A 57,671-nucleotide genomic window follows, 5' to 3' on the forward strand; every position below is an offset into this window, starting at 1 on the left:
GTCTTCGAGCGACATCTTGTCGAGCTTCGCGTCGGGATCGAAATAGAACTCGTCGGCGAGCGCGGCGGCGAGCGCATCGCGCACGGGCTTGTCGGTGAGCGCCGCGACGCCGCCGCCCTTGCCGAACATGAAGATGTCGACATCGAGGCGGGCGAGCGCCTGTCCCAGTTCCAGCGCGATCGGTCCCGCGCCGAACACCGCGATGCGTTTCGGCAGCGTACGCAGCTCGAAGAGATCGTCGCTCGTGATGAGCCTGTCTCCGAACACCTTCAACTCGTCGGGCACGCTCGGCGCCGCGCCCGTCGCGATGACGATGCTTTTTGCTTCGACGCGTACGCGGTCGCCGACGACGAGCCGTGTCGGCGCTTCGAAGCGGGCCCCGCCGCGCAGCAGGATGCCGTCGGGCAGCGCGTCGACTTCCTCGAGCACGCTCTTGACGAAGTCATCGCGCTCGCGCCGCACGTAGTCGAGCACGTGCGCGTAGTCCGGTTCGAGCGCGTGCGTGCCTTCGATGCCGCGGGCGGCCAGCGAATGGGCATCGTGCAAACCATTGGCCGCCGCGAGCAGCAGCTTCGACGGCATGCAGCCGACGCGCGCGCAGGTCGTGCCCAGCTCGCCGCTTTCGATCAGCACCGCGTTCACGCCCGCGAGCCGCGCCGCGCGCAACGCGGCCATGCCCGCCGTGCCCGCGCCGATCACGGCGACGTCCACCTTGATGTCCTTCATTCCGCTCCCGTTTTTGCGTCGATGCGATATCAGCCGTTATCCGCGAATCCCGGATAAAGCGTCATGCCGCCGTCGACGAAAAGCGTCGTGCCGACGACATAATCGCTGTCGTCGGACGCGAGCCAGACCGCCGCGCGGCCGATATCCTCCACGTCGCCGACGCGTCCGTACGGAATCAGCGTCAGGAGCTTGTCGAGTTTCTCGGGTGTATCCCACGCGTCCTGGTTGATCGGCGTGCGTATTGCGCCCGGCGCGATGCCGTTCACGCGGATGCGTTGCGGCGCGACTTCCTGCGCGATCGTTTTCATCATCATCTGGATGCCGCCTTTGGACGCAGCGTAGTTCACATGTCCCGCCCACGGAATGACCTCGTGAACGGAACTCATGCAGATGATCTTGCCGAGCGCCTTCGATACGTCGCGCATGCCGCGCCGCTCGAACGTGCGCACGGCGCGCTGCGCGGTGAGGAACTGGCCGGTGAGATTCGTCTGAATCACCGTGTTCCAGTCGGCGAGCGTGAGCACGGAGAACTTCGCGTCCTTCTGCAGCCCGGAATTCGCCACGACGATATCGACGGTGCCGAAGCGCTTCACGACGGCCTCGAACATCGCGTCGATCTGGGATTCGTCGGACACGTCCGCGCCGACGGCGAACGCTTCGCCGCCTTTTGCCGTGATTGCGGCGGCGAGTTCTTCAGCGGGTTCCGCGTGGGAGTGATAGTTGATGGCGACGTGCGCGCCCGCATCGGCGAGCGCCGTGGCGACGCCCGCGCCGATGCCCGAGCTCGCGCCGGTCACGAGCGCAATCTGGCCTGCGAGGGGTTTGTGCATGTGCATTTTCAGTGATGGACGGTCCTTCGTGAGGAGCAAGACGTGCGCCCAAGGACTGCGACGCTTCAGCCGTTCACCAATCCCTGATACACCTCCGCATAGGCGAGGGCCGCCGCCTCCCAGCTGAAGTTCTGGCCCATCGCGCGCTTGACGACGGCCTTCCAGTCCGTGCGGCGCGCCTTCAATGCGAACGCGCGCCGGATCGCGCCGACGATGCCCGCGCGATCGAAGGTATCGAACACGAAGCCGGTCGCGAGGTCGTCGGCGAGATTTTCGAGCGAACTGTCGACGACCGTATCGGCGAGCCCGCCCACGCGGTGCACGAGCGGCAGTGAGCCGTACGCGAGCGCGTAGAGCTGCGTGAGGCCGCACGGCTCGAAGCGCGACGGCACCATCACCACGTCGCTGCCGGCGATGATCGAATGCGACAGCGTCTCGTCGAAACCGAGCTCGATCGCGACCGCGCCGGGATGCGCCGCCGCCGCGTTCTTCATGCCGGTTTCGAGCGCCGGATCGCCGGTGCCGAGCACGGCGAGCTGACCGCCGCGCTGCACGATGTCCGGCACGGCCGAAAGCAGCAGATCCAGCCCTTTCTGCTCGGTCAGCCGGCTGACGACGCCGAAGAGCAGGGCGTCGTCGTCGCGCGCGAGTCCCATGCGCTCCTGCAGCGCTGCCTTGCACTTCGATTTGGCCGAAGGCTTCGACGCGGTGTACTTCGACGCGATGGACTCATCGACCGACGGGCTCCAGATCGAATAATCGACGCCGTTCAGGATGCCGGCGATGTCGTGCGTGCGGGTCTGCAGCAAGCCGTGCAGCCCGGCGCCGTGCGCCTGCGTCTGAATTTCGCGCGCATAGGTCGGGCTGACCGTCGTGATGCGGTCGGCGTAATAAAGACCCGCCTTCAGGAACGAGACGTGGCCGTAGAACTCCACGCCGTCCACCGCATAAAAGTCGCCGGGCAATTGCAGCGCCCCGAACCCGGACGCCGGGAAGGTGCCCTGATACGCGAGGTTGTGCACGGTCATCACGCTCGCGACCCTGGCCGCGCCGCCGCGCTCGAATGCGCGCAGATACGCGGGGGCGAGCCCCGCGTGCCAGTCGTGCGCGTGGACGATATGCGGCTTCCACGCCGGATCGGCGCCCGTCGCGATGCGCGCCGCCGTCCAGCCGAGCAGCGCGAAGCGGCGGTCGTTGTCGGCATAGGAGCGATGCGCGGCATCGAGATACGGATTGCCCGGGCGGTCGTAGAACTGATCCGCGCGCACGACGTAGACCACCACGCCATGCGGCTGAAGCACGCCGCGCTCGAGCCGCACGTTGCCCGCGCCGAACGCGGCGCCCAGATCGGCGACGGGCTGAAGATCGTCGAGGCCTGCGAGCACGGCGGGAAAGCCCGGCAGCACGACCCGCGCATGCGTGCCCAGTTGCGACTGCGCGGGCGGCAGCGCGCCGACGACGTCGGCGAGGCCGCCGGTTTTCAACAGCGGAAACATTTCTGCTGCGGCATGCAGCACGCATACGGTCATCGGCGCTCCTGTCGGATGGATTCGTGTTGTCGTGTTGATCCGGCGCGCCGGCGTCTAACCTTGCGCGAGCCGCGCCAGCGCATCGCGCGTGATGAGCGTGACGCCCGATTCCGTCCGGAAAAAGCGCGCGGCGTCGTCGTCCGGGTCCTCGCCGACCACGAGACCCTCCGGCACCGTGCAGCCGCGATCGATCACGACGCGCTGCAACCTGCAACTCGGCCCGACGGTCACCTGAGGCAACAACACTGCCTCATTGATGTTACAGAACGAGTGCACCCGCACCGCCGACGAAAACACCGACTTCGACACTTGCGAGCCGGAGATCACACAGCCGCCGCACACGAGGAGATTGGTGATCGCGCCTTGCTGGCCGTTGAGGTCGCGCACGAACTTGCCGGGCGGCAGCTGTTCCTGATTCGTCCAGATCGGCCACTTGCGGTCATACAAATCGAGTTCCGGAATCGTCGACGCGAGGTCGAGGTTCGCGGACCAGTACGCGTCGACGGTGCCGACATCGCGCCAGTAGGCGGGCGCTTCCGGATCGCTGCTCGACGTCACGCACGACATGCCGAACGGATGCGCGATCGCCTTGCCCGTCGTCACGACCCGCGGAATGATGTCCTTGCCGAAGTCGTGATCCGTATTCGATGTCTCGATGTTCTCCTGCAGCATGTCGTAGAGATATTTCGCGCTGAACACGTAGATGCCCATGCTCGCAAGCGCGATATCCGGCTTGCCGGGCATCGCGGGCGGATCGGCGGGTTTTTCGAGGAAAGCCGTGACGCGGCGGTTCTCGTCGACGTGCATCACGCCGAACGCGACGGCGTCCATGCGCGGCACCTCGATGCAGCCGACCGTGCAGTCGGCGCCGCTCTCCACATGGTCGAGCACCATGCGCGTGTAGTCCATCTTGTAGATGTGGTCGCCCGCCAGCACGATCACGAATTCCGGCCCGATCGAACGGACGATGTCGAGATTCTGATAGACGGCGTCTGCGGTGCCGCGATACCAGCTCGAATCGACGCGTTGCTGCGCCGGCCAGATATCGATGAACTCGTTGAACTCGCCGCGCAGGAAACCCCAGCCGCGCTGGAGATGCCGGATGAGCGAATGGGCCTTGTATTGCGTGACCACGGCGATGCGGCGGATGCCGGAGTTGAGACAGTTGGACAGCGCGAAGTCGATGATGCGGTATTTGCCGCCGAAGTGGACGGCGGGTTTCACGCGTTTGTCGGTGAGCGGTCCGAGGCGGGTGCCACGCCCGCCGGCGAGAACGATTGCGAGGGTCGACTTCTGCAAATCGGTGCGATTCTTAGACAGCGTCTCCATGCCAGCCTCCTGATTTGACCTGCGACTATTGATGTTGCCGTGTGTTCGTCCTCGTATGCTTTCGCTGTTTGTATCGTGAAGCATTATCCGGCGCGCATTCGAGTCCGTGTGCTGAAGTCGCCGTTTTTTTCTCGAATATGAATCGCAGATGCGGCCGGTGGATCGAGCAAGCGGCGTGCCGAGTGGAGCGTTGCGTCCACGCGACCTGATGGGCATCCGAGTCGACCGGATGGCTTGATAAAACGTGTCGGGACAATTTATATCGAGACCGCCATGCCGCAGTGCGTCGAGGCACGGCACAATATGAAGGTTGCGATGCCCGCGCACGCCCGAGCCGGCGTCCCCGGGTGTTCCATCTCTAGCTACCGTTGCGCTGCGCTGCACGAGCGCCGGCGCGACAAACGTTTGACCTGACCGGACACGATCAATCGGGAAATCAGAAGATGAACAACGTCCTGAGCATTCAGTCGCACGTGGTGTTCGGCCACGCGGGCAACAGCGCGGCGGTTTTTCCAATGCGGCGTCTGGGCGTCAATGTCTGGCCGCTCAACACCGTGCAGTTCTCCAATCACACGCAGTACGGCCGCTGGACCGGTAGCGCATTCGACGCCGACGAGTTGCAGAACTTGATCGAGGGCATCGGCGCGATCGGCGTGCTCGCGCGCTGCAACGCGGTGCTGTCCGGCTATCTCGGTGCGCCGGAGCAGGCTCGCGCGGTCGTCGAAATCGTGAAGATGGTGAAGGCGGTGAATCCGCGCGCGCTCTATTTCTGCGATCCCGTCATGGGGCAGACGGGCGGCTGCACGGTGGCTCCCGGCATCGAGGATTTCCTCGTCACGACGATGCCCGAAATCGCCGACGCGATCATGCCCAATCACATCGAGCTGGAAAAGCTCGTCGGGCGCAGCATCGAGACGGTGGAAGAAGCCGTCGATGCGTGCCGCGAAGTGATCGGCCGCGGCCCGCGCATCGTGCTGGTGAAGCATCTGCTCGATCGCAACAGCCGCGCCGACACCTTCAACATGCTTGCCGTCGCGCCGGGCGAAGCGTGGTTCGCGCAGCGCCCGCTCTATCCGTTCGCGCGGCAGCCGGTGGGCGTCGGCGATCTCACGAGTGCGGTGTTCGTCGCGCGCACGCTTCTGGGCGATTCGCTGCGCACCGCGCTGGAGCACACGCTCGCGGCGGTGAATGCCGTCGTCAAGTCGACTTACGATGCGGGGCGTTACGAGCTGGAAATCGTCGCTTCGCAGGACGAGATCGCGAAGCCGACCGACCGTTTCCCCGCCATCCGCGTGGTGGGCACGGAGACCATCAGGGGCCGCTAGCTTGCCTCGCCGTTGGCCTCCATCAGGCCGAAACGCCAGGACAGGCGCCGCGTCGCAGCGAGAAGGGCGCGTGCCAGCGGGCCGTCAGCGGCGCTATCGAAGCCGCCCGACGAGCCGATCAACGCAATGACGAGACACACACTGCCGGTGTGATCGAACACCGGAGCAGCCAGCGTGTGGATGCCGGGCACCGGCGCGCCGAGCGCCGTGTCGAGGCCGCGCGCCCTGATGTCGTCGAGCCGTGCGCGATATGCGGTATCCAGAATCGCATCCGGCGCCGCACCCGCGAGGCGGATCTGGTCCTGCTCCATCAGGGACACGAGCATGTCCGCCGGCAGATGCGCGGCGCAGACGCGGCCGATCGCCGTGTTGACGAGCGACATCGCCGTGCCGACGCGCAAGCTCACATGCTGCGGACGCGCCGATTCCTCCAGCCGGATCACGGTCGGGCCGAGCGGTCCGAGCGCGGCGGCGGCGACCGTCATCGACGTGTTCGCGGCGAGCCTGACGATCTCGCTTTCCGCATCGCGAATCGGCGAAAGGCGTTGCAGCGCGATGAGCCCGAGCTCGCGGCTCAATTGGCCCGCGTGGAAGAGCCCCGCGTCGTCGCGTGCGAGCAGGCCAACCTTGACGAGACTCACCAGATGCGCGAACGCCTTCGCGGGCGGCATGCCGGCCGCCGCGGCCAGATCGCGCAGCGAGAGCGGCCGGCCCGCCGCGACCAGTGCGCGCAACAGATCGCCGGTGGCGTCGAGCGCGTTGATGCCGCGCTGCGGCCTGGTGTCTTCTTCGAGCATGGTCATGAAAGCAATCCGGTGATATCGCGTGCCGCGTCCTTCAGCGCTTGCGCGAGCGGGCCGTCCCAGCCGACGTCGCACAGGCCGGTCGGGCCGATCGCCGTCAGCGCGAGTTGCAACCGGTGCGCGCCGTCGAACACCGGCACACTCATGCTGCTGACGCCCGGACTCGGCGCATCGACGCTACGTTCGATGCCGCGTGCCCGAATCTCGCGGATGCGCTCGTTCATCTGCGGCGCATCGGTTTGCGCCTGATGCGCGAGCATCGCGTCGACGCGGGCGTCATCGTCGAACGCGCGGAATACGCGTCCCGTCGACGTCGCCGAAAGCGACATGACCGTGCCGACATGCAAGTTGACGTGCAGCGGATAGCCGCCGCGCTCGTAACGGACGATGGTCGGCCCTTGCGGCCCCGCGACGCTGACCGCGACGCTCATGCCGGTCGCGAGCGCGAGCGCCGGAACGCGTGACGCGGCCGCACGATACGCCGGCTGATGTTCTAGATTCAATAGACCGAGTCGCAGCGAAAGCGGGCCAGGCTCGTAATTGCCGGTCAGCGCGTCGCGCTTGACGAGGCCGAGCCGCGTGAGGCTCACGAGATACGTATGCGCCTGCGCGCTCGACAGTCCGGCGGCATCGGCCATTGCGCTCAATGCGAGCGGCTCGCGCCGGGCGGCGAGCGCTTCGAGCAGACGCGCGCCGACTTCGACGCTCTGGATGCCGCGCTGCTTTTTCTCTTCGCCGGATTCGGCGTCAGGCGTGGCATGGGTGGAACGAGCCAAGAGGACTCCGCGATCGATAGAAGTGAACGAATGGCAGATGTTAGCCGAGCAGGAATCCTCGGATGAAGCGATTCGGTATTTACCCGGAATTTGCAAATAGCAAGCATACTTGCTGTTGACAAAAATAATCGTCACGCCGATCATCCACCCATCCCCACGAGAATGGAATCGAGACACGACCATGGCAAAAGCATTCGCATCGCAAGCCGATCTGGAAGAGAAGAAGATCACCTTCACACAGCTTTCCGAGAACGCGTACGCCTACACGGCCGAGGGCGATCCGAACTCGGGCGTGATTATCGGTGACGACGGCGTCCTGATCGTCGATACGACCGCCACGCCCGCGATGGCGCAGGACCTCATCGCGAAGATCCGCGGCGTCACCGACAAGCCGATCAAATACGTCGTGCTGTCGCATTACCACGCGGTGCGCGTGCTCGGCGCGTCGGCGTATTTCGCGGAAGGCGCGCAACAGGTCATCGCGAGCCGCGGCACGTATGAAATGATCGTCGAGCGCGGCGAGCAGGACATGAAATCGGAAATTGAGCGCTTCCCGCGTCTGTTTGCCGGTGTCGAGACGGTGCCCGGCCTCACGTGGCCGACGCTCGTCTTCGACACCGAAATCACCTTGTTCCTCGGCAAGCTCGAAGTGAAGATCGCGCATCTCGGCTCGGGCCACACGAAGGGCGACACGGTCGTCTGGCTGCCGTCGCAGAAGGTGCTGTTTTCGGGCGACCTCGTCGAGTACGACGCCGCCTGCTATTGCGGCGACGCGCAACTCGAGGAATGGCCCGCGACGCTCGAAGCGCTGCGCGCGCTGAAGGCGGAGAAACTCGTGCCGGGCCGCGGTCCCGCGCTCTTGTCGCCGGCAGAGGTCGACAAGGGCCTCGACTACACGAAGGATTTCGTGACGACGCTGCTGCAGGCGGGCCGGGAAGCCGTTGTCGAAAAGCTCGATCTGAAGGGCTCGATGGCGCATACCCGCAAGGCGATGGACCCGAAGTTCGGCCACGTCTTCATCTACGAGCACTGCCTGCCGTTCGACGTGTCGCGCGCCTATGACGAGGCGAGCGGCATCAAGCATCCGCGCATCTGGACGGCCCAGCGCGACAAGGACATGTGGGCCGCTCTCCAGGACTGACGTTCATCTCTCGCGGCGCGCACTGACACGCGCCGCGCTTTCTTCTCTTCAGGCAAAAAGGCGCGCCAAAGACGCCGGCCTTCCCACGCCCATCTGGAGCGAGACATGTCGAAGTCGATCAGCACGGCGGCGCACAGCCCGAGCCCCGCCGCGGAAACGCACGCCCTGTCGGACGATGCGCTCTTTCGCAAAATTGCGTGGCGCATCATTCCGTTCCTGTTCCTGTGCTACGTCGTGTCGTTTCTGGACCGCATCAATATCGGCTTCGCGCAGTTGCAGATGAAGCAAGATCTCGGATTCTCAGATGCGATGTACGGCCTCGGGGCCGCCGTGTTCTATGTCGGCTATGTGCTCTTCGAGGTGCCGAGCAATCTGCTGCTCGCGAGGTTCGGCGCGCGCCGCACGTTCACGCGGATCATGCTGCTGTGGGGCGCGGCGTCGGTCGGCATGATGTTCGTTTCGACGCCCGGGCATTTCTATCTGCTGCGCTTTCTCCTCGGCGTGTTCGAGGCGGGCTTCTTTCCGGGCATCGTGCTCTATCTGACGTACTGGTTTCCGGCGAAACGGCGCGCCGGCGTGATGTCGGTGTTCTTCGCGGGCGTCGCGGTGGCGGGCGTGTTCGGCGGACTGGTATCCGGCTGGATCATGCGCGACATGGCAGGCGTCATGGGCCTGCACGGCTGGCAATGGATGTTTGCGATCGAAGGCGCGCCGGCGGTGCTGCTCGGCCTCATCGCGTTGCGGCTGCTGGTGGACACTCCGCGCGATGCGCGCTGGCTCACGTCCGCCGAACGGGAGCGCCTGGCCGCGCTGTGCCCGGAAACGAACGCCCGCACCGATGCGCACGACCGCCGCGGTCTGCTCGACGCGCTGCGCAACCCGCGCCTCTATCTCTTTGCGTTCATCTACTTTTCGCTGACCTGCGCATCGCTGACGCTGAGTTTCTGGATGCCGCTGATGATCCGCGATTTCGGCATCACCGATGTCATGTCCGTGAGCCTCTACACCGTCGTGCCGAACGCGATCGGCGCAGTGGGGCTGATTTTGATTGCGCGCCATTCGGATCGCGTTGCGGAACGACGCAAGCACTTTGCGTGCTGCACGATCGGCGGCGGCATCGCACTCGCGGCGCTCACGCTGCATTTCCCGAGCTTTTTGCTGATGCTCGCGATTCTCTCGCTAGCCGCGACATTGATCTTCGCGGCGTTGCCGATCTTCTGGGCCGTGCCCGCGAGCCATCTGCCGGGCAGGAGCGCGGCGGCAGGCATCGCGGTCATCAGCAGTATCGGCATCACGAGCGGCATCGTGAGTCCGTGGGTGATCGGCCAGATCCGCACCGCGACAGGCAGCATGGATCTCGCCGTGCAGCTCCTTTCGCTATTGCTCTTCGCAAGCGGCGCCGCCCTGATGGTGGGGCTGCGCCGCGATCCTTCCGCGAAAGAAAGCGATCACTGAGGCACGGCGGCGGCCATCGCCTTGAAGTTTTCGGGCGTGGCGAAAGCGAGATATTCGGCCTGCATTTCGGGCGTGAGAAATTCGAGCATCGTCGAGTTTTCGATCCAGAACTCGATCACGTGGAAAAAGTTGTCGCCGCGCGTGCAGCGCACCGCGCGCCAGCCTTCACGCTCGCCGATCGCGATGACGTCCTCGGCGCTCAGCTTCGTCGCGATCGCCATGTGGAACGCGCTGTACTGCGGGCGCTTCAACGTATCGGCGCCGTAGCTGACGTTTTCCTCATGGCCGCCGCCCGGCGTGATCACCTTGTCGCTCGGATAGATCTCGATGATGCTGCCGCGATCGTCGCCCGCGACCGCCATCCAGGCATCGGGAAAAGGCGAGAAGGGCGCGGCGAAGCCGTCCCACAGTTCGGCAAGCACATGCGCGACGTGCTTCGGATCGTTGGCGGGAATGGATGCATGGAAGATCATCGCGATGGACTCCGATGGAGGTGACGAGGACTGCGCGGCGATACTTTCATGTCGCGCGCCGGGATGTCAATTCGCAGTGCTACGGTGAGCCGGGATTCTTCCAGAGTCTATTGATATGAGTGTTTTCAAACGCGTCAGGACTCAGCGCTTATCCGACAAACGCTGATAGAAAAGCAGGTCGAGTTCCGGCGCCTTGCCGGTCAACGCGGTCAAGAGCGCGTGCGCCTGTCCGCGATGGTGCGTCTGATGATTGAACCAGTGCGCGAGCGCGGGCATGAGCGGCTGCGTCATCAGCTCGGGCGTCGATACGCGTTTATAGCTGATAGTGCCGGCCAGCGTTTGCGGCGTGAGACCGGTCACGTATTCGACGATGCGCGCGTCTTCTTCGCGGCGCGCCGCTTCGAGCGCCGGGAAGGTATCGAAGAGAATCGCATCCAGCCGTTCCGGCGCCGCGCCTTCGCCCGTGAAGCGATGCATCCACACGCGGTCCGTCACGAGCAGGTGATTGAGCGTGCCATGCACGGACTTGAAAAACGCGCCACGGTCTGCGCGATAGTCGGCGTCCGACAGGGCGCGCGCCGCTTCGTAGACGCGGGCATTGGCCCACGCGTTGTAGCGCGCGAACATGTCGAAATGTGCTTTGAGCGGGTCTTGCATGGCGAGGACCTCCGTCGTCGCAGTGACGTTCGTGTTTTCGCACGATATTAAGTCACTACCACAGACAGCGGTTCACTACGCCGACGCAAACGCTGCGATATCCGCCGTCAGCCGCGCCGCATCGCTCAGAAAAATGCCATGCGGCGCGCCTTCGTAGACGACGAGCCGCGCGTTCGGAATCAGGCGCGCCGTGCGTTGCGAAGTCAGTTCGAGCGGATTCGACACATCGCGGTCGCCCTGCACGATGAGCGTCGGCACGTCGATGTCGCGCAGCTCGTTGCGGAAATCGCCGCGACTCACCGTTTCGTTGCACGCGAAAAGCGCGTGATGCGACGTGCGCAACGCCATCTCGCGGATCCAGTCGATCATCGCCTGCGACGCGCCCGGCCCGGCGAACGGCCGCGCGTTGTCGGCGAGCCACCGCGGATAGTCGCTCGCCAGGTCCTGCCGAAAGGCGTCGACGCAGGCGCAATCGATGCCATCCGGGTTGTCCGGCGTCTTCATCAGCATCGGCAAGGTCGATGCGATCAACGCAAGCCGCGCGACGCGCGCGCTGCCGTGACGCGTCAGATAGCGCACCGCTTCCGCGCCGCCCATCGAATACCCGACGAGCGTGACGCGCGAAAGATCGAGCGCGTCGATGACGGCGGCGAGATCGTCCGCGAGCGTGTCGTAGTCGTAGCCGCCACCCGGATCGCTCGAACGACCGTGGCCGCGCCTGTCGTAGGCGATGCAGCGAAAGCCCTGGCGCACGAGCGGCAGCATCTGATACGCCCACATGTCGCCCGGCAGCGAATAGCTGGGGACGAACACGATGGTCCCGCCGTTGCCGGGCGCGCCTTCGGGCCGCCAGTCGCGATAGAAGAGCTCGACACCGCTCTCGGTCGCGATGTAGCCGGGGCGGGCGGTTTCGCCGTGGACTCGATGTTTTGCGGGCATCTTCATCTCCTTGTCGATGATCAGTGTGATTGCATCGTCGCAGGAGGCAATGAGCCGGGCAATTACGTCCAAGGTAATAGGCCGCGTGCAAAAAAACGCCGCCTCGAGAGGCGGCGAGAGCGCGTCCGCTTGTGGGCTCGATGATCGAGAGCGGACGCTTGAGGAGACAGGGCGACTGGACTCAGTATGGCAAAGCCGGGCGTCGGGCACAATCGCCGGCGCGAATTACTGCGTTTCACGATGGATAACGCCGAATCGTTCGATATGCGAATGAATCCATCGAACCATTGCATTTTTCGGATTTTGCTTGTGTATATGCGAGATCTCAAGCGGTGCGGTTCATATAAACTCGGCAGGCATCTTTCAAACATTTATTGCTGCACCCGTTCATGTACTTCGATTCATCCGCATGGCTGCATGATTCGCACGCAGATGCCGTCCCACCCGATGCGAAGCGCGCGTTATCCATCGCGCTCGATATTCGTCGCTCGGGCGATTGATCCGCACTGGAGCGCTTCTGTGTCGGAGCCTTGCAGCGGTTTGCGCAAGACTTCGAACTTCGCTGGCAACTGAGCCATTGCCTCTGGATACGTCATGACGCCGTGTCGGCGGAAGCCGTCATGCGCGAGGCGGCGCTGCATCATCCCGGCGATGGCCGCGTGACCGGCGCAAAATTGCGATGTATCTCAATGAACAGGCGCGTTACGAAGAGGCCGAAGCATGTATCGCCTGGCGCTTTCGCAGACGCCGCAAGCGAACTGGCTCGCTGTCGATCTCGCCGACCTCGAACGCAGGCACGGCGACTGGCGCGCTGGATGGGTGCGCTTCGAACGCCGCCTGTCCGAACACGGCGAGAACGGTGTCGTCGCGCGCATGGAGCGCATTGCGCCGCGCTGGCGCGGACAGCCGCTCGACGGCAAGCGTGTCGTGGTCTATAGCGAACTCGGCCTCGGCGATGACATCCAGTTCGTGCGCTATTTTCCGCGGTTCGCGGAAGGCGTGCGGAGAAACGGCGGTGAAGCGCTATTGGCGGTGCGCTCGGCGCTGCATCCGCTCATCCGGCGGTTCGCGCCGGATTGCGTCGCCCTCGAAGCGCACGATTTCGAGCGGATCGATTACACCGTGGGCTTGATGAGCATGCCGCTCGGCATCGGCTTGTTGCCGGATCAGGTCGATGGCCGCGCCTATCTCGACGCGGCACCGGAACGCATCGACATGTGGCGTCGGATGCTCGCGTCAGACGGCACGAATGCGCTGCGTGTCGGCCTCGTGTCGGCAGGCAGTCCGACGCATCGGCGCGATGTCCAGCGCAGCATTCCCGTGGATGCCCTCGCGCCACTGTGGCGCTTGCCGGATGTCGCGTTCTATCCGGTTGCTCCGGGCCGCGAAGGCGATATCGCGGCGATGCGCTCGGCCGGCGCGCACATCCTTGCGCTTCCCGACTATCAAGAGCATTTTCACGATTCGGCCGCGTTCGTCAGCGCACTGGGCGATGATCGACCGGGTATCGCATTGGTGTTGGGGCAATCAGGAGACGCAGCCATGGTACGGCCCGGTGCGGCTCATTCGCCAGCGCGTGCCGGGCGACTGGGCACCCGTGGTCGAGCGCGTCGCGGCGGCGCTGTCGGCGCGGCTCATCGGACGAGCCGCGCCGGAAGATCAGCAGGCGTCCGCGCTCGTCAGCCTCGGATAGCCGGGCTGGCTGGAATCGATCGTCGTCACGCACGCGCCGTTGCCGATATCGAGCGTGCTGTCGACATCGCGCTTCGATCCGTCCTTCATCTGCACGCTGTAGCGGTAGACCTTCGCGGTCTGTTCGGGAGTCTTCTGGAACAGGCTCGTCAGATCGAAGCTCAGTCCCGCGCCGCCGCCCACGCCATTCCAGCCATTCCCGCCGATGCCGCCGGCGCCCACGCCGAGCGTTGGCCCGGAAGACGCCCCCGCGTCCGTCGACACGGTCGTCAGATATTGCTTGCCGACGATGCGTCCCGTCGCGAGCGTGCTGTCCGCCGGCAGCGGCGCCGATGCGCCCGGTCCGGTCGCGCACGCCGCGAGCGTGGCGAATGCGACGGCCGCGAAGCACGTACGCGCCACGCGTTGAATTCCTTTTCGATCCAGTTTCATTCCAGCCTCTTGCGTGCGCCTGCACGCGTTTGATGGGCCCTCGAAGCGAGCGCGCGAGTCTCACGGGGAAACGCACACTCACGCCGGCGTGGTCGAAACGTCGCGCAAAAAAACGCCGCCCGGCAGAGGGCGGCGCTCATCGGCGGTTCGCTTCGGGGCCAGCAGGCCGGTGCGCGTCGCGAGGGACGCGAATGCGCGGCCGGAATGTTGAACGAATGCCCGCCGCGATTGAACCAGACTCCTCTGATTCATCGCGCGGCGAATTGCCTTGCGTGTTCAGTCCTTCAACAGATACGCGACGATCGCGTCGCATACGCGGCCGAACATTTGCGTGCCGGTGACGGTCGTGCAGCCGCGCGCGCGGGCGGCTTCGATGAAAGGCGTGAGCGGCGGCTTCGTCACCACGTCGCCGACGAAGGCCGTCGGAGGCAGGCGCGAGACGTCGATCGGCAGCGGATCGCCGGGACGCATGCCCGCCGGCGACGCGTTCACGATGAGGTCGTAGCTTTCGGCGGGCGCATCGTCGGCGACGCTCACTGCGCCCCGGCCCAGTGCGGCGAGACGCGAGGCGAGGGCGCCGGTGCGCCCGGCATCGAAATCGCGGATCGCGAGCGACGCCACGCCTGCATCCACGAGCGCATGGCCGATCGCCGAGCCCGCACCGCCCGCGCCGATCAGCAGCGCGCGCTTTTCCTTCGGCTCGCAACCCGCGTCTCTCAACGCGGCGACCATGCCGATGCCGTCCGATGCGCCGCCGTGCCAGGTGCCGTCGGCGTCGCGCTTGAGCATGTTGACCGCGCCGAGAAATGCGCCTTCGTCGGTCAGCGACTTGCAATATGCCGTCGCGCTGAACTTGTGCGGCACGGTGATGATGACGCCGTCGCAGTTCTGCAAGCGCGCGATGCCCGCGAAGAACGCGTCGAGATCGTCCGGCGCGACATGTGCCGGAATCACGATCGCGTCGCGCTCTGCCGCGCGCAGCGCCGCTGTCACGCCGGAAGGCGAGCGCACCTGCGCGATGGGATCGCCGACGATGAAATAGACGCGCGTCGCGCCGCTCAAGCCCGCATCGAGCGATGCGGAAAAAGAAGTGTCCTGCGCCATGCTTCGATTGCCTCCTGAATCGTTGATCAGTCTGTTCCTGAATCCTAATTGAAAATGGAATAGCATTCAACAAGTTCATCGAGTTCTCAAGGCAACTAACGGTCGAAGAACAGCGCCACCACCGGACTGGACAGGGCGGAGCATTGCGAAAAAGCGCTTCGCAGCAGCAGAAGCGGTACGTGAGCGCTAGCCAGATACGCGACGACGCCGCTCGTTCAGCCGCGTCTCATAGCACGTTCGGCTCATGCCCGCCCGAATTTACGCCAGCCGCCGCGAGCGCCTCGTGCAGCGTGTCGAACACGTTCGATGCGCCGAGCACCCGCGTCAGACCGTGCCGGTCCATGTCGTTGCGCAGGAAGCGGTTCACGCGCCCGAAGATCACCGCGACGCCGCGTGCGCGCAGCGTTTCGATCAGCTCGCCGATCGTGCGGGCCGCTGAATAGTCGAGATCGGTGATCGCGCCGGCGTCGACGACGAGATGACGCAATCCGTCGGATGCCGTATCGACGAGCTTCGTCACTTCCGACGCGAAGAAATGATCGTTCGCGTAAAACAGATCCGCGCCGAAGCGGTAGACGATCAGATGCGGCGCAGTCATCGCGCCGGGCTTCGTCGGCATGAACTGCCAGGGTTTTCCGGGCGCGACGGGCGTGAGCACCATCGTGTGCGGATGATAGCTGTGGCGCACGTGCCGCATGAGCGAGAGCGCGACCGCTAGCAGGATGCCGTGCTCGACGCCCGCCAGCACCACCGCGCCGGCCGTGACGAGCGCGAGCGCGAATTCACCGGGGCTTTCGGCGCGGATGTCCTTCAGGCTCTGCACGTTGATGAGGCCGATCGCAATCGTGAACACGATGCCCGCCAGCACGCTGTGCGGCAGATAGCGCAGATAGCCGCTCAGAAATAGCAGAACGACAGCGACGACCGCCGCGAAGACGAGTTGTCCGAGCTGACTCCGGGTGCCTGCGCGGTCGGCCATTGCCGTCTGCGTCGGACTGCCGTTCACGACGAACGTCCCGCTCAACGCCGCCGCCGCGTTCGCCGCGGCAAGGCCGAGGATGTCGCTGTTGGTGTCGACGTCCTCGTGATACTGCTGCGCGAACACGCGCGCCGCGGCCGCGCTCTGCGCGATGATCATCACGAAGCATGACGCCGCGACGGGCACGAGATCGAGAGATTGCTGCCAGGTGACATCGGGCATGCGGATCGCGGGCAAACCGCCTTCGATGGGACCGAGCACCGAAATCCCGCGCGCGGCGAAGTCGAAAGCCTTGCTCGCGGCGATGCTGCCGATCACCGCGACGAGCGGCATCGGCAGGCGCGGCGCGAAGCGTTTGCAGCCCAGAATCGCGACGATCACGACGAGCGCGAGCACGAGCGTCGGCCCATGCGCGTGCGTGACATGCCCGATCACGTAGACGAGTTGCGCCAGGCTGCGCGAGGACGGATACGGCACCGTCATGCCGAAGAGGTCGCCGAGCATGGCGATCGAAACCTGCACCCCCACGCCCGCGAGAAAGCCCGTCAGCACGGTGCGCGACAAAAAATCGGCGAGAAAGCCGAGCTTGAACAGGCGCGCGAGCAGCAAGAGCGCGGCGGTCTGCAGTGCGACCATGCCCGCGAGCGCGACGTATTCCGGGCTGCCCATCGCGGCCATCGACGAAAGCCGGCTCGCGAAGATCGTTGCCGTCGCGGAGTCGGCGGCGACCACGAGATGCCGCGACGCGCCGAAGAGCGCGAACGCGAGGAGCGGCAGGAACGCAGTGTAGAGGCCCGTCACCGCGGGCATGCCGGCGATGCGCGCATAGCCGAGCACCTGCGGGATGTCCATCGACGCGAGCGAGATGCCGGCGAGCGCGTCGCGTAACGCGGCGGCGCGGTTGATCGGCAGGATGCCTTTGAGCAGCTTCGCAGTCGTCGCGGGTGGTCGGGTCGTGTCTTGCATGCGTGGCACCTGTCGTGAAGAAGCGAATCGTGCCCCAAGGACGATGCGGTGCCAAGAGCCGCTTTGCCTACCGGTAGAACGCCACGGTTTGACGCAATCCGTCGATGAGCGGCGTTTTTGCAAGGCCTGGAAGCATTCGATCGAGCACGGGATCGTCGGGAAAGGATGTCGCGATCGGCAAGGGCGCGCCCGCCGCGTCGATGCGCGCGTCCGGCGCGATCTGCTTCAGCGTCGCGATCACGCTCTGCATCGGCGTGATGTCGCCCGCCAGCGTGAACGCGTGCGCCCCGTCGAACGGATGCGTGAGCGCGCGCTCGTAGGCGGCGGCGACGTCATCGGCGTAGACGAGGCCCGTCGCGCCGGTGAAGGGAATCGTGTACGGCTCGCCGCGCGCGGCCGCGCGGCAGGCGAGGCTCGGACCGGCGCTCGATCCCGTCTCGCGCCCCGCGCCGTACACGACGAGCGGCCGAAAGCCGATGCTCGCAATGCCATGATCGTGCCAGTACGCGCGCGCCGAGCCTTCGCATGCGAGCTTGAACGCGCCGTAATGTGTCATGGGAAAGGGCGTCGCGCCGTCGTCGGGGCCGAAGACACCCGCGCTGCTCGCATACAGCACCGAGCGCACGCCGCACGCGATAGCCGCGTCGAACACGTTGAGCGTACCGATCAGATTGATGCGCGCGCCGCGCACCGGATCGCCGGCGCAGGCAGGCGTGAGCACGCCTGCGAGATGGACGACGGCGTCGCAGCCCTCGAGCGCCGTCGCGACATCGCGCGCGTTCCCGATATCGCCGACCCGCCATTGCACTTCATCGGCGCGTTCGGGCGCGAGCGCGCGCAGGAGCCGCGCGTCCTCGCGCACGTCGAAGGCGCGCACGTCCACGCGCACGTCCATATCGCGGGCGAGCAGCCGCCGCGTCACCCACGCCGCCAGAAAGCCGCTTGCGCCTGTCACCAGCACTCGCATACCGTCCTCCGTTCGCCTCAAAAAAAGAGCTTGGCTTCAATGCATTTTCTGGAATAGTATTCCAATATCAAAGCGAGTTCTACTGAAAACATGCGTTTCGAATCGTCGGAAGGACGGCGATTCCTGGCGCGAGGGAGCGGACGAATGGTGGAGACACTGGACAATCTGGGACATGACGAAACATTCGATGTCGTCGTAATCGGCGCAGGCGGCGCGGGCATGTCGGCGGCCCTCGTCGCGGCCATCGACGGTGCGCGCGTGCTCCTTGTGGAGAGTACGGAATACGTCGGCGGTACGACGGCCTTCTCGGCCGGAACGACGTGGATTCCCGCGTCGATGCATGCCGCGAGCGTCAATCGTGACGATACATCCGTGAACGCCGAAGGCTTTCTGGATCGCGCGGTCGGCGGGCGCAGCAGCGTCGCGATGCGCCGTGCGTTTCTCGATGCCGGCCCGAAAGCGGTCGCGCATATCGAAGCGAACTCCGCTGTGAAATATCGCGCGCGCCCGTTCCATCCCGATTATTTGTCCGAGCTCGAAGGCTCGACGCTGCGCGGGCGGGCGCTCGAACCGCTGCCCTTCGACGGCCGCAAGCTCGGCCGCGCGTTTTCGCTGATCCGTCCGCCGATTCCCGAATTCACCGTGCTCGGCGGCATGATGGTCGACCGCGACGACGTCGGGCATCTGCTCAACATGACGAAGTCGTTCGCGTCGTTCCGACATGCGGCGAAGCTGCTCGCGCGTCACGCGCGCGATCGCCTGAGCGCGCCGCGCGGCACGCGGCTCGTGATGGGCAACGCGCTGATCGGAAGATTGTTGTATTCGTTGCTCGAGCGTGGCGTCACGGTGCTGACGAGCACGAAGGTCGATGCGTTGCACAGCGGGCCGAACGGCATCGAAGCCGTAACGCTGAGCCGCGTCAACGACCGGCGTCGCGTCAATGTGAAAGGCGGCGTGATTCTCGCGAGCGGCGGCTTCAACCGGCATCCGGCGCGTCGCGGCGAGATGCTGCCGGGCGCCGATCCGGCGTGGTGCCCCGGCGCGCCCGGCCACACCGGCAGCGCGCAGGATCTCGCGCTCGCCGCGGGCGCGCGCTTCGGCAAGGGCGCGCTGTCGCACGCCTTCTGGGCGCCGGTTTCCGTGCGCAAGCGCGCCGACGGCACGACCGCCGTGTTCCCGCACTTCATGATGGATCGCGGCAAGCCGGGCATGATCACCGTCGACAAAACGGGCAGGCGCTTCCTGAACGAGAACACGTCGTATCACCTGTTCGGCATGGCGATGCAAAAAGCGAACGAGACCACGCCTTCGGTGCCCGCGTATCTCGTGACGGACACGGAAGGACTGCGCAAGTACGGGCTCGGCATGGTGCGTCCGGGCGGCAAGGGGCTCGCGCCGTTTCTCGCCGATGGCTATCTCGTCGAAGGCAGGACGCTCGACGAACTGGCAATGAAGCTCGACATCGACCGCGCTGGCCTCGCCGATAGCGTCGCGCGCATCAATCGCTATGCGCAGAGCGGCGTGGATGCCGATTTTCAGCGCGGCACGACCGATTACCAGAACGCCAATGGCGACGCCAACTGGACCGGCCCGAACAAGTGCCTCGGCCCGATCAGCGAGGCGCCGTTCTATGCGGTGCGGCTCTATCCCGGCGATATCGGCGCGGCGACCGGCCTCGTCACCGACACGCACGCGCGCGTGCTCGATCGCGACGATCGACCGATCGGCGGCCTCTACGCGTGCGGCAACGACATGCAATCGGTGATGGGCGGCGTCTATCCCGGCCCCGGCATCACGCTCGGTCCGGGGCTCACGTTCGGCTTTCTGGCGGCACGGCATGCGACCGTGCGCGCGCAGCAGCCGGCCAGCGCCGCGTTGACGAACGCCCGCGACGAAGCGCTTACGCTGCCCGTCGAACTCCAATCGTCCGTCCACGCCAAATGAAGCTCGAACCGATTCTCGAATGCGACGTCCTCGTGCTGGGTTCCGGCGCGGGCGGCTTGTCGACGGCCGTCACCGCGGCGACGCAGGGTCTGTCCGTGCTCGTCTGCGAGAAGGAAGACGTGTTCGGCGGCACGACCGCGTGGTCGGGCGGCTGGATGTGGATTCCGCGCAATCCGCTCGCGACGCGCGCGGGCATCGTCGAAGATGACAGCGTGCCGCGCACGTATCTGAAGAGCGAGCTGGGCGCGCATTTCGACGCCGCGAAGGCCGACGCGCTCATCGAGCACGGGCCGCGCATGGTCGAATTCTTCGAACGCAATACGTCGATGCGCTTCATCGACGGCAACCGCATTCCCGACTTTCATACGACGCGAGGCGCGGCCACGGGCGGGCGCTCGGTCTGCGCGATGCCGTTCGACGGCCGCGAGCTCGGTCCGCTCATCGACAAGCTGCGTCCGCCGCTCGCGGAAATGACGATCAAGGGCATGGCGATCGCATCGGGCCAGGATCTCGCGCACTTCCTGAACGCGACGCGCAGCGCGAAGTCGGCATGGCACGTGACGAAGCGCTTCGCTGGATTCGCGTGGCACATGCTGCGTTACCGGCGTTCGATGCATCTCGTGAACGGCAATGCGCTCGTCGCGCGTTTGTTGAAGTCGGCGGCGGATCGCGGTGTCGATCTGCGCACCGGCGCGCGCGCGGTGTCGCTCATGCGTGAGGAGCATCGCGTGACGGGTGCGCGCGTCGAGATCGAAGGCGTGATGCACGAAGTGCGCGCGCGGCGCGGCGTCGTGCTTGCTTGCGGCGGTTATCCGCACGACGCGAAGCGTCAGGCAGAAACTTTTCCGTACACGCCGCACTGGTCTGCGGCGCCGAAGAGCAATACCGGCGATGGCATTCGTATCGGCGAAGCGGCCGGCGCCCATTTCGATGCGTCGCTCGAAGCGCCCGCCGCGTGGGCGCCCGTGTCGCTCGTGCGCAAGAGTAAGGGCGAGACGGCCGCGTTTGCGCATCTGATCGAGCGCGCGAAGCCGGGCGTGATCGCGGTGACGCGCGCGGGCAGGCGCTTCACCAACGAGGCGTCGTCGTACTACGACTTCGTCTGCGCGCTCTTCGGCACGACGCCGCCGGGCGAGGAAGCGTGCGCGTGGCTCGTCTGCGATCACCGGTTTCAGCGCAGATACGGCCTCGGATTCGCGAAGCCTTTTCCGTTTCCGCTCGGCCCGTACGAACGCTCGGGCTATCTGAGGTCCGCGCCGACGCTCGATGCGCTGGCGCGGCAATGCGGCATCGATGCGCGCGGTCTCGCCGATACCGTCGCCACGTACAACGGCTACGCGAAAGACGGCTTCGATCCGCAGTTCCACAAAGGCTCGACGCCATATAACCGCGTGCAGGGCGATGCATCGCACACGCCGAATCCGTGTCTCGCGCCGATCGTCGAGGGCCCGTTCCACGCGGTGAAGATCGTGCCGGGGAGCCTCGGCACTTTCGCGGGGCTGTCGACGGATGCGCGCTCGCGCGTCCTCGACGAAAAGCACGCGCCGATTCGCGGCCTCTACGCCGTCGGCAACGACGCCGCGAGCATGATGGGCGGGCACTATCCCGCCGGCGGCATCACGCTCGGGCCGGCGATGACCTTCGGCTATCTTGCGGGCCTCGAACTCGCCGAACCGGCACACGAAGACATCCCGAATCTCACCAACTTCAAACAGGCAAGGACGCTGCAATGACTCTGTACGACACAGTCACGTTGACGGTTAAGATCGGCGCGAACGCGCAGGTCTTCGAGAACATCAAAAACAGCGGCAACGCGCCCGGCTCGACGCTGCTCGGCTGCTGGTATTCGGACATCGGGGCGCTGGGCAAGGTCATGGTCCTGCGCGGCTTCGAGTCGGAAGCGGCGTTGATCGGGTCGCGACAGCGCCTGCTGCTCGAAGGCAATCCGTTCGGCTGCGGCGAATTCATCACCGATGTCGAGGTGAACAGCTACGCGCTCTTTCCGTTTCTGCCGCCGATCGAGCCGGCCGTGCACGGCGGCATCTACGAGATGCGCGTGTACGGCACGAAGCTCGCGAGCCTGCAACATACGATCGATGCCTGGAAGAGCGCCGTGCCGGAGCGCACCACGCGCTCGCCGCTCATCGGCGCGATGTACGCGCTCGACGGCGCCGTGCCGCGCTTTCTCAACATCTGGCCGTACAAGAGTGTCGACGAGCGTTCGCGCATTCGCGCCGAAGCCGTGAAGGACGGCATCTGGCCGCCGAAGGGCGGGCCGGCCCATCTGACGACGATGGAGTCGACCATCTACATGCCCGCGCCGTTCTCGCCGTTGCGCTAACCGGAGACATCGATGTCACGACGCAAGCTGTCCCTGTCCGCGCTGACGGTCCTCGAATTGACGCCGCCGCAGATGGTCGAGTGCGCGGCGCGTGCGGGCTACGATTTCGTCGGCCTGCGGCTCGTGCCCGCGACCGATACCGAGGTGCGCCACGAGATCGTCGGCGCGACGCCCTTGAGGCGCGAAACGCTCGCGGCTTTGAAGGACACCGGAATCGGCGTGCTCGATGCTGAAATCCTGCGCCTCAAGCCCGACACCAACGTCGCCGATTACGAGCCGATGCTCGAAACCGCGGCGACACTGGGAGCGCGCTACGTGCTCGTCGCGGGCAACGATCCCGACGAGGCGCGCACCGCCGAGCGGCTCGCGTCGCTCTGCGATCTCGCGAAGCCGTACGGCTTGTCGCCGTCGCTCGAACCGATGCCGTGGACCGACGCGAAGGACATCGTGCAAGGTGCGCGCATCGTGAAGGCGGCCGGGCGCGCGAACACGGGCCTGATCGTCGATCCGATTCATTTCGACCGCGCGGGATCGTCGACGCACGCGCTGCGCGAACTGCCGCGCGAATGGTTCGGCTACGTGCAGTTCTGCGATGCCCCCGCCGAGCGTCCGGCCGACCTCGACACGCTGCTATATCAGGCGCGTGCCGAGCGCATGATTCCGGGCGAGGGCGGAATCGATCTCGCGGGCATCCTGCGCGCATTGCCGGATGGCTTGCCGCTGTCGATCGAAGTGCCGATGAACGAATGGGCGAAGACCGCAAACGCGCTCACTCGCGCGAGGCGCCTGCGCGAGGCGACGCTCGCGGTGCTGGAGGCGGCCTACGCCGAACATTGACCCGCGCCGGTTGAATTCCGACGTGGAATCGTGTTCTACTCATGCCGCATCGGAACTTCGAGAGACTGAAAGATGGCAGGAAATCTGGAGCGGGCGTTGTCCATCATCGAGCTGCTGGCGAAAAACGGCGGGCGGATGCAGCTCGCCGCCATCGCCGATACGCTCAACATTCCGCGCAGCGGCACGCACCGGCTGCTCGCGATGCTGATCGACGAAGGCTATGTCCGGCAGGACGAGGATCACGGCGAGTACATGCTCGCGCTGAAGCTCGTATCGCTTGCGCTCATCTATCTCTCGACGGGCGGCGTGCTCGATGTGTCGCAACCGGTGCTCGACCGGCTCGCGGCGCAATCGGGCGAGCTGGCACGGCTGGGCGTGGTCGAAGACGATCACATCACGTTCGTCGGCAAGGCGCAGGGCGCGAAATCCGGCCTGCGCTACGACCCCGACATGGGCAGCCAGCCGCCCTTGCATTGCACGGCGAGCGGACAGGCGTGGCTGTCGTCGCTCACGGACGAGGAAGCGCTCGAGCTCGTGTCGAAGCAGGGCGGCCTGGGCAAGCCGGGCTCGGGCGGTCCGAAGGCGCCGAAGACGATCCAGCAATTTCTCGCTGAATTGCAGGCGGCGCGCAAACGCGGCTATGGGATCGCGAGCGAGACCTACGAGGCCGGCATGACGTCGATGGCCGCGCCGATCCATCATCCGGTGACGGGTGTTGTCGTGGGCGTCGTGAGTCTCGCCGGCCCGACCAGCCGGTTGCCCGACGCGCGTCTGAAGGAACTTGCGCCCGCGCTGCTCGAAGCGGCATCGGACATGGGCGCTGCGACGTTGAGCTCGCCATATTTCAAGCGGCCGGTGGTGAGGACGGAGGAAGCGGCGGGGGCGGTCGCGAAGGCGGCGGGAAAAGCGAAGAAAACGAAGGCTGTTTAAAGACGCGCCGGACGTCCCGATCCTGCACTATCCTGCACAGATCAAGCCCTCGCGAGGCCGATCATGAACGCAGCATCCGTCGGCACATCCCTGCGCGAAATCGATGATTTGCCGTCGCCGCGCGGCCTGCCGCTATTGGGCAACCTGCATCAATTGCCGCCCGCCACGCACCATCTGACGCTGGAGCGCTGGGCCGCCGAACTCGGCACGCCCTACGTGTTCCGCCTGGGCACGACGCCCGTCACCGTGTGGAACGACATCGAGCTTTCCCACGCCGTGATGCGCGAGCGGCCGCATCGTTACCGCCGCTATGCGCCCATCGAAAATATCCTGAAAGAGTTCGGCTGCAACGGGCTCTTCTCGATCGAGGGCGCGGCCTGGGAGCCGCAGCGCCGCCTCGTGATGCAGGCGCTGTCGATTCCCCACATCAAGGCGTTCTACCCCACGCTCGCCGCGATCACCGAGCGGCTGCGGCGGCGCTGGGAAGCCGCGGCGCGGGCGGGGCGCGTGGTCGACATGACCGATGATCTTAAGCGCTTCACCGTCGATGTGACGAGCGCGCTCGCGTTCGGCGAAGATCCGAATACGCTGGAAAACGAGCGAGTGCTGATCCAGGAGCAACTGGCGCTGCTATTGCCGATGCTGATGACGCGCGTGAACGCCCCCTTCGCCTACTGGCACTACGTGAAGTTTCCGCGCGACCGCAAGTTCGATGAAGCAATGATCGACGTGCATCGTCATATCCGCGAGTTGATGTCGAGGGCACGCGCCCGGATGCGCGAGGAGGCGGCGGTCGAAGCGTGCGAGACGCCGCTCGAAGAGACAGCCCGTGCGCCGCGCAATCTGCTCGAAGCGATGCTCACCCTGCGCGATGCGCCCGGCTCCGGCATCACCGACGACGAAGTCGCCGCCAACGTGCTGACGATGCTCGTCGCGGGCGAGGAAACGACCGCGACGTCGATCGCGTGGGCGCTCTTCTTTCTCGGCACCGACGACGCGTTGCAGGCGCGCGTCGCCGCACAGGCGCGGCAGGTGCTCGGCGGCTCGGCCGTGTGTCCGAGCTATGGCGCGATGCGCGAACTCGACCTGTGCGAAGCGGTGTGCACGGAAGCAAGCCGCCTGCATCCGGTTGCGCCGTATATGTCGCTCGAGCCCCTCGAGGAAGTGCGGCTTCAGGGCGTGCGCCTCGCCGCCGGAACGAAGATGTTCATGCTTCACCGGCCCGCGATGATGGACCCGGACAATTACGCCGATCCCGAACGCTACGACCCCGACCGATGGCTGCATGATCATCGGCATGAAGACGCGGCGTCGGAGCGCGGTGCGCACGAACCGCGCGCCTACCTGCAATTCGGCGCGGGGCCGCGCGTGTGCCCGGGGCGGCATCTGGCGGCGGTAGAGATGCGCCTCGTCGTGTCCATGCTCACGGCGAACTTCACCGCGCAACTCGCCACGAATCCCGCCGATATCCGGGAAGTCTGCACATTTACCGTGGTCCCGAGCGAAATGCCGATGCGTCTCACTTTGCGTTAGCGGCGCTAGCCGGCGCCCACTGCATCGGGGGCGGCGGAGGATGCCGGCACGCCGCCGCCCGTCGCCATCCACAGCACCTCGGCGTCTTCCTCGCTCGTCGAAATGGCCGCGTGGCCGGTGCGACTGTCGAAATAGATGCTGTCGCCGGCATTCAGATGTGTCGGCGCGTAGAGTTCGGAGTAGAGGCACACGCTGCCGCTTATGACGTAGAGAAACTCTTCGCCTTCGTGACGGCCCCAGTCGTCGAACGCATCGAGCGTGTGTGCGGAGATGCGGATGCGGAACGGCAGCATCGCCTTGTGCGCGAGCTCGGTTGCGAGCAATTCCATTTGATAGCCTCGATACGCGTGGCGCTGACCTTCGTTGCGGCGCGTGAGCGCTCGCCGGCCGCTTGCATTCAGCGCCGGCGCCGTGCCGAACAGTTCGGCGAGATCGATCTGCAGGCCGCGCACGATTTTCTGCAGCACGTCGAAAGTGGGCGACATCAACCCGTTTTCGATCTTCGACAGCGCCGAGCGCGACACGCCACACAGCCGGCTCGCGGTTTCGAGCGTCAGATCATGCGCGAGCCGCGCGCGCCTTACCCGGTGTCCCAGATCGGAAGCGGACTGTTCGGGCGAATTTTTTAGACTGAGACTGGGCATAAGGAGGAGCTGTTTTGTTTCCGATCATAACATCGGGCAAGCGCGGACCGCGTAACCTCGCGACGTTGCGAAACAAGCCGAATCTACCGTCGCAAAAGGGGCTGCGCATGAGGGACAACCCCAATATTGTCCGTTGTTGTGAGCGGCGACGGCAGCGCGTATAGTTGCCGGACTTACGAAAGTTTCTTATCAGAAACTTCCGCCAGAAGAACGGACCCGCGTCAAAAGGACATCACCGTGAACACACAATCGATTCTTTCCGACCTCGGCATCGCGAGCCTCGTGACCGATGGCGACATCGCCGTCACTTCACCGATCACGGGCGGAGTCATCGGCCGGGTGAAGCAGAACACCACCGCCGACGTGGACGCCGCCCTCGGCGCCGCGCGCACCGCGTTCGCCGCATGGCGCAATGTGCCCGCACCGCGACGCGGCGAACTCGTGCGTTTGCTCGGAAATCGCCTGCGCGAGAAAAAGGAGGCGCTCGGCCGCCTCGTGTCGCTCGAAGCGGGCAAGATTCTCCAGGAAGGCCTCGGCGAAGTGCAGGAGATGATCGACATCTGCGATTTCGCCGTCGGTCTCTCGCGCCAGTTGTACGGGCTGACGATCGCGTCGGAGCGCCCCGGCCATCGCATGGCGGAGACGTGGCACCCGTTCGGCGTGTGCACGATCATCTCGGCGTTCAACTTTCCGGTCGCGGTGTGGTCGTGGAACGCCGCGCTCGCGCTCGTGTGCGGCAATTCGGTCGTGTGGAAGCCGTCGGAGAAAACGCCGCTCACCGCGCTCGCCGTCGATCGCATTCTGCGCGACGCCATCGAAGAATTCGGCTCCGCGCCAGAGGGCCTTGCGTCGGTGATCATCGGCGGACGCGATGTCGGCGCGGCGCTCGTCGCGGACAAGCGCGCCGATATCGTCAGCGCCACGGGCAGCACCGAAATGGGCCGCAAGGTCGGCGTCGCGGTGGCGGAGCGCTTCGGCCGCTCGATTCTCGAACTGGGCGGCAACAACGCGGGCATCGTCTCGCAGACCGCCAATCGCGATCTCGCGCTGCGCGGCATCCTGTTCTCTGCGGTCGGCACGGCGGGGCAGCGCTGCACGTCGCTGCGGCGTCTCTTCGTGCATGAAAGCATCTACGACGACACCGTCGCGCGCCTGAAGGATCTCTACGCGAAGGTGCCCGTCGGCAATCCGCTCGAGCAGGGCGTGCTCATGGGACCGCTCATCGACGTACAGGCATTTGCGCGCATGCAGGACGCGCTCGAGCAGGCGAAGGGCGAGGGCGGCAAGGTGTTCGGGGGCGAGCGCGTCGCCGTGACGGGCCACGAAAACGGCTACTACGTGCGCCCGGCGCTCGTCGAAATGCCTTCGCAAACCGACGTCGTGCTGAAGGAAACCTTCGCGCCGATCCTCTACGTGATGCGCTATGCCGACTTCGATGAAGCCATCGCCGCGAACAACGCCGCCGCGCACGGCCTGTCGTCGTGTGCGTTCACGACGGACCTGCGCGAAGCCGAGCGCTTCCTGTGCGCATCGGGCAGCGACTGCGGCATCGCCAACGTGAACATCGGGCCGAGCGGCGCGGAGATCGGCGGCGCATTCGGCGGCGAGAAGGAAACCGGCGGCGGCCGCGAATCGGGCTCGGATGCGTGGAAGGCCTACATGCGCCGCGCGACCAACACGATCAACTACTCGTCGGAATTGCCGCTCGCGCAGGGCATCGACTTCAATCTGAGCTGAGGGCGATGTGAGTTCGAGCGTTGTCATCGTAGGCGGCGGTGTGATCGGCAGCTCGGTCGCGTATTTCCTGCGCGCATCGGACCCGACGGTGCAGGTCACGGTGATCGAACGTGATCCGACTTACGCGCGCTCGTCGTCGGCGCTCTCGGCGGCGTCGATCCGGCAGCAGTTCTCGACGCCGCTCTCCGTGCGCATGTCGCTCTTCGGCATCGAGTTCCTGCGCTCGATCGGCGAGCGGCTCGAAGTGAACGGCGAGCGTCCGTCCATCGATCTGCACGAAGGCGGCTATCTCTTCCTCGCGACGGCGCCGGGCGAAGCGACGCTGCGCGAGAATCACGCGCTGCAACGCGAACTGGGCGCGGACATCAGCCTCCTGGATTCCGCGCAGCTGCGCGCGCGCTTTGCCTGGCTCAATACGGACGACCTCGCCGCGGGCACGTTCGGCGAAAGCGGCGAAGGCTGGTTCGACGGCTACGGTCTCGTGCAGGCGCTGCGGCGCAAGGCGCAATCGCTCGGCGCGCGTTATGTGACGACGGAAGTCGTCGGCATCGGGCGTGAAGGACGGCGCGCGACGACCGTGCGTGCGGCCAACGGCGAAACCTATGCGTGCGATGTCGTCGTGAACGCGGCGGGCGCGTGGTCGCGCGGGATCGCGGCCATGCTCGGCATCGACATTCCGGTGTATGCACGCCGGCGCAGCATTTTCAACGTGTCGTCGCCGGCGAAGCTCGAACGCGCGCCTTTGCTGATCGATCCGACCGGCGTCTATTTCCGTCCGGAAGGGCGCACGTATATCTGCGGCACGTCGCCCTCGGCGGACAACGATCCTGACGACCTGCCGCTCGACGAAGTCGATCACGCGCTCTTCGACGACGTAATCTGGCCGACGCTCGCGCATCGCGTGCCGGCGTTCGAGGCGCTGCGTGTGGAACGCTGCTGGTCCGGCTATTACGAATACAACGTGCTCGACCAGAACGCGATCATCGGCAGTCATCCGGATCTGGAGAACTGCATTTTCGCGAACGGATTCAGCGGACACGGCCTGCAGCAAGGCCCGGCGACGGGACGCGGCGTGAGCGAGCTGATTTTGCGCGGACGCTACGAGACGATCGATTTATCGCCGCTCGACTGGACGCGCGTACTCGAAGGGCGGCCGATCATCGAAAAGAATGTCGTTTAACTGATAGAGGACTGGAAATAGCCGTTTTCCATAACCGATCAATTAAGTGCCCGGTCATTTGCACCGGGCATTTTTTTAGCTACGGAAATAGACAAGCGGATTGAAAACGGGCAGGTATGCGTTTCGAACGGGCATTCTTATCATCATCGTCATGCTGGCCTGCGAAGTCCATCAACGTAATCCACTAGGGCCAGCCGCTTTCGAGAAGCGCATTCTGGAAGCATCGAAACGTTTTTTCCGCGCTTTATATAAAGGAGATAAAACATGGAAGCGAATACGAGCGCGCATTTCTATGCCTGGATCGACGACGGCGAACTGCCGGCGGACACGAGCGTTCCGGTGTCGCATCGTTCCAGCCAGGTATCGGCAGAACCCGAATATGTCGCCGAAATTTGCGGACGCTTCGGGAAGACCGAAGAGGAGAAAAATTCCTGCGTGATTCGCGGGTACAACTGACGTCTTTAATGCAGAGTGTTGCGCGCGTGATACGGCGTGTCACGAAGGAGTTCAAAGCGCGTATGAACGCGCTTCCGCGCGATTCATGACGTGACTTCATGAAACGCAATATGCCGGTCGCAAAGACCGGCACTGCGGATTTTGTGTGCGTTGACAAACGGAATTGTTTTCAATCGACGTTGTGTAAATCGAGACCCGCCGCGCGCGGGTTTTTTCATGCACGGCGCGCTTTGCAGGATGCCTTGCGCTCGGCAGCGCGCGCCCGTCGGTGGCACAATCGCCCGCACCGCAGGCATATCAGGAGCAGAGGTGGCGAACCTCGATCTCGACAATCCGTTTCTCGAAGCGCTCGGCGCGACCTTCACCGAATGGCGCGCAGGCTACGCCGAATTCACGATGCTGATCCACGCGGGGCATCTGAACCGGCAGCGCATCCTGCAGGGCGGCGCGATCGCCACGCTGCTCGATGCGGCATGCGGCTACGCGGGCCTCTTCACGACCGGCACCGCGCCCGTGCACGGCTTCACGCTCTCGCTCACCGTGAACTATCTCGATCGCGGCATCGGCGACAAGGTCGTGGCGAAAGGTTTCCTCGAGCGACAGGGACGCTCCGTGTATTTTGCGCGCGGCGAGGCGTGGGTCGACGATCGCGTGATGATCGCGAGCGCCCAAGGCACCTTCAAATACGCGCGCTGATCCCGGCGCGTCCGACGATGGCCACCCGGAATCTCCTCAGACGGCTCGACCTCACGACACTTCAACTCTTTCTCGCGGTGTTCGAGGAAGGCACGCTCACGCGCGCAGCCGAGCGCGAGGCGATCGCGGTGTCGGCGGCGAGCAAGCGGCTCCTCGAACTGGAGCAGGCGGTCGGCGCCGCGCTTTTCGAGCGCAAGGCGCGCGGCATGGAACTGACGCCCGCGGGCGAAACGCTTCTTCATCACGCGCGACGGGTGTTGCGCGATGTCGAAAACATCGGCATCGAACTCGCCGAGCATGCGAGCGGCGTGCGCGGCTATGTGCGGATGATGGCGAACCTGTCCGCGATCGTCGAATTCCTGCCGGAAGACTTGCGCGCGTTTTCATCCATGCACGACCAGATCAAGATCGATCTCGAAGAGCGGCCGAGCGGCGGCATCGTGGAAGGCGTCGCGGACAGTCTCGTCGATCTCGGTATCTGTTCCGGCGATGCCGACACGCGCGGACTCGAAAGCGCCCATTACCGTCATGATCGGCTGGCGATCGTCGTGCCCGGCGATCATCCGCTCGCGCCGCGTGCGAGCGCGGCGTTTGCGGAAACGCTCGATTTCGATCACATCGGCCTGCATTCGGCGAGCTCCATCAACATGCGCACGCATCTCGCGGCGCGGCAGGCGGGCCGCGCGCTGCGGTTGCGCATCCACGTGCCCGGCTTCGACGCCGTGTGCCGCATGGTGCAGGCCGGCATGGGCGTGGGCGTCCTGCCGTTGCAGGTGTTCGAAGCGATGGGCCGCCAGCTCGGGCTCGCGGCTGTCGCGCTCGAAGACGAATGGGCCGCGCGCAGTCTCGTGATCGTCGTGCGCGATTCGGCTGCGCTTTCGCCCGTGAGCCGCCTGCTCTTCGATCATCTGCGGACCGTCGAAGCGCGCGGCTAGCGCTCGGCTTCGCCCGAGCGTTCGCGTTTCGCGAACGGTCCTTGCCGAAATGCGGTTGGACGCACGCGAGCGTTCGCCAATAAGCTTGTCTCCACAGTACAACTCAGGAGACGAGCAGCATGAGCGGACCCCTTCAGGGCATTCGCGTCATCGAAATCGGCACGCTGATCGCGGCGCCCTTCGCGGCGCGCATGCTGGCCGAGTTCGGCGCGGAAGTCATCAAGATCGAAGCGCCGAAGAGCGGCGATCCCCTTCGCAAATGGCGAAAACTTCACGAGGGCACGTCGCTCTGGTGGTATCTGCAATCGCGCAACAAGAAATCGGTGTGCGTGAATCTGAAATCGCCCGAGGGCGCGGACGTCATCAAGCGGCTGGCTGCGGATGCGGACATCGTCATCGAAAACATGCGGCCCGGCGCGCTCGAAAAGCTCGGCCTCGGATGGGACGTGCTGCACGCGATCAATCCGAAGCTCACGATGGTCCGCATCTCCGGCTACGGCCAGACGGGCCCGTATCGCGACCGGCCGGGCTTCGGCGCGATCGGCGAGGCGATGGGCGGCATCCGCTACACGACGGGCGACGCCGAAGGCCTGCCTGCGCGCGTCGGTGTGAGCCTCGGCGATTCGCTGGCGTCGCTGCACGGCGTCATCGGCGCGCTGATGTCGTTGCTGCGCGTGAAGACCGGTCAGGGCGACGGACAAGTGGTCGATGTCTCGCTCGTCGAAAGCGTGTTCAACCTGATGGAAAGCCTCGTGCCCGAATACGATCTGCTCGGCCATGTGCGCGAGCGCAGCGGCGGGGCACTGCCGGGCATTGCGCCGTCGAACACGTATCGCACGGAGGATGGCGGCTTCGTCGTGATCGCGGGCAACAGCGATCCGATCTACCGGCGTCTGATGCACGTCATCGGCCGCGCCGATCTCGCCGACGATCCCGCGCTCGCTCACAACGACGGCCGTGTGAAGCAGAGCGCGATGCTCGACGAAGCGATCACCGCCTGGACCTCGCATCACTCGATGGACGACGTGCTCGCGACGCTCGAACGCGAGGAGGTGCCCTCGGGCCGCATCTATTCGGTCGCGGACATCGTCGGTGACGCGCATTACCAGGCGCGCGACATGATCCTGCAGGCGGATTTGCCGGGCGGCGCATCGGTGAAGATGCCGGGCATCGTACCGAAGCTCTCCGACACGCCGGGCGAAGTGCGCTGGCAAGGTCCGGCGCTAGGCGAGCATACGCAATCGGTAATGGAATCGCTCGGCTTCAACGACGCTGAAGTGCAGCGGCTGCGCGCCGAAGGAGCGGTGCAATGAATCATGCATACAAAGAACCGCTGATCGTCCAGGAAGTCGCGCCGCGCGACGGCTTGCAGATCGAGAAGCAATGGCTCGAGACGGAAGACAAGGTCGCATTGATCGATGGTCTCTCGGCGTGCGGCTTCACGCGTATCGAGGCGGGCTCGTTCGTGTCACCCAAGGCGATTCCCGCGCTGCGCGACGGCGACGCGGTATTCAACGGGATCCGGCGCGAAAAGGGCGTGATCTATGTCGCGCTCGTGCCGAACGTGAAGGGCGCGGAACGTGCGCTCGCCGCTCACGCCGATGAACTCAATCTCGTGATGTCCGCGAGTCAGACGCATAACCGCGCGAACATGCGCATGAGTTGCGAGGCGTCGCTGGCCGGCTTCGGCGATGTCGTGCGGCTCGTCCAGCGTGCGGGTTCCACGGTTTCGCTGAACGCCACGGTGGCTACTGCGTTCGGCTGCCCGTTCGAAGGGCGCATCGACGAGGACCGCGTCGTGTCGATCGCGCGGGCTTATCGGGAGATGGGCATCGACGGCATCACGCTCGCCGATACGACCGGCATGGCCAATCCGCGCCAGGTCGCGCGGCTCGTTGCGCGCGTGCTCGACGACATGCCCGCCACGCACCTGACGCTGCACTTTCACAACACGCGCGGGCTCGGCCTCGCCAATGTCCTCGCCGCCTATGAAGCAGGCGCGCGCCGCTTCGACGCCGCGCTCGGCGGCCTCGGCGGGTGTCCCTTCGCACCGGGCGCGTCGGGAAACATCTGCACCGAAGACCTCGTGAACATGTGCGAGGAGATGGGCATTCCGACGGGCGTCGATCTGCAGAAGCTGATCGCGCTGTCGCGCACGCTGCCCGCGCTCGTCGGACATGACGTGCCGGGACAAGTCGCGAAGGCGGGACGAAATTGCGATCTGCATCCGGTGCCCGATTACGTGCGGGCCATCTGAATCACAAGACCAGAACAATATTGGAGACAACCATGAGCGATCTGAGCGTAGGCGCGGCAAACAAGCCGCAGGCAATCGAAAATACCGCGGACATCATCCGCAAGGTGGCGTGGCGGCTGATGCCGCTCATCATGCTGTGTTATCTCTTCGCGTTCTTCGACCGCATCAACATCAGCTTCGCGAAGTTTCAGCTGCAAAGCTCGCTCGGCTTTTCCGATACGGCTTACGGCCTTGGCGCGAGTCTTTTCGTGATCGGTTATGTGCTGTTCGAAGTGCCGAGCAACATGTTGCTCTACAAGGTCGGCGCGCGGCGCTGGATCGCGCGCATCATGATTTCCTGGGGCATCGCAACCGCCCTCATGGTTTTCGTGCAGACGGAGTGGCAGTTCTACGGACTGCGCTTCATCATCGGCGCGATGGAGGCAGGCTTCGCGCCGGGCGTGCTGTATTACCTGACGTTGTGGTTTCCGGCGAGCTATCGCGGGCGCATCACGTCGCTGCTGTTTCTCGCGTCGGCGTTTTCGGGTCTGGTCGGCGCGCCGCTTTCGGGTCTCGTGCTCGGTCATATGAACGGCGTGTTCGGCATCGCGGGGTGGCACTGGCTGTTCCTGCTCGGCGGCCTGCCGTGCGTGCTGCTCGGCGTGCTGGTGCTGAAGGTGCTGAAGGACCGCATCGATGACGCCGCGTGGCTCACGAGCGCGGAAAAGACCTGTCTGAAGAGTCAGATTTCGACGCAGAGCCAGCATACCGACACCGGCCATTCGCTGTTCGGCGCGATCAAGACGCCTGGCTTCCTGATGCTCGGCCTGATCTACTTCCTGATCCAGATCGCGTCGTATGGCCTGAACTTCTGGGCGCCGCACCTGATTCGCGCGGCGGGCACGCAGAATCCGACGATCATCGGTCTCCTGACGGCGGTGCCGTACATCTGCGGCGCGATCTGCATGGTCGTGGTCGGCCGCATGTCGGATCGCTCGGGCGAGCGCCGCAAGTTCGTCGCGATACTGCTCGTGATGGCCGCGGCGGGCTTCTTCGCGGCGGGCATCTTCGACAAGCAGACGACGCTTCTCATCGCCGCGCTCGGCGTGATGGGCGCGGGCGTGATCGCGTCGATCCCGGCGTTCTGGGCGCTGCCGCCGAAGCTCCTGACCGGCGCGGGTGCGGCGGGCGGCATTGCGCTGATCAACACGCTGGGGCAACTGGGCGGCATCGTGAGCCCGGTGATGGTCGGCCGCATCCGCGACACGATGGGCAGCACGACGCCCGCGCTGTACGCGATCGGCGCGATGAGCGTGGTGTGCGCGCTGTTGCTGCTGTTCGGATTGCCGCAGTCGCTCAGGCAGCGCGATCATTCGGAGCACACGGGCTGACGCGGCACCTGTCGCGAAGGTCAGAACGCCCGGCGGAACCTCGTTCATCCGCCGGGCGTTTTCTCATCTGTCCCGCCTCAACCCTTCCACGTCCACTCACGAATCTCGTCGCGGTCGATGCCTTCTTCGTGCGCGTACCGCACGCTCTCGATGATCTGATTCTTGAGCCATTCCTTCGTGTGCGCGCTGCTGCCGGCGATGCGCGGCACGCGGTCGATCACGTCGATCGCAAGCGTGAAGCGATCCACGCCGTTGATGATCGCGAGCTCGAACGGCGTGTTGATGTTGCCCCGCTCGCGATAGCCATGCACGTGCATGTTCTCGTGATTCGTGCGGTTATACGTGAGCTTGTGCACGAGCGTGGGGTACGAGTGGAAATTGAAGATCACCGGTTTGTCGCGCGTGAAGATCGAATCGAAATCGCGGTGCGACAGGCCATGCGGATGGTCCGTATCCGGCAACAGCCTGAAGAGATCGACGACATTGACGAAGCGGATTTTCAGGTCCGCGCAGTTGGCCTTCAGGATCTCGACGGCCGCGAGCGCTTCCATCGTCGCGATATCGCCCGCGCACGCGATCACGACATCCGGCTCCGCGCCCTGATCCGTCGACGCCCAGTCCCAGATGCCGATGCCCTTCGCGCAATGCACGATGGCCTCGCGCATGCTCAGATACTGCAAGTGCGGCTGCTTGTCCGCGACGATCACGTTCACATAATCGTGCGAGCGCAGGCAGTGATCCGCGACGCTCAGCAGGCAGTTTGCATCGGGCGGCAGATAGATGCGCACGACGCCCGGGCTCTTGTTCGTGACGACATCGAGGAAGCCCGGGTCCTGATGCGTGAAGCCGTTGTGATCCTGGCGCCACACGAGCGACGTGATGAGCAGATTGATCGACGGCACCGGCGCGCGCCAGCGAAGCTCGTTCTTCGCCTTTTCGAGCCACTTGGCGTGCTGGTTGAACATCGAGTCGATCACGTGCACGAACGCTTCATAGGTTGCGAAGAGACCGTGGCGGCCGGTCAGCACGTAGCCTTCGAACCAGCCTTCGAGCGTGTGCTCGGAGAGCATTTCCATGACGCGGCCATCGATGGAGAGCGCGCCGCCATCTGCGTCCTCGGGCAGCGTCTGTGCGAGCCAGCGCTTGCCCGATGCTTCGTACACGCCATCGAGCTTGTTGCTTGCGGTTTCGTCCGGGCCGAAAAGACGGAAGCTCGTCATGTTGCGACGGATGACGTCGCGCAGGAAGGTGGCGAGCACGGCGGTCGGCGACTGATAGACACTCGCCGCGCGCTTGAACTCGAACGCGTAATCGCGGATATCGGGCAAGTCGAGCGATTGGCGCAGCACGCCGCCGTTCGCGTGCGGATTGGCGCTGATGCGCCGCGCGCCTTCGGGCGCGAGCGCGCGTAGCGTCTCGATCAGGCGGCCGTCTTCATCGAACAGTTCTTGCGGCCCGTAGCTGCGCAGCCAGTTCTCGAGCAGCGCGAGATTGCGGTGATTGCTGGCCGGATCGGCGATCGGCACCTGATGCGCGCGCCAGAAATTCTCGACCTTATGACCATCCACTTCCTTCGGCCCGGTCCAGCCTTTCGGTGTGCGCAGGACGATCATCGGCCAGCGCGGGCGCGTCACGTCTTGCGGATTGGCGCGCGCGTTGGCCTGTATCGCGCGGATATCGGCGATGCAGCGTTCGATCGTCGCGGCCATGCGCTGGTGCATCGTCCGAGGCTCGTCGCCTTCGACGAAATGCGGCGCGTAGCCATAGCCTTTGAAGAGATCTTCCAGTTCGTCGTGCGGAATGCGCGCGAGGATCGTCGGATTGGCGATCTTGTAGCCGTTCAGATGGAGGATCGGCAGCACGGCGCCGTCCGTCGCCGGATTGAGGAACTTGTTCGAATGCCAGGACGTGGCGAGCGGGCCGGTTTCCGCTTCGCCGTCACCGACGACCGTCGCGACGATCAGATCCGGATTGTCGAACGCCGCGCCGAACGCATGCGAGAGGCTGTAGCCGAGCTCGCCGCCTTCGTGTATCGATCCCGGCGTTTCCGGCGTGCAATGCGAGCCGATGCCGCCCGGCGACGAAAACGCGCGAAACAGCCTGAGCATGCCGCGCTCGTCGGCGCTGCGGTCGGGATAGATTTCCGAGTAATGGCCTTCGAGCCAGGAATTGGCGAGCGTCGCGGGCGCGCCGTGGCCGGGGCCGGAGACGAACAGCACATTCAGGTCGTCGCGCCTGATCAGCCTGTTCAGATGCACCCACACGAACGACTGGCCGGGGTCCGAGCCCCAATGACCGAGCAGCCGGCGCTTGATGTGCTCGGGCTTCAGGGGCTCGCGCAGCAGCGGATTCGCGCGCAGGTAGATCATGCCGACCGACAGATAATTGCAGGCTCTCCAGTAGGCGTCGATTCGTGCGAGGAGGTCGGGGTCGAGGGGCGTGGCGAGAGCGGTCGTGCGGGTGACGTCGTCGTTCAATTGCGTCTCCTTGAGAAGTGGGAGGATTGGTCGAGCGTCGTGCGTGCGCGTTCGCGTTCGCGCAAGATCGGATCCCGCGCGCTGTTCAATGATCGGAAACGTGTGTGGCGTTATGTTGGCAAGGACGGGCACGGCGCGCGAATCGGGCGCATCGGGCGCATCGGGCGAATCGGGCGCCGCCCTGAAACATCATAAGGCGGCTTGGGCGTTCTGACAGGCGGGTGCGTCACTCCATCGCCCGATGGCGGAGGTCGTGGTCCATCATAAGTGCCCGGTTGTCTTCCCACATGCCGAAATAGTGGACCATGAAGCTGTCCGGGCGCCGATAGATCCACGGCGTGTTGATGTCGATGAAAGACGACACGTGCACGTCCGGCAGCTCCTCGAATGCGCGAATGAACTGATGCTGATCGCCCTGGCTCGCGTAGACATGTGACTTGTCTTCCAGCCTTGCACACTCATCTATCACGCGTGCAAAGGCGTCGTAGTTTTGCTGATTGCGCTGAAAGCCCATGATGCCGGAATTGAAGCGCCACGTGCCCATATCTCTCGCAAGCACCGTTTGGCGCCCGTGCGTAAAGGGTTCGAGCCGCTGGTTCATGTCGTTGATGAGCACGTCGGCGTCGAGCCAGAACACCCATTGATGGTTCGGCAGGTACTCGCGCAGCAGCGCGGCCTTGAACCAGTTGCCGGAGGTCTTGCCGTCGTTCAGCTGCGCGGGAATATCGCGATGGACGTAGAGCGTGTATCCCTGACGCTCGCAGTAACGCCTGAAGTTCGCCTCCGCGATCCGCCCGTAGCCCGCGACGTTCGGCGTATAGAGCGTGACGATCGCAATCGGGCGGTTCGGCTGGAAAACGCTGTGCGCCGAAGTTTCGCGCACGCCGGTGTCGGTGAGCGTCAGATAGGGCAGGCCCCGCGCGCGGCATTCGTTGATGTGTTCGAGGAGCGCCGTGCGAAACCGCCGATGCTGTTTGTCGTCCTGGATGCTGACGGAGAACGCCGGCCAGTTGGCCCAGACGCTTTGGAGGTTCGACGCAGCCGGAACGACCACGAAGACATCGCCGATGCGGTGCTGAACCGGACACGCGGTGAAGTTGTGCAGCAACCCGGCCTCGCGCTCCGGCAGCACGACCCCGTAACGGCAACGTCCGACGAGATCCGCGACCTTCTCGCGGACCGTCGGCGTGTTGCGGAACATGAGGATGTCCGTCTGCGGCAGATCCGAATCGCTGCAAACGAGCAGCCAGTCACGGCCCGCCATGAGGTCGGTCAGGGGCGTCGAGCGCAGAAGGGCGGCGTTCTCGCTCAGCAGCAGCACGATTTCGTTGGGCTGGGCCTGTTGCAGATGGCGCAGGAGCGTTTCGTACTTGTAGAGCCAGCGCACGGCGTTGTTGCTGCCGGACAGTTCGGACAGGTCGAGCTCGACGTGGCGGTAGCCGTGCTCGCGCGCATAGTGGCGATGATTGACGAGCGCGGCGCGCGCGCGGTCGAACAGAAGGCTGATGACGATCATGGAAGCTGTGAACGAATGGAAATTACGCGAGGACGCACGCCGGGGCGACGCGCCGAAGCCGCTCGAATGAGCGAACCGTCTAGCATCGCCGGAAGAACGATCGGCTCGGATGGGAACGTTCCGAAAACCGCACGCAATACGCCATTTCTCAAGCACTCATAGAATGTCCCGATGACCCGAAAATCCGCTTCCGCGACCGACGCCTTGCAGGGCTTCCATCCCGCCGTCGCCGGCTGGTTCCGTTCGCGCTTTCCCGCCCCGACCGCGGCGCAGGCGCGCGCGTGGCCGCTCGTGCACGCCCGCCGCTCGACGCTCGTCGCCGCGCCGACGGGCTCGGGCAAGACGCTCACCGCCTTTCTCGCCGCCATCGACGAACTCGTGCGCGACGGCATCGCGCTCGGCGGGACACTGCCGGACGAGACGCGCGTCGTGTACGTGTCGCCGCTCAAGGCGCTGTCGAACGACATTCATGTGAATCTGGAGGAACCGCTCGCGGGGATCGCACAGACGCTGCGTGAATCCGGCGTGGGCGCGCCCGAGATTCGCGCGGCCGTGCGCACCGGCGACACGACGCAGCAGGAGCGCAACGCGGTGAAAAAGCGCCCGCCGCATATCCTCGTGACGACGCCCGAATCGCTTTACGTGCTGCTTTCGTCCGATTCGGGCCGCGCGATGCTCTCGACCACGCGCACCGTGATCGTCGATGAAATCCACGCGGTCGCGGGCAGCAAGCGGGGTTCGCACCTGAGCCTTTCGCTCGCGCGGCTCGACGCGCTGTGCGAGGACGCGGGCGGCCAGCGCCCGGTGCGCGTCGGCCTGTCGGCCACGCAAAAGCCGATCGAGCTCGTCGCGAAGTTTCTCGCCGGCGAGGGTAGCGAGGGCGGCGCCTGCGAAATCGTCGACGTGGGCCACGTCCGCGCGCGCGATCTCGCGCTCGACATCCCGCCGATGCCGCTCCAGGCGATCATGTCCAACGACATGTGGGAGCGCGTCTACGACCGGCTCGCGGAGCTCGCCGGGCAGCATCGCACGACGCTCGTTTTCGTCAACACGCGCCGCATGGCGGAGCGCGCGGCGCGGCATCTGACCGAGCGTCTAGGCAAGGAAGCGGTCGCGGCGCATCACGGCAGCCTCGCGCGGGAACATCGGCTGGACGCGGAACAGCGGTTGAAGCGCGGCGAGCTGCGCGTGCTCATCGCTACGGCGTCGCTGGAACTGGGCATCGATATCGGCGAGGTCGATCTCGTCTGCCAGCTCGGTTCGCCGGGGTCGATCGGCGCGTTCCTGCAGCGCGTCGGGCGTTCGGGGCATCACGTCGGCGGCGTGCCTAAAGGACGGCTTTTTCCGACTTCGCGCGACGATCTGATCGAATGCGCAGCGCTGCTCGACTGCGTGCGTCGCGGCGAGCTCGACGCGCTGACGATTCCGCGCGCGCCGCTCGACGTGCTCGCCCAGCAGATCACCGCCGAAGTCGCGTGCCGGGAGTGGGGGGAAGACGAACTCTTCGAGCGCATCACGCGGGCGTATCCGTACGCGACGCTCGACCGCGCGCATTACGAGGCCGTGCTGCGCACGCTCGCCGAAGGCTATACCGGCCGGCAGGGCGTGCGCGGGGCCTACGTGCATCGCGATGCCGTCTCGCGCACGTTGCGCGGCAGGCGCGGCGGCAAGATGACTGCGGTGACCTCGGGCGGCGCCATTCCCGACAACGCCGATTTCGCCGTGATCCTCGAGCCGCAGGGCCTGCAGATCGGCACGGTGAACGAGGATTTCGCCGTCGAGAGTCTCGCGGGCGATATCTTTCAGCTCGGTAATACGTCGTACCGGATCGTGCGCGTGGAAGGCGGGCGCGTACGCGTGGAGAACGCCAATGGCCAGCCGCCGAACATTCCGTTCTGGCTCGGCGAAGCGCCGGGCCGCAGCGACGAGCTGTCTCACGCGATATCGAGGCTGCGCGGCGAGATCGACGTGCGGCTCGCGCAAGGCAGCGTCGACGAAACCGTCGCGTGGCTGGCGGACGCGACGGGCATCGGCATCGAACCGGCGCGGCAGATCGTCGATTATCTGGCGCGCTCGCGTGCCGCGCTCTCGGTGCTGCCGACGCAGGACACGCTCGTCATGGAGCGCTTCTTCGACGAATCCGGCGGCACGCAGCTCGTGATTCACGCGCCGTTCGGCAGCCGTGTGAATCGCGCGTGGGGTCTCGCGCTGCGCAAGCGCTTTTGCCGCACGTTCAACTTCGAATTGCAGGCGGCGGCCACCGAGGATGCGATCGTGCTGTCGCTGACGGGCAGCCACAGCTTCGCGCTCGACGACGTCTGGCGCTATCTGAAATCAGCGACGGCGGAACACGTCCTGATCCAGGCGCTGCTCGACGCGCCGCTTTTCGGCGTGCGCTGGCGCTGGAACGCGACCAACGCGCTCGCGCTGCCGCGCTACAGCGGCGGGCGCAAGGTCGCGCCGCAATTGCAGCGCATGAAAAGCGAGGACCTGCTGGCGGCGGTGTTTCCGGACCAGGTTGCGTGCGCGGAGAACATCGCGGGCGAGCGCGACGTGCCTGCGCATCCGCTCGTCGAGCAGACCATCGACGATTGCCTGCACGACGCGATGGACAGCGACGCGTGGCTCGCGCTTTTGCGACGCATCGAAACGGGCGATGTGCGGCTCGTCACCCGCGAGTTGCCCGCGCCGTCGCCGCTCGCGGCCGAAATTCTGTCGGCGCGTCCCTACGCGTTCCTCGACGATGCGCCGATCGAGGAACGCCGCACGCAGGCCGTGCTCGCGCGCCGCTGGACCGATCCGCGCTCGGCGGACGATCTCGGCGCGCTCGATCCCGAAGCGATCGCGAGCGTGCGCGACGAGGCGTGGCCAGAGGTCACGAGCGCCGATGAAATGCACGAGGCGCTGACGACGCTCGCCTGCATCGCCGAAACCGAAGCGCAGCGCAGTCCCCAATGGCCCGCATGGCTCGAATCGCTGGCGCGCTCCGGCCGCGCGACGCGCCTGAGAGTCGCGGAGCACGACGCGTTGTGGACGCCCGTCGAGCGTCTCGCGTGCGTGCGCGCCGTCTACGGGCACGCGCCGATGCACCCCGCGCTGCACCCGCCGCCCGGCTTCGACGACGCCTGGGCGTCCGACGATGCGCTCGTCGAGATCGTGCGCGCGCGCTTGTCGGGCTTCGGACCGCTGACGGTGCCCGAGATCGCGCGACCGCTCGCGCTGCCCGCTTCGGCGATCGCGCTGGCGTTGACGCGGCTCGAAGCGCAGGGCTACGTGATGCGCGGACGCTTCACGCCGGGCGCTCAGGCCGACGAATGGTGCGAGCGGCATCTGCTCGCGCGGATTCATCGCTATACGGTGCGGCGGCTGCGCCGCGAGATCGAGCCCGTCGAGCGGCAGGATTTCATGCGCTTTCTGCTCGAATGGCAGCGCGTCGCGCCCGAGGCGCAAGGCGAGGGCCGCGACGCGCTGGGTGCCGTGCTGGAACAGCTCGAAGGATTCGAGGCGCCCGCCGTCGCATGGGAGGACGAAATCCTGCCGGCGCGCATTGCCGATTATTCGGGAATCTGGCTCGACGATCTCTGCCGAGCCGGCAAGCTCGTGTGGACGCGCCCGGCGGGACGTTCGCGCGCGTCGGGCGGCCCGGTGCGCGGCACGCCGATCGTGCTGCTGCCGCGCCGTCACCTCGGCGCGTGGAATGCGCTCATGCGCCCGGACGAAGCGCCGCAGCTTTCGTCGCGGGCCGAACGCGTCTTCGATGCGCTGAAAGCCCACGGCGCGATGTTCTTCGACGAGCTTCTCGGCGACGTGCGGCTCCTGCGCACCGAACTCGAAGACGCGCTCGGCGAACTCGTCGCGCTCGGACTCGTCAATGCCGACAGCTTCGCGGGCCTGCGCGCGCTCCTCGCGCCAGCGGCGAAGCGCAACGCGTTCGCGCGTCGTCCGAGGCGCGGCGGGCTCTTTATCGGCGGAATGGACGATGCCGGGCGCTGGGCACTGCTGCGCCGCGCAAAGCAGGACGATACGCGCGAGGAAGGCGATCTCGAGCACGTCGCGCTGACGCTCTTGCGCCGATATGGCGTCGTGTTCTGGCGGCTGCTGGAGCGCGAGGCCGAATGGCTGCCGCCGTGGCGCGATTTGCTGCGCGTCTATCACCGGCTGGAGGCGCGCGGCGAGATCCGCGGCGGGCGTTTCGTCGCCGGGCTCGCGGGCGAGCAGTTCGCGCTGCCCGACGCGGTGCCCCTTTTGCGCGACATGCGCAAACGGCCGAAGGACGGCGCGTTCGTCGCGCTCTCGGCGGTCGATCCGCTCAATCTCGTCGGCACCTTGCTGCCGGGCGAGAAAGTGCCGGCGCTCGCGGGCAATCGCGTGCTGTATCTCGACGGCCTGCCGGTCGGCGCGGTCGTCGCCGGCAAGACACGTTATTTCGGCGATGTCGAAGGAGAAGGGCGCGAGCGCGTGCGGCTCGCGCTCGTCAAACGCTCGGCGCGCTCGCTCGGTACGTCGTTCGGTAGCGGGATGACGGGCACCGGCTTGCCGGTGCGCCATTGACGCAGCGAGGGAGGCGGTCCCTCGCTGAAGGCGACGTCACTTCTTCGCGACGATTCTGGTCGTGAACGGCCCGGTCTGCACGGCCGGCACGTCCTTCACCGGCACGCCCGGATAGTCGACGACACGATTCACGTTCGACGCCGGCCGGAAGCGAAACGACGCCCGCACGCCATCGCGCGCACCGCCGACGATCGTGTGCATCGCCTGCCTGTCGAGTTCGACGCTGTCGGCGAGATCCCTGATTTTGAGGACGGCCATGGATGTTTCCTCCAGAGTGGGGAGTCGTAGTCGAGTATAGACAATCCGGCTTGCCGCACCGGACCGACTCCACGATCCGGCGCGCCATACATCGGACGGCAAACGCCAATGGCGGCGAAAGGCGCGAGCCTTCTGCCGCAAAGACGTTCGCCTCTAGCGAATGCGAAAGCCGTGCCAAAGCGCGATGTAACGCCAAAAATCGCGTAAGACCATGATTTGCCGACGTTTTATTCGACGCCGCCGGCATTGGGGAGGCTGATTAAGCGCGGGATCTGCCTGCGCCGCGCCGACACTCGCCGCCGATATGTCGGTCTCCGAACGACATGTGCGCGACGCCGCGCATGATCGCAAACGCCATTTGCGAAAGCGTCAGGCGAAGGCTAGTATCGAACGAGCACCGGGGTTTTGTTACGACAAGTAAGTTCGATCGATTCGGAGCCGCATCGCGACGCACAGATGACAAGTTTTGCGCAAGCGATTCGTACTTATCGGGGCGACGGCGGGTCGCGCGACGAGTTCTTTGCGGGAGTGGACGGCGCATTGGCGACCGAGCAGACTCCGGCAAAGCGGCTCATGGAGATCCTCGACGAGGAGCACGCGGCGCGACCCTTGCCGCCCGACATTTATGCGGCTATCCGCCGCCGCATCGAGCACGCGGCGCGCATGCACCCGGAAGCCGATTCCCCCACGGGCCCCGCGAGCCGCGACGAGACGCGTCTGCAAACATCACCGGGCTTTGCGCCGCCGCCGTCGCGCGATCCGAGCAGCGGCACCGGCAGCCAGGCGACGCAGGTGATCGCCGATCACGATCAGCAGATGAAAGGCGTCGGCGACACGCTCAACAGCCGCTTCGTGCTCGAAGAATGTCTCGGCATCGGCGGGATGGGCACCGTCTACAAGGCGCTCGACCTGCGCAAGCTGGAAGCGTCGGACCGGCGGCCGTATGTCGCGATCAAGGTGCTCAATCTCCAGTTCCGCGGCAATCCGAAATCGCTGATCGCGCTGCAGCGTGAAGCGCGCAAGGCCCAACAGCTCGCGCACCGGAACATCGTCACCGTATACGACTTCGATCGCGACGGCCAGATCGTCTATCTGACGATGGAATATCTCTCCGGCCAGCCGCTGTCCCGATTGCTTCGGAACCCGAATTTCAAGGGCATGCCGTTCTCCGAGGTCTTCCCGATCTTCAAGGGCATGGGCAACGCGCTCGCCTACGCGCACGAGCGCGGATTCGTTCATTGCGATTTCAAGCCGCCCAACGTGTTTCTGACGGACACGTCGGAAGTGAAGGTGATCGACTTCGGCATTTCGCGCGTCATTCAACGGCCCGAGGAAGAGACCGAGGCGACCGTGTTCGATCCCGGCAGCCTCGGCGCGATGACGCCCGCGTACGCGAGCCCGGAAATGATGGAGCATCGCGAACCTGATCCGCGTGACGATATCTATGCGCTCGGCTGCATCACCTATGAACTGCTGACGGGCAAACACCCGTTCGACCGCGTGCCCGCGCTGCAGGCGAAGAGCGCGGGCATGAAGCCGCAGCGCCCCGAGCATCTCGGCAACAGGCAGTGGAAGGCGCTGAAGGCCGCGCTCGCGTTCGAGCGCGAGGCGCGCACGCCGAGCGTCGTGCAATTCCTCGAAGAGATCGCCGAGGAGCACGCCGGCCCGACCACGGGCCGCAAGGCGAAGAAGGGCGGCGCGCCGAAGCTCGCGATCGGCGCGGCGGCGGTCGTGGCGGCGTTGATCGCGGGGGCGGGCTACTACTTCTACGAGCAGTCGGGCGCAGGCGAGGAAGCCGCGCGCGAAGCGCCGTCACGGTCGTCCGAGGGCAGCGCCACGGGCGCGGTGACGCCGCACGCGCCCGAGACCGCGGCGCCGGCTTCCAGCGTGGCGGTCACGCCCGCCGTGCCGCCGACGCCCGTTCCCCAGCTCACGATGGCGGCCGTCACGCCTGTGCTCGCGAGCGTGCCGTGTTCGGCGCTCGTCGCGTCGGTGCACGATCAGACCGTCGACGTGCAGGGCTTCGTGTCGCAGAAGTTCGGTCTCGCGCGCCTGAAAGAGGCGCTCGGCCGCGTGCCAGGCGTGAAGACCACGAACTTCGGCGTGCAGCAGGTCGCCGACGACAAATGCGACCTGCTCAAGGTGTTCGGCCCGTTCTGGACGGCCAACCGGCAGTCGGGCAGGCCGGCGTCGGTGCATACGCGTTCGCGCGCGACGCGCCTCACCGAAGGCGATCCGCTGATCGTCGATCTGATGACGCCCGCGTTCGAGTCCTACGTCAGCGTCGACTACTACATGCTTGATGGCAGCGTCGTGCATCTGGTGCCCAATTCGCGCTCGCGCGACAACCAGGCGCCGGCGAACTACACGGCGACCATCGGCACGATGGGCGACTGGGTCGTCGGCAAGCCGTTCGGCTCGGAGATGATCGTGCTGACGGTCGCGCCCGCGCCGCTCTTCGACTCGGCGCGCCCCGACAGCGAGGCGAAGCCCGAATATCTGCGCGCCGTAGAAAAGCGCCTCTCCGCGCTCGCGGGCAAGTACGGCCGCGACCGCGTGGCCGTCGATATTTTCCAGATCACGACGCAGGCCAGGAAATAACAGCGGCTCAGGGCTTGATCGCGGAGGCCAGCACGCAAGGCATCGGGATGAGCAGCTCGCCGTGCGCCGTGTAGGCCTTCACGCGCGTTTTCACTTCCTGCTCGATCGCGGCGAGCGCGCTCCTCGACTGCGCGCGCAGCAGCGCCGCCATGCGCACGCCGCCGTGCATCAATCCGTCGAGCGGCGTTTCGGGCAGCACGAGATGCCAGGTCTGCTCGACTTCGACGGCGCGCGCATCGACAAAGCCCGCTTCGGTCAGCACGCGCACGCATTCGCCGGGATCGCTGAAACGGAAGAAAGGCGGCGCGGGCGGCATGCCGACATCGGGCTTGCCGTGAAGCTGGATCGCGTCGAGCACCATGCCGAAGCCGACCGCACGCTCAGGCAGCGCCCACGCCGTGAACGCGACGCGGCCGCCCGCGCGCAGCACGCGCGCCGCTTCGCCGAGTGCGCGTTCGGGCTCGGGAAAATGCAGCATGCCGAAGCTGATCCCGACGGCATCGACGCTTTCGTCGTCGAACGGGAGATGGGCCGCGTCGGCGATCTGAAATTCGATCTCGGGATGAAGCTGGCGCGCATGCGCGATCATCGACGCGGAGAAATCGACGGCCGCCGCGGTCGCGCCGCGCTCGATCGCCGCCGCGGCGAGATAGCCGGGGCCCGCGGCGACATCGAGCATGCGCGTACCCGGACCGACTGCGAGCGCATCGAGCAGCGCGGGATGCGACTGAACGGTCAGCCTTCCAAAGTAATCCTCGTACGAGGGGACAACATGCTCCCAGCCGTTCTTCTCGAACGCCGCGAATTCATCGAATTGCATGACGCACCTCCGCTCGCCGCGCACGCGGCTTGCCATTGCCGGAGGCCGGGCCTCGTCAAGGACGCGCGAGGCTAGGTCTTGGGCTTCTCGATTGAAGCTTTCAGTTCCCTCAGGGCGTCTTCCATTCGCTTGCTCACGAGCGCATAGGCTTCCGCCTGGGTCTGCTGAGTGGTGCGCGCGATGTCCTGCATGTCGGCGAGTGCGTTGTGCAGCGCGCGTTGCACGACTTCATTGGCATTGAACGGAGGTTGAGTCGACGTGTTGGCGAGTTGTTTTGCGATGGTTTCCAGATCGCTCAAAGTCCGGCGCAGTATTTCGACCTGTTTGTCGCGCAGCGCTTCCATGCCGCCGAACGCGACGCGGTTGGTCGCCGCGAGCGCTTCGACGTCCTTGCGCCGCGATTCCATGATCGCGGTGACATCGAACCCTGGAAGCTGGTACTGCTGGAACATGGCGGCAAACTGGCTGAACGGGTCGCTGAAATTTTGATTCATCGTGCCTCCCCAGGATTCTGTCGGTCGAATGCGAGCCATTCTTGCGGGCAAAGGCGAGGATGGCCCGAGCAGCATGCGCCGTCCGCGAAATCATGCCAACCTGCAGCCGGCACCTGATACTACCAATATAAGCGTTGGAAACGGGCAAGGGAAAACACCAGAACGGGCGTTTTCTTGCGCAGCCCGGCGCGCGTGACGAGGCGGCGCAGCGGAGTACTGGCGAGGTTGATACAGGTCAAGCCATGCCGAGCCGCGCAAACGACCATGAATCATGGCGGCGCGACATCGACACGAGCGCGATGCGGTGAGTCGGGCCGGCGCCGCCCGACGGCCGGGAGAACATCATGATCAGGGGTGAAGGGCGCATTGTCGCGGCCTTGGGCGCCGTGTTCGTGACGCTGGGCGGCATCGATGCGGCGCTGCGCGGCCTGCTCTTCGACGAGACGGCCGTGATGTACTACGGCGTGCTCGCAATTCTCATCGGGGCTGCGTCGTTCGTCGTGATGCTTACGCCGTTGCCGGGCGACGAGCCCTGAGATTGCGCGTTCAGATCAGCCTCCCTCTTCGCCGGCGAAAACGCCGTGCTCCGCCTTGATCTGTTCGCGGTCGATGCACTGCACGTGCCAGCGTCCGGTGCTCTTCGTCGCCGCGCCGTCCGCATACCACAGCACGCGCCCCGCGAGACCTTCGCTCGGACCATCCGGTGCGTCGACGTCGAGGCGCTCCAGCACGCAGATCGGGTCGCCGACTTTCTGGCCGCAAATCATCGTGCCGTTCTTTCCCGAACGCAGGCCGCCCCAGTCCGGCACTTCCACCGCCTGGTGACCCTCGCGCGACCAGCGGCGGGTTTCCTTGTCGAGCCACAGGATGGCGAAAGCCGCCGATTGAGCGCCTTCGAAGCCATCCAGCTTGACCGTGATACGCATGTCATCCTCCATGAAACGATTCGATGGACGAGACGCTCAGCGCTTTCGCGCTGGCCATGAGCGCCGTCGGTTGAATGGCGGCTTGCACCGCGCGTATTGTTGAGGCGTTACAGCGCGGTCTGCGGAGACCGCGATCAAGGTTCGAACTGCGCGCGGCGGATAAGTTTTAAGCGCGGCGCATGTAATGGGTTCCATCGCCGAGGCGCTCTGAAACTTGCTGTGCCGCAACAGCAAAGACAGTCGAACCGATAAAGCAAGACCGATGCCGAAACATGTTCGCCGCGCACTTTCACATCGGCACTGCATGGGTTGAGTTTAGTACGACAATCTGACGCTTTGGAGACAAGCATCGGAGGCATATCGACGCATGTGGGCCTGAGTCCAACTCGATGAATGCGGCGCATCATCGGGCGATTGGGGGCTAGAACGACGCTCGTTGGTCGTGCACATGTGCACCACGTCGGCCTCGCGCGCCCCACGGCGACGCCGACACACGCGCTGCGCCGATGCGCGCTAAAACAAAAGCGCTGCGCTGCAATATCGAACGGCATGCATGCAGTAGCAACGAACTCAGGAGACGTATCCATGCGCGCAATGGTTTTCGACGGCAATGCCCCCGTTTTACAGATGCTCGACCTGCCGGATCCCACGCCGCATGCAGGCGAACTGCTCATCGACGTCCATGCGTGCGGCGTGTGTCGAACGGATCTGCATGTCATCGACGGCGAGCTCGCGCATCCGAAGCGGCCGGTGATTCCGGGGCACGAGATCGTCGGGACGGTCGCGCGACTCGGCGACGGCGTGACGGGCTTCGCGCCCGGCGATCGCGTGGGCGTGCCGTGGCTGGGTCACACGTGCGGACATTGCCGCTACTGCACAGCGGGCCGCGAGAATTTATGCGATACACACGGCTTCACGGGCTATACGATCGACGGCGGTTATGCGGACCGCGTCGTCGCAGATGCACGTTACTGCCTGCATCTGCCGCAGCGATATTCGGATGTCGAAGCGGCGCCGCTCTTGTGCGCGGGACTCATCGGCTATCGCACGCTCGCGATGGCGGGCGATGCGCAGCGCATCGGCATCTATGGCTTCGGCGCGGCCGCGCATATCGTCGCGCAGGTGGCGAACCATGAGGGTCGCTCGGTCTATGCGTTCACGCGTCCCGGCGATACCGCCGCGCAACGGCTCGCGCTCACTCTGAAGGCGCATTGGGCGGGCGGCAGCGACGAAACGCCGCCCGACGAACTCGACGCCGCGCTCATCTTCGCGCCGGCCGGCGCGCTCGTGCCGGCGGCGCTCAAGGCGGTCGCGAAGGGTGGCGCCGTGGTGTGCGGCGGCATCCACATGAGCGACATTCCTGCATTTCCGTACGACCTGCTCTGGGGCGAGCGCCGCGTCATGTCGGTGGCGAATCTCACGCGCGAGGACGGGCGCGCGTTCATGGACATCGCCGGGCAGTTTCATCTGGATCTGCACACGACACCTTATCCGCTCGGCGAAGCCAACCGCGCGCTCGCCGATCTTCGCGAAGGCAGGCTCACGGGCGCGGCGGTGCTGACGGTCCGCGCGTAGTCCGGGAAAATCGACGAACGTTCGTCAGTGGTGTTCGAGCATCGTGCGATCGACGATGCGCACTTGCCGCCCGTTGAGACCGATCGCGCCCTCGCGTTGCAGCTTCGACAGCATGCGGCTCACGGTTTCCAGTTCGAGTCCGAGATAGCTGCCGATGTCCGAACGCGTCATCGGCAGGATCAGTTCGTTCGCATGTTCGCGGGCTGGAGCAGTGCACGCGTCGAGGCGCTCGGAGAAATCGAGCAGGAACGCGGCGACGCGCTCGCGCGCGGGCATCGTGCCGAGCATCAGCGCGAGACGCGACGCGCGCACGATTTCCGCGCTCATGATCGCGAGCAGCTCGTGCTGCATGGCCGCGTACTCGCGGCACAGGGGTTCGAGTATGCCGACCGGCATGATCCGCACGACGCTTGGCTCGAGCGCGATGGCGTCGCTTTCGTGCCGCCCCGTGCACACCCCGTCGAGGCCGAGCGTTTCATTCGCGAAGTGAAAACCCGTGACCTGCGTGTGCGGAGCGCTGTCGTCGCTGACGCTGGGATACGTCGCGACGGCCTTGAAGCAGCCGCCTTGCACCGTATAGAGGCTGCGCAGCGGCTCGCCCGTGCAATAAAGCGCGTCGCCGCGCTCGACGGTACGGGTCGGAAACGGAATGGCGTCGGTGTCCGAGAAGCGGACGTGCAGCGTCGGCGCGGCGCGCCTGACCGAGGCGTCTGGGTGGATCGACGGTTCCATGACGGGTTTCCTCCTACAGACTCAGTATGGTTCACGGATGAAGGAAAGGAAAACCCGGTGCGTCTGCGGCGCGACGTTCAGAATTCGACGTCCAGTTCGTCGATCTCTTCGGCTTCCTGCTGCGCATCGGCGATCCACTGGCGCATTTCCGGCATGGCGAGAATGCGCTCGCCGTACGCGACGATATCGGCGTCGAGCTTTACGTCGTAGGTGACGAAGCGCGTGACGACCGGCGCGAACATCGCATCCGCGCACGTGCGTTCGCCGAAAAGATACGGACCGCCGTATTGCGCGAGACACTCGTGCCAGATGGTCACGATGCGCTCGATGTCGGTCTGCGCGCGCGCCCACACCTTGAAGCCGGGAAAGTGCGCCTTGAGGTTCATCGGCAAGGCGGAGCGCAATGCGGCGAAGCCCGAATGCATCTCGCCGCAGATCGCCCGGCAATGCGCGCGCTCGGCACGTTCCTTCGGCAGCAGGCGGGCGCCGGGGCGCACTTCGTTCAGATACTCGCCGATCGCGAGGGTGTCCCAGACCTTGATGCCATCGTGAAAGAGACACGGAACGAGAATCGATGGCGAGAGCAGCAGCAGCTCGGCGCGCGCGCCGGGATCGTCCGCGGGCATCACGACTTCCTCGAACGGCAGTCCGCTGAACTTCGTGAGCAGCCAGCCGCGCAGCGACCAGGACGAATAGTTCTTGCTGCTGATGGTAAGCGTGGCGTTCGCCATGAGGTTCTCCTCGCGCGTCGTGCACCAAGACGGATCGAGCGCGGCGCGTGCGGGCACCGAAAGGCGGCAAAACGCGCTCGTGAACGGTAGCGGTGCAAAGGGTATGCCAGTCGCTCGGTCGGGTGAGCCGTCGCCACGGTCGACTGGCATACGTATTGCCTTGTTTCGTTGCTCCAATTCGACGCATGCGCGGCCCGCGTGCAAGAGAGATGAATCCCTTTGCTTACGCGGGCTATCAGGCCTGGTCCGATTCGATGCTGCCGATACGCCACGCCGCCTCGCTCGCGGGCGGCGCGCTGCGGGTCTGGAAGGAGATCGGCGCAACGCCGCAAGGCCGCGGCCTTAACGCGATCTGCGAACTGATCGAGCTTGCCGGACTCACGCACGCGCGGCCGGCGTTCGGTATTGCGGAAGTGGACGTCGAAGGCCAGCCGATGCGCGTCGTGGAAGAGGTGACGGCGCGCACGCCGTTCTGCGACCTGCTGCATTTCCGCAAGGCCGATGTGGCCGTTGCGCAGCCCCGCGTGCTGCTCATCGCGCCGATGTCGGGCCACTTCGCGACGTTGCTGCGCGGCACCGTGCGCACGATGCTCGCCGACCACGACGTCTATATCACCGACTGGCGCAATCCGCGCGACGTGTCTCTGATGCACGGCCGCTTCGGCTTCGACGAGTACGTGCAGCACATCATCGACTTCATCGAAACGATCGGGCCGGGCGCGCATCTGCTCGCGGTGTGTCAGCCGACCGTCGCGGCGCTCTCGGCGGTCGCACTGATGGCCGAGGACCGGCATCCCGCTGAGCCGGCGAGCATGACGCTGATGGCCGGTCCGATCGACACCCGCGTGAATCCCACGCGCGTAAACGAGCTCGCGAAGAGCAAGCCGATCGAATGGTTCGAGCGCAACCTGATCGGGATGGTGCCGTTCGGCTTCGCGGGCGCGATGCGGCGCGTCTATCCCGGCTTCATGCAACTGGGCGCGTTCATGTCGATGAATCTCGCGCGCCACCTCGAATCGTTCGAGGAGATGCATCGTCAGCGCGCGAAGGGCGATCCCGCTCAGGCCGACGTGATCCGTGTTTTCTACGAGGAATACTTCGCGACGATGGACCTCACCGCGGAGTTCTATCTGGAGACCGTCGATACGGTGTTTCAGCGGCACGCGTTGCCGTTGAAGCAACTCGAAGTGCGCGGCCGCAAGGTCGATCCGTCGGCGATCCGGCGCACTGCGCTCTTCACCGTCGAGGGCGAGCGCGACGACATCTGCGCAGTCGGCCAGACGCTCGCCGCGCAGGATCTGTGCGACAAGCTGCGGCCGTACCTGAAGGCGCATCACGTGCAGACGGGCGTCGGGCACTACGGCGTATTCAACGGCAAGCGCTGGGAGCGGCAGATTTATCCGCGCATCCGCGCGTTGATCCACGACAACGAGCCGAGTCCCGCCGGCGTCAACGCGCGCGCGCAGCCGATGGTCCCGTTGCAGGCGATCGCACCGCTCGCGCGCGAATCGACGGTCGTCGAGGAGCAGGCGCAAGCGGCGAAAGAGGGCGGCGCGAAGCAGGCAATCGCCGATCCCGACGACGCACACGCCACGAAATAGCGTCAGCTCGCCGCCGCGCCGGAAAGCGGCAGCACGATGCGCGATTCCGCTCCGCCGCCTTCGCGTGCGCGCAGCTCGAGCGTGCCGCCATGCAGCCGCGCGATGCGCTCGACGATCGCGAGACCGAGGCCCGTGCCTTTCGGCTGGCCTTCGCCGCCACCGCGTTTGAACGGTTGCTTGAGCGCTTCCGGATCCTGTTCGCCGAGTCCCTTGCCGCGATCCGCGATCACGATGCACGCGGCATTCGCCCGCGCGTCGGTCCACGTGCGCACTTCCAGCCCGGTCACGCCGTACAGCACCGCGTTCTGCATCAGGTTCATGAGCATGCGCAACATGCTGATCGGGCGAAACGGGAACGGTTCGATGTGGCCGAGATCGAGCGCGAACTCGTGTCCCAGTCCCGCGAAATCGGCAGCGAGACTGGCGATCAGCGCATTCAGATCACCGACGATGGGCGTCTCCTTCGCGCCGCTGCCCGCGTAATCCATGAACTGCTGAAGAATCGTGTCGATGGTGTCGAGATAGCCCTCCGCCGATGCCGCGAACGCCGCATCCTTCGCAGGCACGGAGGACATCGCCATGGCGAGGCGCAGCTTGGTCATCGGCGTGCGGATGTCGTGCGAGATGCCTGCGAGCATCAGCGCGCGCGTCGCTTCGGCTTCCTTCAGCGCGGCCGTCATGCGGTTGAACGCGCCGCTCACTTGCGCGATTTCGGTGGGGCCGTCCGTCGGCAGGACGCCCGGCTCGCCGCCCGCGGAAACGAGCCGCGCGGCATCGGCGAGATGCGCGAGCGGGCGGTTCAGGTGGCGCTGGATCACATAGGCCGTCGCGAACGCGAGCGCGCCGAGTCCAAGCGACAGAAGGAGGGCGGTCACGAGGCCGTCGTCGTGTGCCGCTTCGGGCACCGGCAACGCAAGCCAGCGCGGCTCGCCCGACAGATGCGCGCGGATCCACAAGCGTTGCTGGCCGTCGTCGGCCGTTTCGCCGCCTTGCCAGCGCACGAGCATGCCGGCGGGCAAGTGCTGCCGCAGGCTCTCGATGAACGTCTGACGCTGATACGTTTGATAGAAGCGCAAGCGCGATCCCGGCGCCGTCTCGTGCGCGCCGGCGGGCAAGTCGCGGCGCAGGTCGAGGTGCGCGGCGACTGTTTGCGCGGCGTCGGGTGGCGTTGTTTGCAAAAGCGTGTCGAGCGTGACGATGTAGCTTGCGAACGTCGCCGCCGCCCGCTCGATGCGCGGCGTCTGGATGAAGTGCAGCAGCACCGCGATCGCGCATACCTGGCTCACGGCGACGAGCGCGACCAGCAACAGGATGTTGCGCGCGAAGAGCGAGCGCGGCACGAAATGGACGCGACGCACGGCGCTCACGATTCGATTTCGGCGAGCAGCATGTAGCCGACGCCCCAGACGGTCTTGATGAAGCGCGGCTTGCCCGGGTCTTCCTCGACGATCTGACGCAGCCGCAGCACCTGCACGTCGATGCTGCGATCGAGCGCATCGTGATCGCGGCCGCGCGTGCGGGCGATGAGGTTGTCGCGGCTCACCGCGCGGTTCGGCGACGAGCCGAGCGCATGGAGCAACTGCATCTGCGCCGAATGGATATCGAACGGCTCGCCGTTGCGATAGAGCTTTTGCCTCGCGAGATCGAGGCGGAATTCGCCGAAGCGGACGACCTGCTGCGTGTGCGTCGGATCGCCGGCGGCGATTTTCTGGCGGCGCAGCAGCGCGCGCACGCGAGCGACGAGTTCTTGCGGCAGGAAGGGTTTGGCGAGGTAATCGTCGGCGCCGGTTTCGAGGCCGATCACCTTGTCGACCGGATCGCCCTTGGCCGTGAGCATCAGGATAGGCAGCGTCTGGCCTTCGGCGCGCAGGCGCTTGCAGACCGAGAGGCCGTCTTCGGGCTCCATCATCCAGTCGAGCACGAGCAGGTCGTAAGGCTCGCGCTGAAGGTAGCGGTCGAGCCGCTTGCCGTTCTCGACGACGCGGACCTCGAACCCCTGCGTACTCAGAAAACGCTGCAGCATGTTGCGCAACTCGGCTTCGTCGTCGAGCACGATGATCTTCGGCAGGGTTTCCATGGATGCTCCCGGATCAGCGTTGCGTGGCGTGCTCGCGCATGAAGGCTTCGATCTGCGGCAGCGTCACGTAGCCGTTCTTCTGTGTGTCGATCTCATCGAAGTGCCTGGCCACCATCGGCATGCCGGCCGACGCCTGCTCGCGCGTGAGCTTGCCGTCGTGCGTCGTGTTCGCGCTCGAGAAGCGGGTCTGCAACTGCCCGAGCGCGTGTTCCACGCGCGGACTCGCGCCCATCGGCTGGGTCGCGGTTTGCGCGAACGCGGCGCACGCCACGCATGCCGCAAGCATGACAAGAATTTTTCGCATGGCTTTCTCCCTGGCCGGATACGAATGAACGTCGACGGTGATGCCATTCTATTGAGCCGCACGGCGAACGCAATCTCACGGATGCTACGAATCATGTCGCCGGATTTCATGCGCGGATCCGCACGCTTTTGCCGACATGCGGCGACATAAGTTACGGCTCACGCTTGGCGCGACGCTTCGCTATCGTTCTCATCGCCGGCAGACGTGTTTCGTTCACGCTGCCGAATTCCATGTTCCACGATGCATGAGGACTTCACCATGAACATCCGTTTGCTTAGCGTCTCCGCCGTTGCCGCCATCAGCCTGACCTGCGCCAAAACCGCAGCGGCTGGAACGAGCGTGCAGGTTTCCTATGTCGCGCCGGCCGTCGTCTACGCGCCGCCGCCGCGTCCGGTGTACTACTACGCGCCGCCGCCGAGGCCGCCTTATTACTACGTGCCCGCGCGCACCGTAGTCGTCGCGCCCGTGGCGGTCGCCGTGCCTCCGCCTCCGCCGAGGCCGGTCGTCGTGGTGTCGCCGTATGTGGTCCCGCCGTCCGTCAGGATCACGTATGCGCAACCGGTGCTCGCGACGCCCGTCGTCGTGATGCATTGACCGATGCCACGCTCGCGTTTGCGTAATCCGGTGGCAGGAGCATAGTGCATCCCGGCCGCGCCCAATGCGTACTGCAATATGCAACCGATATGCAGCGATACGCGGCGATGCAATGCGCGCCTGCCTCCTATACTGAATGAACCGCGTCGACCCGATGGGCCGATGCGGCGGCGACCCGGCGCTTCGCGCCGTTTCATGGCGTTCCAACAGGAGGATCGAGCCATGCTATTCATCGTCAACTGGACTGCGCAGCCCGAGGTCGAACGCCAGGCGGCCGAGCGATTCATTCAAACCCGCGGCGCGCCGCCCGAGGGCATCAAGCTGCTTGGACGCTGGCATGCGATCGGCTCCATCTGGGGCGTCGCCGTATGCGAATGCGACGACATCGAGCCGCTCGCGTGCTGGGCGCACGAGTGGGCCGATCTGTTCATGTTCGACATCAAACCGGCGATCACCGACGAGCAGGTCGGCAAAATGCTGTTGGAATATGCGCAGCGACAGTAGACGAACACGCCGGCCGATTCGTCGTACGAACAGCGATGCACAGGCCGGTGAGTCAGGGTTTGTTTGGCTGGCAGCGGAACGGACAATGCGTCACTATCACAAACGTACTAGTTAGTTCAAATCTGAGCGCCGTTCGCGATCCTGCATTGTTGCCGCAAGAATGGCGCCTTCAAGGAGCGAAGCGTGACCCAATCCCCTACGAAAGAACCGTGCGTGATATCGGTTGCCATTACCGGCTCGGTCCCCCGCAAGAAGGACAATCCCGCCGTGCCGATCACGATCGCCGAACAGATCGAGAGTACGCATGAGGCGTATGAAGCGGGCGCGACGCTCGTGCATCTGCATGTGCGCGATGAAGATGAACGCTCCAGCTCGGACCGGCATCGGTTTGCGGACTTGCAGGAGGGCATCCGCAAGCATTGCCCGGACATCATCATCCAGTTTTCGACGGGCGGGCGCGGACGCTCGTTCGAGCAGCGCGGCGCGATGCTCGACTTGAAGCCTGACATGGCGTCGCTGGCGACGGGCTCGGTCAATTTTCCGACGATCGTCTACGAGAATCCGCCCGACTTCGTACGCTCGCTCGCGCAGATGATGCTCGATCACAATGTGAAGCCCGAGATCGAGATTTTCGATCTGGCGATGCTCTATAACACCGTCGATCTGGTGAATCAGGGCTTGTTGAAGTCACCCGTGCACGTTCAGTTCGTGCTTGGCGTGAAGAACGCCTTGCCCGCGCGGCTCGAGATTCTCGAATTCGAAGTCGAGCAGTTGAAGAAGAACTTGCCCGATGCGACGTGGACCGCTGCGGGCATCGGGCGTCATCAGCTCGAAGTGAATCACTGGACGCTGCAGTTGGGCGGGCACTGTCGCACGGGGCTGGAAGACAACGTGCGCTGGGACAAGGACACGCTCGCGAAAAGCAAT

50 protein-coding genes and 1 pseudogene (2 of these 51 running past the window's edge) are annotated in these 57,671 nt (G+C 65.4%); 26 read left to right on the top strand and 25 right to left on the bottom strand.

Features of this window, described 5'->3' with window-relative positions; translation table 11 throughout:
• From NCT32_RS16805 to glgC, 4 genes are all read right to left on the bottom strand, one after another.
• Positions 1-726: the 5' portion of a dihydrolipoyl dehydrogenase gene (locus NCT32_RS16805; protein ID WP_061115903.1), read on the bottom strand. It extends 711 nt beyond the left edge of the window; the window shows 726 of its 1,437 coding nt (coding positions 1-726); it begins with the start codon at positions 724-726; its stop codon lies off the left edge, out of view.
• 29 nt (positions 727-755) lie between these two features.
• The gene (locus tag NCT32_RS16810) at positions 756-1,556 is read right to left on the bottom strand and encodes an SDR family oxidoreductase (RefSeq protein ID WP_061115902.1); all 801 of its coding nucleotides are present in this window, start codon (positions 1,554-1,556) and stop codon (positions 756-758) included.
• A 65-nt stretch (positions 1,557-1,621) separates the two neighbouring features.
• Complete coding sequence (gene glgA / locus NCT32_RS16815; RefSeq protein ID WP_061115901.1) at positions 1,622-3,085, bottom strand: glycogen synthase GlgA; 1,464 nt, start codon at positions 3,083-3,085, stop codon at positions 1,622-1,624.
• Positions 3,086-3,139: 54 nt separating this feature from the next.
• Positions 3,140-4,414, bottom strand: coding sequence for a glucose-1-phosphate adenylyltransferase (gene glgC, locus NCT32_RS16820; protein ID WP_061115900.1), 1,275 nt, complete (start codon positions 4,412-4,414; stop codon positions 3,140-3,142).
• Between the two features lie 443 nt (positions 4,415-4,857).
• On the opposite strand from glgC, the gene pdxY reads away from it, so the two are divergent.
• Entirely contained in the window at positions 4,858-5,739 is an 882-nt protein-coding gene (pdxY, locus tag NCT32_RS16825) for a pyridoxal kinase PdxY (RefSeq protein ID WP_061115899.1), read from the top strand.
• Here pdxY and NCT32_RS37595 read toward each other — a convergent pair.
• A pseudogene (locus NCT32_RS37595) lies at positions 5,736-7,318 on the bottom strand (IclR family transcriptional regulator). The gene pdxY and the pseudogene NCT32_RS37595 sit on opposite strands and share 4 nt — an antisense overlap.
• Before the next feature lie 181 nt (positions 7,319-7,499).
• On the opposite strand from NCT32_RS37595, the gene NCT32_RS16840 reads away from it, so the two are divergent.
• Positions 7,500-8,459, top strand: coding sequence for an MBL fold metallo-hydrolase (locus NCT32_RS16840; RefSeq protein WP_061115896.1), 960 nt, complete (start codon positions 7,500-7,502; stop codon positions 8,457-8,459).
• A 105-nt stretch (positions 8,460-8,564) separates the two neighbouring features.
• On the top strand, positions 8,565-9,914 hold the full coding sequence (locus NCT32_RS16845) for an MFS transporter (RefSeq protein ID WP_250490447.1): 1,350 nt from the start codon (positions 8,565-8,567) through the stop codon (positions 9,912-9,914).
• Here NCT32_RS16845 and NCT32_RS16850 read toward each other — a convergent pair.
• The 4 genes from NCT32_RS16850 to NCT32_RS16865 all read right to left on the bottom strand — a co-directional run bounded on the left by NCT32_RS16850 (position 9,908) and on the right by NCT32_RS16865 (position 13,444).
• Complete coding sequence (locus tag NCT32_RS16850; protein ID WP_250490448.1) at positions 9,908-10,387, bottom strand: hypothetical protein; 480 nt, start codon at positions 10,385-10,387, stop codon at positions 9,908-9,910. The genes NCT32_RS16845 and NCT32_RS16850 overlap by 7 nt on opposite strands.
• A 141-nt stretch (positions 10,388-10,528) precedes the next feature.
• Positions 10,529-11,044, bottom strand: a complete 516-nt coding sequence (locus tag NCT32_RS16855) for a DinB family protein (protein WP_061115893.1) — start codon at positions 11,042-11,044, stop codon at positions 10,529-10,531.
• Positions 11,045-11,119: 75 nt separating this feature from the next.
• Complete coding sequence (locus NCT32_RS16860; protein ID WP_061116100.1) at positions 11,120-11,983, bottom strand: alpha/beta fold hydrolase; 864 nt, start codon at positions 11,981-11,983, stop codon at positions 11,120-11,122.
• Positions 11,984-13,219: 1,236 nt separating this feature from the next.
• Positions 13,220-13,444 carry a hypothetical protein gene (locus tag NCT32_RS16865; protein ID WP_250477409.1) on the bottom strand — a complete coding sequence of 75 codons (225 nt, stop codon included), beginning with the start codon at positions 13,442-13,444 and terminating at the stop codon, positions 13,220-13,222.
• Between the two features lie 31 nt (positions 13,445-13,475).
• Here NCT32_RS16865 and NCT32_RS16870 point away from each other — a divergent pair, with 31 nt between their 5' ends.
• Positions 13,476-13,676, top strand: coding sequence for a hypothetical protein (locus NCT32_RS16870; protein ID WP_250477410.1), 201 nt, complete (start codon positions 13,476-13,478; stop codon positions 13,674-13,676).
• Here the strand turns inward: NCT32_RS16870 and NCT32_RS16875 are convergent.
• The 4 genes from NCT32_RS16875 to NCT32_RS16890 form a co-directional block, all read right to left on the bottom strand.
• Positions 13,643-14,107 (bottom strand): hypothetical protein, encoded by a 465-nt coding sequence (locus NCT32_RS16875; protein ID WP_061115892.1) that lies wholly within the window; start codon positions 14,105-14,107, stop codon positions 13,643-13,645. The two genes, NCT32_RS16870 and NCT32_RS16875, sit on opposite strands and share 34 nt — an antisense overlap.
• A gap of 276 nt (positions 14,108-14,383) precedes the next feature.
• Positions 14,384-15,211: a shikimate dehydrogenase gene (locus NCT32_RS16880; RefSeq protein WP_061115891.1), complete on the bottom strand. Its 828-nt coding sequence runs from the start codon at positions 15,209-15,211 to the stop codon at positions 14,384-14,386.
• A 226-nt stretch (positions 15,212-15,437) separates the two neighbouring features.
• The gene (locus tag NCT32_RS16885) at positions 15,438-17,156 is read right to left on the bottom strand and encodes a SulP family inorganic anion transporter (protein ID WP_061115890.1); all 1,719 of its coding nucleotides are present in this window, start codon (positions 17,154-17,156) and stop codon (positions 15,438-15,440) included.
• Positions 17,157-17,223: 67 nt separating this feature from the next.
• A complete protein-coding gene (locus tag NCT32_RS16890; RefSeq protein WP_061115889.1) occupies positions 17,224-18,123 on the bottom strand; it encodes an NAD(P)-dependent oxidoreductase in 900 nt (299 codons plus the stop codon).
• A 144-nt stretch (positions 18,124-18,267) separates the two neighbouring features.
• Here NCT32_RS16890 and NCT32_RS16895 point away from each other — a divergent pair, with 144 nt between their 5' ends.
• The 6 genes from NCT32_RS16895 (at position 18,268) to NCT32_RS16920 (ending at position 25,708) form a co-directional block, all read left to right on the top strand.
• The gene (locus tag NCT32_RS16895; protein ID WP_061115888.1) at positions 18,268-20,067 is read left to right on the top strand and encodes an FAD-dependent oxidoreductase; all 1,800 of its coding nucleotides are present in this window, start codon (positions 18,268-18,270) and stop codon (positions 20,065-20,067) included.
• Positions 20,064-21,800 (top strand): FAD-dependent oxidoreductase, encoded by a 1,737-nt coding sequence (locus NCT32_RS16900; RefSeq protein ID WP_061115887.1) that lies wholly within the window; start codon positions 20,064-20,066, stop codon positions 21,798-21,800. The genes NCT32_RS16895 and NCT32_RS16900 overlap by 4 nt, the downstream gene beginning before the upstream one ends.
• Positions 21,797-22,408 (top strand): NIPSNAP family protein, encoded by a 612-nt coding sequence (locus NCT32_RS16905; RefSeq protein ID WP_061115886.1) that lies wholly within the window; start codon positions 21,797-21,799, stop codon positions 22,406-22,408. The genes NCT32_RS16900 and NCT32_RS16905 overlap by 4 nt, the downstream gene beginning before the upstream one ends.
• A gap of 12 nt (positions 22,409-22,420) precedes the next feature.
• Positions 22,421-23,245: a sugar phosphate isomerase/epimerase gene (locus tag NCT32_RS16910; protein ID WP_061115885.1), complete on the top strand. Its 825-nt coding sequence runs from the start codon at positions 22,421-22,423 to the stop codon at positions 23,243-23,245.
• A gap of 72 nt (positions 23,246-23,317) precedes the next feature.
• Complete coding sequence (locus tag NCT32_RS16915; RefSeq protein WP_061115884.1) at positions 23,318-24,175, top strand: IclR family transcriptional regulator; 858 nt, start codon at positions 23,318-23,320, stop codon at positions 24,173-24,175.
• Positions 24,176-24,238: 63 nt separating this feature from the next.
• Entirely contained in the window at positions 24,239-25,708 is a 1,470-nt protein-coding gene (locus NCT32_RS16920; protein ID WP_061115883.1) for a cytochrome P450, read from the top strand.
• A 5-nt stretch (positions 25,709-25,713) separates the two neighbouring features.
• Here the strand turns inward: NCT32_RS16920 and NCT32_RS16925 are convergent, their stop codons facing one another.
• Positions 25,714-26,352, bottom strand: a complete 639-nt coding sequence (locus NCT32_RS16925) for a helix-turn-helix domain-containing protein (RefSeq protein WP_061115882.1) — start codon at positions 26,350-26,352, stop codon at positions 25,714-25,716.
• Positions 26,353-26,589: 237 nt separating this feature from the next.
• Between NCT32_RS16925 and NCT32_RS16930 the strand changes: the two genes are divergently transcribed.
• From NCT32_RS16930 to NCT32_RS16965, 8 genes are all read left to right on the top strand, one after another.
• Entirely contained in the window at positions 26,590-28,089 is a 1,500-nt protein-coding gene (locus NCT32_RS16930) for an aldehyde dehydrogenase family protein (RefSeq protein ID WP_061115881.1), read from the top strand.
• A gap of 7 nt (positions 28,090-28,096) precedes the next feature.
• The gene (locus tag NCT32_RS16935; RefSeq protein ID WP_061115880.1) at positions 28,097-29,269 is read left to right on the top strand and encodes an FAD-binding oxidoreductase; all 1,173 of its coding nucleotides are present in this window, start codon (positions 28,097-28,099) and stop codon (positions 29,267-29,269) included.
• A gap of 264 nt (positions 29,270-29,533) precedes the next feature.
• A complete protein-coding gene (locus NCT32_RS16940) occupies positions 29,534-29,725 on the top strand; it encodes a hypothetical protein (protein ID WP_250490449.1) in 192 nt (63 codons plus the stop codon).
• 309 nt (positions 29,726-30,034) lie between these two features.
• Positions 30,035-30,421 (top strand): PaaI family thioesterase, encoded by a 387-nt coding sequence (locus NCT32_RS16945; RefSeq protein WP_061115878.1) that lies wholly within the window; start codon positions 30,035-30,037, stop codon positions 30,419-30,421.
• A 17-nt stretch (positions 30,422-30,438) separates the two neighbouring features.
• Positions 30,439-31,356: a LysR family transcriptional regulator gene (locus NCT32_RS16950; protein WP_061115877.1), complete on the top strand. Its 918-nt coding sequence runs from the start codon at positions 30,439-30,441 to the stop codon at positions 31,354-31,356.
• Between the two features lie 119 nt (positions 31,357-31,475).
• Complete coding sequence (locus NCT32_RS16955) at positions 31,476-32,669, top strand: CaiB/BaiF CoA-transferase family protein (protein ID WP_061115876.1); 1,194 nt, start codon at positions 31,476-31,478, stop codon at positions 32,667-32,669.
• On the top strand, positions 32,666-33,613 hold the full coding sequence (locus tag NCT32_RS16960; protein WP_061115875.1) for a hydroxymethylglutaryl-CoA lyase: 948 nt from the start codon (positions 32,666-32,668) through the stop codon (positions 33,611-33,613). Before NCT32_RS16955 ends, NCT32_RS16960 begins: the two co-directional genes overlap by 4 nt.
• Positions 33,614-33,645: 32 nt before the next feature.
• Entirely contained in the window at positions 33,646-34,983 is a 1,338-nt protein-coding gene (locus NCT32_RS16965) for an MFS transporter (RefSeq protein WP_061115874.1), read from the top strand.
• Between the two features lie 77 nt (positions 34,984-35,060).
• Here the strand turns inward: NCT32_RS16965 and NCT32_RS16970 are convergent, their stop codons facing one another.
• Both NCT32_RS16970 and NCT32_RS16975 read right to left on the bottom strand, forming a co-directional pair.
• Positions 35,061-37,460: a phosphoketolase gene (locus NCT32_RS16970; RefSeq protein WP_061115873.1), complete on the bottom strand. Its 2,400-nt coding sequence runs from the start codon at positions 37,458-37,460 to the stop codon at positions 35,061-35,063.
• Between the two features lie 226 nt (positions 37,461-37,686).
• A complete protein-coding gene (locus NCT32_RS16975; protein ID WP_061115872.1) occupies positions 37,687-38,976 on the bottom strand; it encodes a hypothetical protein in 1,290 nt (429 codons plus the stop codon).
• 171 nt (positions 38,977-39,147) lie between these two features.
• On the opposite strand from NCT32_RS16975, the gene NCT32_RS16980 reads away from it, so the two are divergent.
• On the top strand, positions 39,148-43,527 hold the full coding sequence (locus NCT32_RS16980; protein WP_250490450.1) for a DEAD/DEAH box helicase: 4,380 nt from the start codon (positions 39,148-39,150) through the stop codon (positions 43,525-43,527).
• A gap of 36 nt (positions 43,528-43,563) precedes the next feature.
• On the opposite strand, the gene NCT32_RS16985 is transcribed toward NCT32_RS16980, so the two are convergent.
• A complete protein-coding gene (locus NCT32_RS16985; RefSeq protein ID WP_061115870.1) occupies positions 43,564-43,785 on the bottom strand; it encodes a hypothetical protein in 222 nt (73 codons plus the stop codon).
• A gap of 456 nt (positions 43,786-44,241) precedes the next feature.
• Here NCT32_RS16985 and NCT32_RS16990 point away from each other — a divergent pair, with 456 nt between their 5' ends.
• Positions 44,242-46,386, top strand: a complete 2,145-nt coding sequence (locus NCT32_RS16990; RefSeq protein ID WP_250490451.1) for a serine/threonine protein kinase — start codon at positions 44,242-44,244, stop codon at positions 46,384-46,386.
• A 7-nt stretch (positions 46,387-46,393) separates the two neighbouring features.
• Here NCT32_RS16990 and NCT32_RS16995 read toward each other — a convergent pair whose 3' ends face one another.
• Complete coding sequence (locus NCT32_RS16995; protein ID WP_061116099.1) at positions 46,394-47,206, bottom strand: class I SAM-dependent methyltransferase; 813 nt, start codon at positions 47,204-47,206, stop codon at positions 46,394-46,396.
• A 71-nt stretch (positions 47,207-47,277) separates the two neighbouring features.
• Positions 47,278-47,775 (bottom strand): phasin family protein, encoded by a 498-nt coding sequence (locus NCT32_RS17000; RefSeq protein ID WP_250477413.1) that lies wholly within the window; start codon positions 47,773-47,775, stop codon positions 47,278-47,280.
• Positions 47,776-48,044: 269 nt separating this feature from the next.
• Between NCT32_RS17000 and NCT32_RS17005 the strand changes: the two genes are divergently transcribed.
• A complete protein-coding gene (locus NCT32_RS17005; protein WP_061115867.1) occupies positions 48,045-48,236 on the top strand; it encodes a DUF2964 family protein in 192 nt (63 codons plus the stop codon).
• Positions 48,237-48,251: 15 nt separating this feature from the next.
• On the opposite strand, the gene NCT32_RS17010 is transcribed toward NCT32_RS17005, so the two are convergent.
• Complete coding sequence (locus tag NCT32_RS17010; protein WP_061116098.1) at positions 48,252-48,626, bottom strand: DUF3564 family protein; 375 nt, start codon at positions 48,624-48,626, stop codon at positions 48,252-48,254.
• 585 nt (positions 48,627-49,211) lie between these two features.
• Here NCT32_RS17010 and NCT32_RS17015 point away from each other — a divergent pair.
• The gene (locus tag NCT32_RS17015) at positions 49,212-50,201 is read left to right on the top strand and encodes a zinc-dependent alcohol dehydrogenase family protein (RefSeq protein ID WP_250490452.1); all 990 of its coding nucleotides are present in this window, start codon (positions 49,212-49,214) and stop codon (positions 50,199-50,201) included.
• 24 nt (positions 50,202-50,225) lie between these two features.
• On the opposite strand, the gene NCT32_RS17020 is transcribed toward NCT32_RS17015, so the two are convergent.
• Both NCT32_RS17020 and NCT32_RS17025 read right to left on the bottom strand, forming a co-directional pair.
• Positions 50,226-50,933: a Crp/Fnr family transcriptional regulator gene (locus tag NCT32_RS17020; RefSeq protein ID WP_061115865.1), complete on the bottom strand. Its 708-nt coding sequence runs from the start codon at positions 50,931-50,933 to the stop codon at positions 50,226-50,228.
• Positions 50,934-51,010: 77 nt separating this feature from the next.
• Complete coding sequence (locus NCT32_RS17025) at positions 51,011-51,664, bottom strand: glutathione S-transferase family protein (RefSeq protein WP_061116097.1); 654 nt, start codon at positions 51,662-51,664, stop codon at positions 51,011-51,013.
• A gap of 209 nt (positions 51,665-51,873) precedes the next feature.
• Between NCT32_RS17025 and NCT32_RS17030 the strand changes: the two genes are divergently transcribed.
• Positions 51,874-53,265 carry a polyhydroxyalkanoate depolymerase gene (locus NCT32_RS17030; RefSeq protein ID WP_061115864.1) on the top strand — a complete coding sequence of 464 codons (1,392 nt, stop codon included), beginning with the start codon at positions 51,874-51,876 and terminating at the stop codon, positions 53,263-53,265.
• Between the two features lie 2 nt (positions 53,266-53,267).
• On the opposite strand, the gene NCT32_RS17035 is transcribed toward NCT32_RS17030, so the two are convergent.
• The 3 genes from NCT32_RS17035 to NCT32_RS17045 are packed head-to-tail and all read right to left on the bottom strand — an operon-like array spanning position 53,268 to position 55,646.
• A complete protein-coding gene (locus tag NCT32_RS17035) occupies positions 53,268-54,632 on the bottom strand; it encodes an ATP-binding protein (protein WP_061115863.1) in 1,365 nt (454 codons plus the stop codon).
• Complete coding sequence (locus tag NCT32_RS17040; RefSeq protein WP_061115862.1) at positions 54,629-55,342, bottom strand: response regulator; 714 nt, start codon at positions 55,340-55,342, stop codon at positions 54,629-54,631. Before NCT32_RS17040 ends, NCT32_RS17035 begins: the two co-directional genes overlap by 4 nt.
• Positions 55,343-55,355: 13 nt before the next feature.
• On the bottom strand, positions 55,356-55,646 hold the full coding sequence (locus NCT32_RS17045) for an EF-hand domain-containing protein (protein WP_061115861.1): 291 nt from the start codon (positions 55,644-55,646) through the stop codon (positions 55,356-55,358).
• Positions 55,647-55,904: 258 nt separating this feature from the next.
• Here NCT32_RS17045 and NCT32_RS17050 point away from each other — a divergent pair, with 258 nt between their 5' ends.
• From NCT32_RS17050 to NCT32_RS17060, 3 genes are all read left to right on the top strand, one after another.
• Complete coding sequence (locus NCT32_RS17050) at positions 55,905-56,240, top strand: hypothetical protein (RefSeq protein ID WP_250477414.1); 336 nt, start codon at positions 55,905-55,907, stop codon at positions 56,238-56,240.
• Positions 56,241-56,462: 222 nt separating this feature from the next.
• Positions 56,463-56,744: a DUF3303 domain-containing protein gene (locus tag NCT32_RS17055; RefSeq protein ID WP_061115859.1), complete on the top strand. Its 282-nt coding sequence runs from the start codon at positions 56,463-56,465 to the stop codon at positions 56,742-56,744.
• A 183-nt stretch (positions 56,745-56,927) separates the two neighbouring features.
• Positions 56,928-57,671: the 5' portion of a 3-keto-5-aminohexanoate cleavage protein gene (locus NCT32_RS17060; protein ID WP_061115858.1), read on the top strand. Its footprint extends 93 nt past the window's final position; only the first 744 of its 837 coding nucleotides appear in the window; it begins with the start codon at positions 56,928-56,930; the stop codon falls past the right edge of the window.

Source organism: Caballeronia sp. INML2, assembly GCF_023631365.1.
Taxonomy (GTDB): Bacteria; Pseudomonadota; Gammaproteobacteria; order Burkholderiales; family Burkholderiaceae; genus Caballeronia; species Caballeronia turbans.

Coding starts and splice junctions, on each gene's coding strand:
- NCT32_RS16810 (WP_061115902.1), bottom strand. CDS start 1,556: ATGCACAAACCCCTCGCAGGCCAGATTGCGCTCGTGACCGGCGCGAGC.
- glgA (WP_061115901.1), bottom strand. CDS start 3,085: ATGACCGTATGCGTGCTGCATGCCGCAGCAGAAATGTTTCCGCTGTTG.
- glgC (WP_061115900.1), bottom strand. CDS start 4,414: ATGGAGACGCTGTCTAAGAATCGCACCGATTTGCAGAAGTCGACCCTC.
- pdxY (WP_061115899.1), top strand. CDS start 4,858: ATGAACAACGTCCTGAGCATTCAGTCGCACGTGGTGTTCGGCCACGCG.
- NCT32_RS16840 (WP_061115896.1), top strand. CDS start 7,500: ATGGCAAAAGCATTCGCATCGCAAGCCGATCTGGAAGAGAAGAAGATC.
- NCT32_RS16845 (WP_250490447.1), top strand. CDS start 8,565: ATGTCGAAGTCGATCAGCACGGCGGCGCACAGCCCGAGCCCCGCCGCG.
- NCT32_RS16850 (WP_250490448.1), bottom strand. CDS start 10,387: ATGATCTTCCATGCATCCATTCCCGCCAACGATCCGAAGCACGTCGCG.
- NCT32_RS16855 (WP_061115893.1), bottom strand. CDS start 11,044: ATGCAAGACCCGCTCAAAGCACATTTCGACATGTTCGCGCGCTACAAC.
- NCT32_RS16860 (WP_061116100.1), bottom strand. CDS start 11,983: ATGCCCGCAAAACATCGAGTCCACGGCGAAACCGCCCGCCCCGGCTAC.
- NCT32_RS16870 (WP_250477410.1), top strand. CDS start 13,476: ATGATCGACCGGGTATCGCATTGGTGTTGGGGCAATCAGGAGACGCAG.
- NCT32_RS16875 (WP_061115892.1), bottom strand. CDS start 14,107: ATGAAACTGGATCGAAAAGGAATTCAACGCGTGGCGCGTACGTGCTTC.
- NCT32_RS16880 (WP_061115891.1), bottom strand. CDS start 15,211: ATGGCGCAGGACACTTCTTTTTCCGCATCGCTCGATGCGGGCTTGAGC.
- NCT32_RS16885 (WP_061115890.1), bottom strand. CDS start 17,156: ATGCAAGACACGACCCGACCACCCGCGACGACTGCGAAGCTGCTCAAA.
- NCT32_RS16890 (WP_061115889.1), bottom strand. CDS start 18,123: ATGCGAGTGCTGGTGACAGGCGCAAGCGGCTTTCTGGCGGCGTGGGTG.
- NCT32_RS16895 (WP_061115888.1), top strand. CDS start 18,268: ATGGTGGAGACACTGGACAATCTGGGACATGACGAAACATTCGATGTC.
- NCT32_RS16900 (WP_061115887.1), top strand. CDS start 20,064: ATGAAGCTCGAACCGATTCTCGAATGCGACGTCCTCGTGCTGGGTTCC.
- NCT32_RS16905 (WP_061115886.1), top strand. CDS start 21,797: ATGACTCTGTACGACACAGTCACGTTGACGGTTAAGATCGGCGCGAAC.
- NCT32_RS16910 (WP_061115885.1), top strand. CDS start 22,421: ATGTCACGACGCAAGCTGTCCCTGTCCGCGCTGACGGTCCTCGAATTG.
- NCT32_RS16915 (WP_061115884.1), top strand. CDS start 23,318: ATGGCAGGAAATCTGGAGCGGGCGTTGTCCATCATCGAGCTGCTGGCG.
- NCT32_RS16920 (WP_061115883.1), top strand. CDS start 24,239: ATGAACGCAGCATCCGTCGGCACATCCCTGCGCGAAATCGATGATTTG.
- NCT32_RS16925 (WP_061115882.1), bottom strand. CDS start 26,352: ATGCCCAGTCTCAGTCTAAAAAATTCGCCCGAACAGTCCGCTTCCGAT.
- NCT32_RS16940 (WP_250490449.1), top strand. CDS start 29,534: ATGGAAGCGAATACGAGCGCGCATTTCTATGCCTGGATCGACGACGGC.
- NCT32_RS16950 (WP_061115877.1), top strand. CDS start 30,439: ATGGCCACCCGGAATCTCCTCAGACGGCTCGACCTCACGACACTTCAA.
- NCT32_RS16955 (WP_061115876.1), top strand. CDS start 31,476: ATGAGCGGACCCCTTCAGGGCATTCGCGTCATCGAAATCGGCACGCTG.
- NCT32_RS16960 (WP_061115875.1), top strand. CDS start 32,666: ATGAATCATGCATACAAAGAACCGCTGATCGTCCAGGAAGTCGCGCCG.
- NCT32_RS16965 (WP_061115874.1), top strand. CDS start 33,646: ATGAGCGATCTGAGCGTAGGCGCGGCAAACAAGCCGCAGGCAATCGAA.
- NCT32_RS16975 (WP_061115872.1), bottom strand. CDS start 38,976: ATGATCGTCATCAGCCTTCTGTTCGACCGCGCGCGCGCCGCGCTCGTC.
- NCT32_RS16980 (WP_250490450.1), top strand. CDS start 39,148: ATGACCCGAAAATCCGCTTCCGCGACCGACGCCTTGCAGGGCTTCCAT.
- NCT32_RS16985 (WP_061115870.1), bottom strand. CDS start 43,785: ATGGCCGTCCTCAAAATCAGGGATCTCGCCGACAGCGTCGAACTCGAC.
- NCT32_RS16990 (WP_250490451.1), top strand. CDS start 44,242: ATGACAAGTTTTGCGCAAGCGATTCGTACTTATCGGGGCGACGGCGGG.
- NCT32_RS16995 (WP_061116099.1), bottom strand. CDS start 47,206: ATGCAATTCGATGAATTCGCGGCGTTCGAGAAGAACGGCTGGGAGCAT.
- NCT32_RS17000 (WP_250477413.1), bottom strand. CDS start 47,775: ATGCTGCTCGGGCCATCCTCGCCTTTGCCCGCAAGAATGGCTCGCATT.
- NCT32_RS17005 (WP_061115867.1), top strand. CDS start 48,045: ATGATCAGGGGTGAAGGGCGCATTGTCGCGGCCTTGGGCGCCGTGTTC.
- NCT32_RS17010 (WP_061116098.1), bottom strand. CDS start 48,626: ATGCGTATCACGGTCAAGCTGGATGGCTTCGAAGGCGCTCAATCGGCG.
- NCT32_RS17015 (WP_250490452.1), top strand. CDS start 49,212: ATGCGCGCAATGGTTTTCGACGGCAATGCCCCCGTTTTACAGATGCTC.
- NCT32_RS17020 (WP_061115865.1), bottom strand. CDS start 50,933: ATGGAACCGTCGATCCACCCAGACGCCTCGGTCAGGCGCGCCGCGCCG.
- NCT32_RS17025 (WP_061116097.1), bottom strand. CDS start 51,664: ATGGCGAACGCCACGCTTACCATCAGCAGCAAGAACTATTCGTCCTGG.
- NCT32_RS17030 (WP_061115864.1), top strand. CDS start 51,874: ATGAATCCCTTTGCTTACGCGGGCTATCAGGCCTGGTCCGATTCGATG.
- NCT32_RS17040 (WP_061115862.1), bottom strand. CDS start 55,342: ATGGAAACCCTGCCGAAGATCATCGTGCTCGACGACGAAGCCGAGTTG.
- NCT32_RS17045 (WP_061115861.1), bottom strand. CDS start 55,646: ATGCGAAAAATTCTTGTCATGCTTGCGGCATGCGTGGCGTGCGCCGCG.
- NCT32_RS17050 (WP_250477414.1), top strand. CDS start 55,905: ATGAACATCCGTTTGCTTAGCGTCTCCGCCGTTGCCGCCATCAGCCTG.
- NCT32_RS17055 (WP_061115859.1), top strand. CDS start 56,463: ATGCTATTCATCGTCAACTGGACTGCGCAGCCCGAGGTCGAACGCCAG.